Here is a 56,303-nt window from a genome sequence, read left to right on the forward strand (position 1 = left end):
CGTCCAACGCCGCGCCAAGACCAACCACGTCTACCTCTCCCGCCGGAAGATCAGCGATCCGAAGCGGGCAAACCCAGATGAGTCAACGACTCAAACCAAGCGGGCATCTTGACATGAGGCAACAGGAATCACGTCGCCACGAGGGGCTGGACCCCTTTCATGACCAGGTGGACAGGGCTCCTCTCGCGCGCCGCTTCGATCGAGGCGCACCGTCGTCGGTTCGACACGGCCCGGGTTCTTCTACTAGACTCCAACTTCGCTAGGGGCGATTGGCGCAGTGGTAGCGCGCTTCGTTCACACCGAAGAGGTCGGCGGTTCGAAACCGCCATCGCCCACAGAAGAGTCTCCGACACGCCACCATCCGGTGGCCCAATGAGAGAGAGTCGATGACTGCGCCGGCAATCGTGCTTGTGGCTGAAGGGCCCGACGATCCGGCGGTCACCAATGCGTTGAAGTCCATCGCGCGTTCCCTGCAGAGCAGTCGGCCGGATCTCCGCATCGCACTGGCGCGGATCGGCGCGGGCACACCCAGGCTGGAGAACGTCGTGGCGGACCTGGTCGCCGACGAGGTGGCCGAGGCCGTCCTGGTTCCGCTCGACCTCGTCTCCGCGGCGGACCACGCGCCCGAACTCGACACATTCGAGCACTCCGGTGACATCCACCTGGCCGTGAGTCGTCCCGTGGGTCCCGCCGGCGAGGTGCTCAACATCCTCGACGAGCGGGTGCGCGAGGCACTCCACCGCGGAGGCGCCCTGGAAATCGACGGACTCGTCCTCGCCGCCCCCTCGGGTGGCGACGTGCGCGGGACGTCGCTGCTGGGTCGTCGCGCCCGGCAATGGTCCGCGCACCACCGGCTGCCGGTTCAGTTGGCGGTGGAGACGGGCGACGGGCGGGCGACCGCGGCCGCCGTCGCCTCCCTGCGGATGCAAGGTCGCCGTCATATCGCCGTGGGCAGCCTGCACCTCACTCCCACCCCCAGCTACCACATGCACGTCCAGGGCGCCCTGCGCGCGGGCGCCGTCGCGGTGACCGCCCCCATCGGCGACAGCCCCCACCTCCGCCAACTCATCCTCGCCCGCTACGCCTTCGGCGCGATGGAGTTGCTGGACGGGACCCCCACCCGACTCCCCGACGACCTGGACGGCGAGGACTCCTGAGGCTTGCCCGGGGCGCATAGGATCGCTGCATGAATGACGCGTACCGTCCTCCCGTGACCAAGTCCGACGAGGAGTGGGCGGCCGAGCTGTCCCCCCTCGAGTTCAAGGTGCTCCGTCTGGCCGGCACCGAGGCTCCCTTCACCGGCGAGTACACCGACACTGAGGACGAGGGCATCTACGAGTGCCGCGGCTGCGGAGCCGAACTTTTCCGCAGCACCGAGAAGTTCCACTCGCACTGTGGCTGGCCCAGCTTCTTCTCCCCCTTGGCGGAGGACCGGGTCCGCTACATCGACGACCACTCGATCCCTGGCCGCCCGCGCGTCGAGGTGCGCTGTGCCGCGTGCGACGGCCACCTGGGACACGTCTTCGAGGGCGAGGGATACGACACCCCGACGGATCTTCGTTACTGCATCAACTCGGTCAGCCTCCGCCTCCGCCGCGGCTGAGCCGCTCCGGCGCGCCTCACCGGCCTCCGAGGGGCCCCGTCGTAGGGTGGCGGTCGTGCCAGCAGACGTGACCAGCGCGACGCCCGAGCCTTTCGCCCGCGCACTGCGCGAACTCGACACGATGCAGTGGCGCCGCGGGTTCACCACCGACGAGATCGGCTCGCCGCAGCGCATCGCGCCCTACTCCGTCGCCATCGAGGGCGAACTGGGCGACGGCGGCGACGAGGCCCTCTCGACGGGGCGGCTGATCCTGCTCCACGACCCGGCGGGCAACGACTCGTGGTCGGGCACGTTCCGGCTGGTCACTTACGTCCGGGCGGAGGTCGACCTCGACATGGTCACCGACCCGCTGCTCCCCGACGTCGCGTGGTCCTGGTTCACCGACGCTCTCGCGCACCGCGGCTGTGCCGCCCACGCGCTGGCCGGCACCGTCACGGCGTCCTACGGCAAGGGCTTCGGAGACATGGCCGACGCGGACCGCGCCGAGGTCGAGCTGCGGTGCTCCTGGACCCCCACCCTGGACGTCCGGCACCCGTTGACCGCCCACCTCGCCGCGTGGGAGGACCTCATGGGGCACGTCGCGGGCCAGCCGCCCCTCCCCCCTGGCGTCTCATCCCTTCCCACCGGGCGGCACGGATGACCTACATCGAAAGCCCCAGAGAACCGCTGCGTCCCGTCGTCGAGGACCCGAGCGCCCTCGAGTCCTGCCTCGAGGCCCTCGCGTCGGCCACAGGACCTGTCGCCTTCGACACCGAGCGGGCACACGGCCACCGGTACTGGCCCAAGGCGTACCTGCTGCAGATCCGCCGCGAGGGCGCCGGCACGTGGCTCGTCGATCCCGTGGCGTTCGAACGCGGCGGACCCGCCGACCTGTCGTCTCTCGTCACTGCCTGCGGGGACGCGCCGTGGATCATCCACGCGGCCAGCCAGGATCTTCCCTGCATGCGTGAGATCAGTGTCCTGCCGCCCTCGATCATCGATACCGAGCTCGCGGCCCGCCTGCTCGGAAAGCCCGGCGCCAGCCTCGGAGCCCTGCTGGCGGCCGAACTGGGCGTCCACCTCCGCAAGGCCCACTCGGCGGACAACTGGTCGAAGCGGCCGCTGCCGCCGTCGTGGCTCACGTATGCCGCGCTCGACGTCGACTACCTCCTCGAGCTGGCTGAGCGGCTGCAGGATGAGCTGCAGGAGGTCGGGCGCGCCGAGTGGGCCGACCAGGAGTTCGCGGACACGTTGGCGCGCCACACCGCTCCCCCGCAGCCCCGCGTGGATCCGTGGCGCCGCCTCAGCGGGATCACCACGCTGCGCACGCCACGGCAGTACGCCGTCGCCCGGGCCCTGTGGACCGCGCGCGACGCCATCGCCCAACGGCGCGATCGACCGCCCGGCTGGATCCTCCCGGACGCCGCCATCCTGGAGGCGGCCAGCCTGGCGCGTGACTCGGTTCCCACGAAGTCGGAGCTCCTGCGGATCAAGGGCTTCGCCGCCCCGCCCGGCAGCCGAAACCTGTCCACCTGGCTCGCCGCCCTCGACGAGGTGCGGGCGCTACCGGCGTCCGGGTATCCCCCACCGCGTCTGCGCTCGGACGGCGTGCCGCACCCACGGACATGGGACCGGGTGAACCCCGAGGCCGCTGAGCGATGGGCAAAGGTGCGTCCCGTGATCGACGAGCTCGCCTGCGATCTCGGCGGCCTGCAGCCCAGCCTCGTCGCTCCCCCGGTGGCGGTGCAGGGCAGCCTGTTCGCATCCGCGGACGTCACGCACGAGGACCTGCTGGCCCTGGGCGCACGTCCGTGGCAGGCCGACTTCCTCGTCCCCCTGATCCGTGAGGCCCTGGGCCGTTAGGCCGGCCGCACCGCCTCCTGGTCGGGTGCCGCGCTGAGCACCTCCCCCAGCACTCGCAGCGACACCTGCGCGGCGGTCAGCCCGATTTCATCGAGCACCTCATCGCGGGAACCGTGGGCGAGGAAGCGCTGCGGGATCCCGAACGTCATCACGCGGGTCGCTGCATGGGACTCCGCCAGTCGCGACCGGAGACGCTGGCCGATGCCGCCCTCCACGAGGTTGTCCTCCATGGTGACGACGACGTCGTAGCCCGCCGCCAGCGACACGAGGTCCGGGCTCACCGGCAGGGCCCAGAGCGGGTCGACGACCGTGGCGGGGACGCCCTCGTCCCGGAGGCGATCCGCGACACCCAGCGCCATCCCGGCGCACTGGCCGTACCCGACGATCAGCAGCCGCGCGCCCTCGCTGCGCCGCAGCACATCGACCCGCGAGAGCCCATCGCCGACGTGCGCGACCTCCTCGATGGCGTCCGGCAGGCGTTCCTTCGAGTACCTGACGACGGTGACGGCGTCCGAGACATCGACGGCCCGGTCCAGCGCCGCCACGAGCCTGGCCTGGTCTCGCGGAGCCGCCAGCTGCAGGCCGGGGATGAGACCCAGCAGCGTCATGTCCCACATGCCGTTGTGGCTGGGGCCGTCCGTGCCCGTGACTCCGGCCCGGTCCAGGGCGATGGTCATCCCGGTGCGATGCAGCGCTGCGTCCATGAGCACCTGGTCGAACGCCCGGTTGACGAATGTGGCGTAGAGGGCCACCACGGGGTGCAGCCCCGAGCGCGCCAGCCCCGCCGCCGACACGATGGCGTGCTGTTCGGCGATGCCGACGTCGAAGATCCGGTCCGGGAACGCGGCCGCGAACCGTCCGAGCCCGGTGGGGTGCAGCATGGCGGCCGTCACGGCGACGACGTCCGGCCGGCGCTGGCCGATGTGCACCATGGCCTCCGCGAAGGCGTCCGTCCACGTGGCCTGGACCGACGCCGAGAGGGGCTCGCCCGTGATCTCGTTGATCCGGCCCACGGCGTGGAACTGGTCCTCCTCGTGCTCCTCCGCGGCCTGGAACCCGCGCCCCTTGCGCGTGACGCAGTGCACGATCACCGGGCCGCCGAAGTGCCGTGCCTGCTCGAGGTGGTTCGTCAGCGACGCGATGTCGTGCCCGTCGAGGGGCCCCATGTACTTGATGCCGAGGTCCGAGAACATCGACTGCGGCGCCAGGACGTCCTTCACCCCGGTCTTGAAGCCGTGCATGAGGTCGTAGACCGGACGGCCGACGAGTGGCATGCCGGTGACCGTGCGCTTGATCAGGGTCAGGGTCTTCTCGTAGCGGCGATCGGTGCGCAGGCCAGCCAGGTGGTTGGCGAGTCCACCCACCGTCGGCGTGTACGAGCGCCCGTTGTCGTTGACCACGATCACCAGCCGGAGGTCCTGTCGGGCCGCGATGTTGTTCAGCGCCTCCCAGGCCATGCCGCCGGTCAGGGCGCCGTCGCCGACGACCGCCACGACCGTGCGAGCCTCGCCGCGCAGCCGGAAGCCTTTGGCCAGGCCCTCCGCCCAGGACAGTGCGGTCGAGGCATGTGAGTTGGCCACCCAGTCGTGCTCGGACTCCGCGGGCTCCGGGTATCCGGAGAGGCCTCCACGCTGGCGGAGCTGATCGAAGCCCGCGGCGCGGCCCGTGAGGATCTTGTGGACGTAGCTCTGGTGCCCGGTGTCGAAGATGATCGGATCCCGCGGCGAGTCGAACACCCTGTGGATCGCCATGGTCAGCTCGACCACGCCCAGGTTCGGCCCCAGATGCCCGCCGGTGCGGCTCACCTTCGTGATGAGGAACGATCGGATCTCGGCCGCGAGCTGGACGAGCTGGCGCCGAGACAGCGCGCGAAGGTCGCGCGGGCTGGTGATCGTCTCCAACACAGACATGGGCTCCATAGTAGGGCCAGGCTCAGAGCTTGGGCACGAACCGCACGTCCCGCAAGGCCTGATCCACCAGTTCGACCGCCCTGGCGACGCGCACCAGGCGCGCCTCCTCCTGCTGCAACACGGCGGCCGCCTGGTCCGCCGTGGCCGCGTCCACCACCCCGGTCAGCGACGGCCGGAGCCCGGTCAGGCCGCTGCGGGTGGCGACCAGCTGGGACGACACGAACTCGCGCGCGAGCCGTGCCAGCACGACCGGATGACGCCGGAGCACCCCGTATCCCCGGTACTCGGCCGGGCAGCTGTCCAGCAGGAATGCCTCCGCGGTGGCCACCCATCCCGGCGCCCCCGGTGGCCGCACCGCGGCCGGCCAGCCGGGCGGGACGTACACTCGGATCTGATCCTCATCATCGAACATGTGTTCTATTGAACCGCGCGCCGCCGACAGATTCAACCGGCCTGACACAGAAACGAGGGGCGACTCCCCTGTCGGGAGCCGCCCCTCGCAGCGTGCGGATCAGGCCTTGGCCAGGTTCCGCAACACGTACTGCATGATGCCGCCGTTGAGGTAGTAACTCCGCTCCCCCGGCGTGTCGATCCGCACGACGGCGTCGAAGGTCACCTCGGCCCCGTCCGGCTTCACGGCGCTGACCCGCATCGTCTGCGGGGTCACACCGTCGTTGAGTTCGGTGATGCCGGTGACCGAGAAGGTCTCCTCGCCCGTGAGGCCCAGCGACTCCGCCGACTGGCCCTCGGGGAACTGCAGCGGCAACACGCCCATGCCAATGAGGTTGGAGCGGTGGATGCGCTCGTAGCTCTCGGCGATGACGACCCGGACGCCCAGCAGCGCCGTGCCCTTGGCGGCCCAGTCGCGGGACGATCCGGAGCCGTACTCCTTGCCCGCCAGCACGACGAGCGGCACGCCCGCAGACGCGTAGTTGACGGCCGCGTCGTAGACCGTGGTCACCGGGCCGCCGTCGACGGTGAAGTCACGCGTGAAGCCGCCCTCGGTGCCGGGAGCGATCTGGTTGCGCAGGCGAATGTTGGCGAAGGTGCCGCGGATCATCACCTCGTGATTGCCGCGCCGCGACCCGTAGGAGTTGAAGTCCTTCCGGTCCACACCGTGCTCGGTGAGGTAGAGACCCGCGGGCGAGTCGGCCTTGATCGAGCCGGCCGGCGAGATGTGGTCCGTGGTCACCGAGTCGCCGAGCTTGAGCAGCACGCGCGCGCCCGAGACGTCGCCCACCGGCGCGGGCTCGGCCGGCATGTCGTCGAAGTAGGGCGCCTTCCGGACGTAGGTGGAGTCCGGATCCCAATCGAAGGTCTCGCCGTCGGGCGTGGGCAGCGACCGCCAGCGCTCGTCACCGGCGAAGACGTCGGCGTAGCGCGAGACGAACATCTCGGCGCTGATCGAGCTGTTGATGACCTCGTCGATCTCAGCCTCGGTGGGCCAGATGTCGCGCATGAACACGTCGTTGCCGTCCGCGTCCTGGCCGATCGGCTCGCTGAACAGGTCGATGTCCATGGTGCCCGCCAGCGCGTAGACGATGACCAGCATCGGCGAGGCGAGGTAGTTCATCTTCACGTCGGGGTTGATCCGGCCCTCGAAGTTGCGGTTGCCCGAGAGTACGGCCGACACCGCGAGGTCATGAGCGTTGACCGCCTCAGAGACCTCCGGGATGAGCGGGCCGGAGTTGCCGATGCAGGTGACGCAGCCGTATCCCACGAGGTTGAAGCCGATCGCGTCCAGATACTGCGTGAGGCCGGAGCGGTCGTAGTAGTCCGTCACCACCTGCGAGCCGGGGGCCAGTGACGTCTTCACCCACGGCTTGCGGGTCAGGCCGCGCTCGACGGCCTTCTTCGCCACCAGAGCCGCGCCGATCATGACGCTCGGGTTGGAGGTGTTCGTGCACGACGTGATGGAGGCGATCGTCACCGCGCCGTGGTCCAGCTCGAAGCTGGTGCCGTCGGCCAGGGTCACTGGGGCGGCGGCGTGCACCCGGGGAACCATGTGGTGGTGGGTCGGGTCGGCGGGCGCCGGCGAGTCGTCCCGGATCGTCGGGTCGGGCCCCGTCGGGTCGGAGGCCCCCATCGTCGCCGCGACCGCCCGGTCGTACCCGGAGTAGTCGTCGGCGTCATGCGGGGCGCCCACGAAGCCGGCCACCGCCTCGCGGAAGGCGGGCTTGGACTCGTCCAGCCGGATGCGGTCCTGAGGACGCTTGGGTCCGGCGATCGATGGCACGACCGTGGACAGGTCGAGCTCGATGTACTCGGAGTACTGGGGCTCGACGGCCGGATCGTGCCACAGCCCCTGCGCCTTGGCGTAGGACTCCACCAGCGCGATCTGCTGCTCGTCGCGGCCAGTGAGGCGCATGTAGTCGATCGTCTTGTCGTCGATCGGGAAGATCGCGATCGTCGAGCCGTACTCGGGGCTCATGTTGCCGATGGTCGCGCGGTTGGCGAGCGGGACCTGGGCGACGCCGTCGCCGTAGAACTCGACGAACTTGCCGACGACCTTGTGCTCGCGGAGCATCTCCGTGATGGTGAGGACCAGGTCGGTGGCGGTCGTGCCCTCGGTGAGCTTGCCGGTGAGCTTGAAGCCCACGACGCGCGGCACGAGCATGGACACGGGCTGGCCCAGCATGGCCGCCTCGGCCTCGATGCCGCCGACGCCCCATCCGACGACGCCCAGGCCGTTGACCATGGTGGTATGCGAGTCGGTGCCCACGCAGGTGTCGGGGTAGGCCTGCAGCACGCCGTCGACGGTGCGCGGGAAGACCACGCGGGCGAGGTGCTCGATGTTGACCTGGTGCACGATGCCGGTGCCGGGCGGGACGACCTTGAAGTCGTCGAAGGCCTTCTGTCCCCAGCGGAGGAACTGGTAGCGCTCGCGGTTGCGCTGGTACTCGATGTCCGTGTTGGCCTCGAACGCCCCGGCGATGCCGAAGACCTCGGCGATGACGGAGTGGTCGATGACCATCTCGGCCGGTGACAGCGGGTTGACCTTCGACGCGTCGCCGCCGAGCTGCGCGACGGCCTCGCGCATGGTGGCGAGGTCGACGACGCAGGGGACACCGGTGAAGTCCTGCATGATGACGCGTGCCGGGGTGAACTGGATCTCGTGGTCCGGCTCAGCCGAGGGGTCCCAGGCGCCGAGGAACTCGATGTCCTCACGCGTGATGTTGGCGCCGTCCTCGGTGCGCAACAGGTTCTCGAGCAGGACCTTGAGGCTGAAGGGCAGCTTCTCGGAGCCAGCGACCGCACCGATGCGGAAGTACTCGTACGAGGTGCCGTTGACGTCGAGGCTCGCCTTGGCCCCGAAACTGTTGACGCTCATCCTTCTCCTAACACTTGGCGGTCGCCAAATCTCTTGACGTCAAGATACCATGCGGGTGCCCTCGGCGGCAGCGCCGGTCATCGGTCAGTCTAGGGGGTGCAGGATCGCCACGCACTCGACGTGGTGCGTCATCGGGAACAGGTCGAAACCGCGGATCGACGACGCACGGTAGCCGCGATCCCGGAACGTCGCCAGGTCCCGGGCGAGGGCCGCGGGATCACAGGCCACATACGCCACCGCACGCGGCCGACGGTCCGCCACGGCCCCCACGACCACGGACCCCGCCCCCTTGCGCGGCGGGTCGAGGACCACGAGGTCGGCCCGGGCCGGCAGCGAGCGGTGGATCCGCTCCACGGCGCCGGAGAGGAAGCGTGCCTCGGGAACGTTGGCGCGCGCGTGCTGCACCGACCGGGTCCCCCACTCCGCCCCCGTGACTCGACAGCCCGCATCGACGAGGGCACCGGCGAACAACCCGACCCCGCAGTAGAGATCGAGCGCGCTCTCCCCGCGCCGCGGCGCGAGTCCGTCGAGCACCGCGCCGGTCAGCACCTCGGCGGCGGCGGGATGCACCTGCCAGAATCCCCCGGCGTCCACGGCGTAGGTTCGTCCGCGCACCTCCTGGTGAACCGGACGCCGCGCCTCCGCCGGCGTCGCGATCACGACGGTGACGTCGGCCACCGTGACCTCGAGGTCGGCGCCTGGGCGGGCCACGCGCGTGAGTTCGGCGACCTCCGGCCCCGGCGCGGCGATGAGGCATCCCACCTCCGGGAGCGCGACGACGTCGTGCGACCGGCGGGCCCGGAACCCCACGGTGCCGTCATCGTCCACCGCGTAGCGCACGCGGGTCCGCCACCCGAGCAGCCCGCCCGGAACGGGCTCCACCTGACCGTCCCACTCGATCCCGGCGAGGCGGCTGAGCTGCTCGGCCACGACGGCGGTCTTGAGGGCGAGCTGCGTGGACTGATCCGCGTGCTGCCAGTCGCACCCGCCGCAGCGGCCCGCGATGGGGCACGGCGGCGTCACCCGGCCCGGCGCGGCGTCCAGGACGTCGACGAGCCGGCCGCGGTCGAAGCGTGCCCCCGTCTCGGTGATCTCGACACGGACCCGCTCGCCGGGCAGGCCGCCGGTCACGAAGACGACCTTGCCCTCGCTGCGCCCGACGACGACACCGCCGTGCGCCACGCGCTCCAGCGCGACCTCGACCGTCATCGGAGCCGCGGCTGGGAGGCCTTGTGCGCGGCCGCCTTCGCGCGCCCCGACGACTTCAGCTGGTACGGAACGCTCGTGACCATGACCCCGGGCATGAAGTGCAGGCGGGTCCGGATGAGCAGCGCCGTCTGGTTGTGCAGCAGCTGCTCCCACCAGTGACCGACGACGTACTCGGGGATGTAGACGATGACGACGTCGCGCGGGTTCTCGCTGCGCAGCTCGGCCACGTACTTGATGAACGGGCCCGTGATCTCGCGGTACGGCGAAGCGATCACCTTGAGGGGGATGCCGAAGTCCTCGTCCTCCCACTCGTCGAGGATGAGCTCCACCTCGTCGTCGTCGACGGCGACCGTCACGGCGGTCAGCGTCGTCGAGCGCGCCGCGCGGGCGAACGCGATGGCACGCGCCGTCGGCAGGTTGACGCGCTGAACGAGGACGACGCCCCGCACGCGGCTGGGCAGCGCCCGATCCGAGTCCGGCGTGAGGGCGAGCTCGCGCTCGACGGCCCGGTAGTGGTTCGAGATGGTGAGCATGAGCGCGAAGAGCACGCCCATGGCCACCACCGCGAGGTAGGCCCCGTGCGTGAACTTCGACACCAGCACGACGATGAGCACGGCCCCGGTGGCCGTGGCTCCGATGGTGTTGATGATCCTCGACCGGACGATGCGGCCCCGCACCTTCGGCTCGCGCTCCGTGCGCAGTTCGCGCGTCCAGTGCCGGATCATGCCGAGCTGTCCCACCGTGAACGACAGGAACACGCCCACCACGTAGAGCTGGATCAGCGCCGTGACGGAGGCGTCGAACACCAGGACGAGCACGATGGCCGCCGCCGACAGCATGAGGATGCCGTTCGAGAAGGCCAGACGGTCCCCGCGCGAGTGCAGCTGGCGCGGCAGGAACCCGTCCTTGGCCAGGATGGACGCGAGCGAGGGGAACCCGTTGAAGGCGGTGTTGGCGGCGAGGAACAGGATGAGCATCGTCGCGGTGATGACGATGTAGAAGCCCGGCTCGAACCAGTCCATGAACACCACGCGGGCCAGCTGGCCCGTCACCGTGTGGGCCGCGCTGTGGATCGTCTCCCCCGCGGCGTTGACGTAGTGGGTGCCGGTGAGCTCGTCGATGAGGTGCACGTTCGTGAGGTTGGCCAGCGCGACGATGCCCAACAGCATCGTGATCGCCAGCCCGCCCAGCATCGCGAGGACGGTGGCGGCGTTGCGGCTCTTCGGCTTCCGGAACGCGGGCACGCCGTTGCTGATGGCCTCGACGCCGGTGAGGGCCGCGGCGCCGGAGGAGAAGGAGCGCGCCAGGATCGCCACCATGGCCCAGCCGACGAACTCGCCGGTCCCCTCAGGCGGGACGACGATGAGGTCGGCGGTCTCGCTCTTCAGGGGCTGGCCGAGGATCAGGATGCGCACCAGGCCGATGGCGATCATCGACAGCATCGAGGCCATGAAGACATAGGTGGGGATCGCGAACGCCGACCCGGACTCCCGCACACCGCGCAGGTTCATCAAGGTCAGGAACACGATGACACCGACCGCGGTCCACGCTTCGTAGCCCTGCAGGAACGGCAGCATGGCCTTGGCGTTGATGACCCCCGCGGACACCGACACCGCGACCGTGAGGACGTAGTCCACGAGTAGCGACGACGCGACGGTGAGACCGGCATAGCGGCCCAGGTTGGCGGTGGCCACCTCGTAGTCACCACCGCCGTTGGGGTACGCGTGCACGGTCTGGCGGTAGGACATGACGACCACCGCGACGACAACCGCCACCGCGACAGCGATCTCCCACGAGTAGAGGAATCCGGCCATCCCGGCCAGCGACAGCGTGATGAGGATCTCGTCGGGGGCGTAGGCCACCGAACTCAGGGCGTCGGAGGCGAACACCGGCAGCGCCAGCCGCTTCGGGAGCAGCGTCTCCCCGAGTTGGGCGTTGGCGAGCCGCCGCCCGACGACCATGCGCTTGAGCGCCGACAAGACATTCACGCGGCTACGGTAGACCTGTTGACGGGCAAAGTCATCGTCGGCCCCGGCTGGGTCCGGGGTGTAAGTTCTGGTGCCACAGTCGCCCGAAGGAGGCACACGTGCACATCGTGATCATGGGCTGCGGCCGTGTCGGCTCGATGCTCGCGACCGGGCTCGAGAGGCGCGGCCACAGCGTCGCCGTCATCGACGTCAACGTCGACGCCTTCCGCAGGCTGGGTCAGGATTACAAGGGGCTGACGGTCAAGGGCGTCGGCTTCGACCGCGAGGTCCTCGAGGCGGCGGGGATCCGCCGCGCCGACGCCTTCGCGGCCGTGTCGTCGGGTGACAATTCCAACATCCTCGCCGCCCGCGTGGTGCGGGAGAACTACCACGTCGACAACGTCGTGGCCCGCATCTACGACCAGGGGCGCGCGGCCGTCTACGAACGGTTGGGCATCCCGACGGTGGCCACGGTGAAGTGGACCGTGAGCCAGGTCCTGCGGCGCCTGCTGCCCGAGGGCAGCGAGCCGGTCTGGCGGGACCCGACGGGGACCGCCCGCCTGCTGCAGATCCACGTGCACCCCGGGTGGGTCGGCCGACGGATCAGCGAGCTGCAGGCCGCGGCCGGCACCCCGATCCCGTTCGTGCAGCGGGTGGGCCGAGGCATCGTCCCCGACCGCGACACCATCTTCCAGGACGGCGATCTCATCTACGTCGCGTGTCACACGGACCGCACCGACGAACTCGAGACCCTGTTCGCCACCCCGCCCGCCAAGCACTAGGAGGAGCCATGCGCGTCGCCATCGCCGGAGCAGGCAACGTGGGCCGTTCCATCGCCCGCGAACTCATCGCCAACGGCCACCAGGTGCTGCTCATCGAGCGCGACCCCGCCGCCATCAAGCCCGACTCCGTCCCCGGGGCGGACTGGTTCCAGGCCGACGCCTGCGAGCTCCAGTCGCTGGAGGAGGCGGAGCTGGAGAACTGCGACGTCGCCATCGCGGCCACCGGCGACGACAAGGTGAACCTGGTGCACTCACTGCTGGCCAAGACGGAGTTCGGAGTCCCGCGCACCGTCGGCCGGGTGAATCATCCGGGCAACGAGTGGCTGTTCGACGCGCAGTGGGGCGTCGACGTGTCCGTCTCGACGCCGCGCCTCATGTCGGCGCTCGTCGAGGAGGCGGTTTCGACGGGCGACCTCGTGCGGCTGCTGACGTTCAACCGGTCCACGACGCACCTGTCCGAGGTGACGCTGCCTCAGGCATCACACCTCGCCGGGCGGCGGCTGCGCGACGTGGAACTGCCCGGCGACACGGTACTGGTCGCGATCATCCGCGACGGCGCACCCATCACCCCGGAGCGTGACCGGGCTTTCGAGGGCGGTGACGAACTCCTCTTCCTCGTGACGCAGGAGTCCGAGGCTGACCTGGCCGCGGTGTTCGCGGCCGACCACTACGACGACTGAGGGACGATCCGGAAGTCCGGGTTGTAGATGACGCACTGACCGCGGTCGTCGGCCAGCCGGCCCTCGACGAGGATGGTGCGCCCCGGCAGCAGGCACTCGAGATGGTCGCGACCCATCCAGACCAGCCGCACGGTGCCGCTGCCGTCGCTGACCTCGGCCTCCAGCCAGCCGTGGGCGGCGTCCGAGGTGACTGAGGTGATGGTGCCGCGCAGCGTCACTCTGGAGCGGACCGGGCACGCTGCCAGCGGCTGCGCCCCCGCGACCGCCGCCTGCTCGCGCAGTTCAGTGGCCTCCAGTTCCTCGTGGGAGAGAAAGTAGCGCCGCAACCGCTCACCCCACGGCCGCTTGCCCACGGCTCAGCCCTCTGCCTCAGGTACCCGCATGGGCAGTAGGCTGCCCGGAGCGGCGGGCGACGTGCCGCGTCGCACGACGATGTTGCTGAAGAACTCGAACAGCGCCAGCTGCGCCTCGTCGTTGTCCACCTCGAAGGTCGCCTTGCCGAGGAGCACGCCGCGCAGCACCCATCCGGGGCCCTGAACCAACCAGGTTCGCGACAGGTGCATCGCCGGCTTGCCGTCGGGTCCCGTCACGGGCAGGGCCCGCCGCAGCTCTGTGCCGAAGGGTCCCTCCACGGCCTGGCAGCGCCCGCCCTGCCGCGTCGTGGTGGCCATGATCTCGTCCCGGATCTCACCGGTCATCGACGACTTCGATGGCCCCGCGAACACCGCGACCTCGAGCGCGGACTGTCCGTCTCCGACGAGGATCGACTGGACGGCGTTGGTCTCCCGGTTCACCTGGAGCTGCATCGTCATCCCCTGGAACGGGGTGATGATGATCGTGCCGAGGTCGACGCGGCGGACCTCGTCGGCGTCCGCGTCGAGGTCGACCTCGGAGATGTCGAACGGGCCCTCGTCCCGCGCGAATGCCGCGTCCCAGCGGGCGGTGTCGTCCGCCGGAACCTCGTCGGTCTCCTGATCCTCATCGGCGGTGAGGTCAGGGGTCTCGTCGATGTCGGTGTCGTCGATGTCCTGGGGCCGTCTGCGTCCGAAGATCACTGCGCGAGTCCTTCACTGGTGGTCGGGGCGGCGAAACCGCCGGTGGAACCATAACCCCCGGCGCCGCGCACCGTGCCGTCGAGGGCCTCGACGGACACGAATCGGGCGGTGACGACGGGCATGATGAGAAGCTGAGCGATGCGGTCGCCGGCGCTGAGCCGGATCTCCCGCTCCGGGTCGAGGTTGATCAGGCACACCTGGATCTCGCCGCGGTAGCCGGAATCGATGACGCCGGGGGCATTGACGATGCTGAGCCCGAACCGGGCCGCCAGACCGGAGCGGGGCGTCACGAGCCCGACATGGCCCGCCGGGATCGCCACGGCGACGCCGGTGCCGACCAGCGCGCGTTCACCCGGCGACAGCGCGATGTCGTGGGCGGCCCGGAGGTCGGCGCCGGCGTCGCCATCGTGCGCGTAGGTGGGGAGGGCGCCGTCGTCGGCAATCGTGGGGATGATCATCCGGCGTTCCTCGGGGCGTTGACCGCGGCGGCGAAGTCCTCCGGACGCCGCGTGCTGACCAGCCATGCGGGGTGTGGGTCGGCGGGGTCCGACAGCCGGATGCGGACGAGGCCGGGGACGTAGGGGCGGGTGAGGAGGAAGTCGCGGTGGTTGGCGTCCCTCCCGAGCGCGGCACGTGCCGTCTCGCCCGCGAGCGGGTCCGCACCGGCCACCCAGTCGAGGGAGACCCGGTTGCGTCCGGCGACCACGGCCCCGTCGACGACCCCGACGGTCGTCGCGCTGTAGGCGACCAGCGCCAAGCCGACACCGACTGCGGCGAGCACCGTGAACACCGTCGCGATCAGCGGGTCCACATACGCGTAGACGGCGACCGCGAGACTGAGGACGAACAGGGCTGCGATGAGCACCCACCACCACGGCACGTGCAGTCGTTCGCGATAGATCACCTGTCAACCCTACCCGGTTCACCCTATGGTGGTTCCGACGGCCGACCCGAAAGGACCCTCATGGCTCTCACCGAAAAGGTGATGTGGAAGATCTACGCCGGCGTGCTCGGTGCGCTCACGACCCTGATCGCCCGGAAGCTGGTGACCAAGACGTGGGAGGCCGCCACCGGCGACCCGGCACCGGACATCAACGACCCGGAGACCCCCGTCGCCAGCGCCATCATCTGGGCCGCGGCGAGCGGCCTGGGCGTGGGGATCTCGCAGCTCGTGATGAATCGCTACGTGCAGCGTCGGTGGATGGCGAACTTCGCCCACGTCGGGCCGAGCCGGCTCCGCACCAAGTTGGACTTCTGAGCCGCGTCTCAGACGCAGTCGACGCAGTACTTCAGCCCCGAGCGCTCCTCGGCGAGCTGTGAACGCGACTTGACCAGGAAGCACGACGCGCACGTGAACTCGTCGGCCTGCTTGGGCAGGACCCGGACGGTGAGTTCCTCGTGCGACAGGTCGGCGCCGGGCAGCTCGAACGATTCGGCGGCCTCGACCTCGTCCTCGTCGACCTTCCCGGAGTTCTTGTCGAGTCGGCGGGTCTTCAGCTCCTCGAGGGAGTCCTCCGACATGTCCTCATCGGTCTTGCGGGGTGCATCGTAGTCGGTGGCCATCCTCAGTCAACCGTCCCTTTCTGTGCCGCCTGGTGCCGCGAACGCGCCTATGTGTATCACATCGCGGGGCTGGATGGGAGATGGACCCGCGCTCGTCCCAGGCGGGCGGCGGGCTCTCGCTGGTAAGTTGGACAGGAAAACACCGACGTGAACGAGGAATCGACAGTGAATGCTCTGACCCCCCGCGAGATCCAGCAGCGGATCCGCTCGGGCGCCTCCGTGGCCGAGGTCGTCGAGGAGACGGGTATGGAGCTGGACCGGGTGGAGGCGTTCGCCGGGCCGGTCCTCGCCGAGCGGAGCCATATCGCACAGGCCGCGCAGACCGCGACCATCCGTCGCCGGGGCGAGTCCGGTACCCACCGTCGGCTCGGCGATCTCATCGCGGCACGGCTGCGGGCCCGCGGCGTCGACCCCGACACCATCGCGTGGGACGCCTGGCGGCAGCCGGATCTGAAGTGGCGGGTCGTCGGGAGGTTGGGCGCGGACGCCGAGGCCCGCGAGGCCGAGTTCGTGTTCGATCCCAAGGCGCGGTTCTCCGTGGCCCACAACTCCGATGCCAGGTGGATGATCGGTGAGGAGTCGCCGGCCGACGCCCCCTCCGAGGAGGAGAACACCGTCGACTTCACCGACGAGATGGCCCTGGTGCGGGCCGTGACGCAGCCTGGGCCGGCGGTGCCGGGCGACGACGTGCCGGCCTCGGCCCTCATGCACGACGGCAACGAGGACACCTCCCAGCTCGACCGGCTCTACGACATGCTCAGCGGCATCAGCGAGGACTCGGTGCGCATCTACACCGGCATCCTCGACCCCTCGCCGACCGGCCCGGAGGCCGCGGATGAGGAGCTCGACGCCACCCTCCCCCGCGAAGAGGGCGAGGAGCCCGAGGTCGCGGCAGAGCTCTCCACGGACGCAGAGCCCGCAGGCGCGCCCCAGGAGGCGCCGGACGAGCCGGCGCAGGAGCCCCTCGTCGACGGCGCGGAGGCCCCGAAGAAGCCGCGCCCCCGCCGCCGGCGCGCCAAGGTCCCCACGTGGGACGAGATCATGTTCGGTGGGCCCACCACCTGAGCGCAGACGCTCAGAAGTCGTCGGGGTCGAACGGCAACGGGTCGGGCGACAGCGTCGCCTTGGCGCGCGTCGCGGTCATCCGGCGCCGATGATGGGCCCGGCACAGCACCTCGTAACGCACCTCGCCCCCGTCGGTGGTGTCCCCCACGACGACCTGCGACCCCTCGGTCACCATCAGACCGTCGACGGTGCGGGCGTTGTGCGTCCCTCGGGATCCGCACCAGCACAGCGGTCCGATCGGCAGAGTCTCCACACGGTCCGCGAGCTCGATGAGCCGCTGGGAGCCTGGGAACAGCCGGGTCCTGAAGTCCGACAGGATGCCGAACGCGTAGACGTCCAGCTGGAGTTCGTCGACGATGCGCGCCAGCTGGTCGATGTGGTCGGGCGTGTAGAACTGGGCCTCGTCGCACACGATGTAGTCCACGCGGTGGCCGCCGGTCAGCTCCGCGATGACGTAGCGCCAGAAGTCGAACGCCTCGTCGACCTCGATGGCGGCCGCCGTCAGCCCCAGCCGCGAGGCGATGACGCCCTCGCCGGCGCGGTCCTGTGAGGTGAACACCCGGCCGCGCCGCCCGTGGGTCGACTGCGTGTAGTCCAGCTGGAGCGCCAGAGTCGACTTGCCACAGTCCATGGGTCCGGTGTGGAATACGAGCTCAGCCACGCGGCGCCTTTCGATCGATGAGGTCGCGGTAGGCCGCGACATATCCTTCGGCCGTCCGCTCCGGGCTCAGCTCCGGCAGGACGCCCGCCGTCGCGGCCGACATGCGCGCCCGCCGCGCGGGGTCGCCGGCCAGGTCCCGGATCCCCGCCGCCATGGAGGACACGTCCGGGCCGGTGAGCAGGGCGCTCGCCTCCGACAGCCCGACGGTGAGGCGGTCGTCACAGTACAGGACGGGCAGCCCCGCCGCCGCGGCCTCGGCGACCACCAGCGCCTGGGAGTCGAAGCGGTAGGAGCTGAGCGCCAACACATCGGCGTTGCGGAACTCGTACGCCAGCGCCTCGATGGAGACCAGGTGCCACCGGAAGTCGATACGCGGATCCCCGTCGGCCAAGGAGCGCAGCCGGTCCCTCTGGTCCCCGTCGCCCACCAGCACGAGCTCGGCGTTGGCCGGATCGGCCCGCCGGAACGCCTTGATGAGGACGTCCAGGCGCTTCTCCTTGGCCAGCCGCCCGACGGAGAGGAAGCGGACGGTCGCGTCGGAGCGCTCCCGCGGCGCGCGGTCGATCGCCGCCTTGAGGCTGCGGTTGTAGCCGGTGGGCACCACATACCCGTGCACCTCCCCCCGGGCCGACTCCCCGATGAGATCCCGCATGAACGGTGACGGCACCGTGTAACCGTCGACCAGCTGGGCGATGGTGGCGAACGCGTGCCAGTCGAACCGCGCCGCCAGGCCGCCGGTCTCGTGCCGGGCCGCCGGGAGCCGCGACGCGGGAGGCACCGATCCGCAGGCCCGGCGCAGCACCGGGAGGATGAGCAGCTCGTAGCCGAGGGTCCCGAAGACGGCCCCTCGGACGCTCTGGTGAGTACCCGCGATGTTGGCGTGGAACGTGTGGAGGTGGGGCACGCCCTGGAGCCGGGCGAGCTTGGCGCCGAGCACCAGCGCCCCCCGCTCGGTCTGCGTGTGGATGAGGTCGAACCGCCCGACGTCGCTGATGAGCCGGGCCCGGCGGTCCGAGCAGTGCAGGATGCTGAGGTGCGCGGGCAGGCCCTCGAGGTAGACGGTCGGGCACTCGATGATCCGCCCCAGCCGCGGCTTCTGCAGGTGGCGGTCCGGCGCGATGAGCGTCACGTCGTGGCCCAGCGCCGTCAGCTCCTCCAGTTGCGTCTGGACGGACCTGCCGATGCCCCCGGATGCCGGGTAGAAGTCGTCGATGACGATGGCGATCCGCAGGCTCACCGTGTACCGCCGTGCATGAGCAGCGGGACCTCCATCTCGGCCGCCGTCAGGGAGCCGTGCATGCCGACCAGCGAGAACTCGCCCGGGGTCTGGCGGCTCATGACGGCGAAATCGCCGGTCATGGCCGCGACGACGTCGCCGATCCTCGCCGCGCTCATCGCCGAGACGCGGGGACCGAACCATCCCGCCTCGATCGCCTCCTCCCGGCGCAGGACGTGCGCGCGCTCCCCCAGCACGCTCTCCCAGGCCCACGTCAGCGCCCTGGGGTCCTCCCCGTGGATGTGGCGGAAGCGCGGCTCGCCGCCCAGATGGGTGTAGCCGGCCAGGCGCGGCTCGTCCTCCGCGACGACCCGCGACGACTCCGGCACGTTGATCATGCCGTGGTCACCGGTCACGAGGAGAGCGACGTCCGGCGGAAGCGTCTCGATGAGCCGGGCGACCAGGTCGTCGACGGTGGCGAGCTGCTCCAGCCACTGCCAGGATCCGACGCCGGTCCCGTGCCCGATGTGGTCCAGCATCCGCTCGTAGCAGTACACGACGTCCGCCGCCCGCAGCGCATCGGCCACGAGCTCGGTGAACCCCTCGGGGTCCCCCTCCGCGGCGACGGGGAACAGCGTCGTTCCCGTGAACGCCAGCCGGGTCAAGGCGCTATCGGCGAAGCGGCCGAGCGTCACGGCGCCGGAGGGTCGGCCGCCGGAGGCGAGCCGCTGGAAGAGCGTCGGCGTCTGGGCGAACCCCGCGACGTCGTCGGGCCCGCCCTCCCAGGTCAGGGCGTTGATGACCCGCTCCACCGACGGCTCGTAGAAGGTGTAGCCGGTGACGCCGTGCTCGCCCGTCGGGACGCCGCAGCCCAACGAGGTCAGGGAGGTCGCCGTCGTCGACGGGACCGAGCAGGTGATGCGGGGCGCGGCGCGGAGCAGGCCGGCCATGGTCTCGGCGTGGTCGGCGTACTCGACCAGCTGATGCCACCCCAGTCCGTCGACCAGGAGCACCACGTATTGCGACGCGCGCGGGATCGCGATGACGGGATCGCCGCCGTCGAGCCGGGCCGTGACGCTGGGCAGGACGTTGACCAGGGCCAGGTCCTCGTAGCGGGGGGCGAGGAACTCCACGGCCTCAGCCGATCTCGGCCTGCAGCCGGGTGGCGAACGCAACCAGCCTCCGCGCGTTGTCACCGTCGGCCTGCGGGCTCATCCGGACCGTGATGTCGTCCGGCTGGAGCACCCCCGTGTAGCCGTGGTCGGCCTCGCAGGCCGGGTCCTCGCATCCGGCGGGACCGAGATCGATGCGTCGCGCCGCGCCCCATACGATGCTCAGCCAGGCCTCCGTGAGGCCCTCCCGCCGCTCCGGCTGCGCCAGCGACCGCGTCAGCACCACGGAGTCGATGGCGCGCAGGGCGACGATCTCGGTGGTGGCGACGGCGTCGGCACGACCGCCCTCGCCCTCGTCGATGTGGCAGATGAGCAGCTGGCGGGCCGTGCGGATCAACACCGTGAGGTGGCGGTGCAGCTCGTGGCCGGCGAAGGTCGCCTCGTGCTGGACCAGATGGTCGAGCACCTCACGGTCCCCCAGTCCGAGAGCCACCGTCTCCGCGACGAGACTCGGATAGAACCCGCATTCCGCGATCTCGGCCAGCAGCGCCGGCGGCAGCGAGTTCATGATGTCGACGGATTCTGGCACCCGCCCATTCTGGCACGTTGCACTACCGTTGTGGCCATGGCTTCCCGCCCCTTCATCGCAGCCAGGATCGAGGATCGGCTCAACGCCCTGCTCAGTCGCGCGCTCCGGCGCCGCGGCTGGCAGGAGAAGATCCTGCCCTTCACCGGGTACGGAACCGGCGAGCAGCTGCGCATCCTGGCCCGCGTGGTGTTGCGCCCGTCGGCCGATCTCGGCATCGTCCAGGCCGCCTCGGCGCTGCTGTACCGCCGCGGCTGGCGTAACTTCATCAACGCCGCGCAGGTGGGGGCCCAGGTGAACGTCGTCATCGGCGAGACCCGCATCCCCGTGCACGCCGACCGCAGCGGCTACGTCGACGTGCGGGTCCGCAACCCCGGCCTGCCCCCGGGCTGGCATTCGGTCCTGCTGGAGGGGTCGGCGGGGTCCTCGGCGCTGGCGAGCGTCCAGGTCATCGACGACGCGGAGGAGTTCGGGATCGTCAGCGACATCGACGACACGATCCTGTCGACCTGGCTGCCCCGGCCCATGGTCGCCGCGTGGAACTCCTTCGTGGTCAAGGAGCAGGCCCGCCAGGCGGTGCCGGGCATGGCGCGGCTCTACCAGCGGTTGCTGTCCGAGCATCCCGGCGCCCCCATCATCTTTATCTCCACGGGCGCCTGGAACACGTATCCGATGATCCAGCGGTTCACCGCGCGCCACGGCATCCCCCAGGGGGCGATGTTGCTCACGGACTGGGGGCCCACCAACACAGGGTGGTTCCGCAGCGGGCAGGACCACAAGCGCCGCTGCCTGCGGGAGCTCGCCCGCGACCTCCCCAACGTCCGCTGGCTGCTGGTCGGCGACGACGGCCAGCACGATCCCGAGCTCTATGCCGAGTTCGCCACGCTGCAGCCCGAGCATGTGCGGGCGCGCGCCATCCGGCAGCTCACCCCCGGTGAACACACGCTGGCCCACGGCCTGCCGATGGAGGTCCCCGGACAGGAGGAACGCTGGGAACCCGACACGGCGCCGGAGGTGCGTGCGCCGGACGGCGACGCGTTGGGCGATAAGCTCGCCCAGTTGCTGTAACCCCGGCCCTGAGGAGGCGCCCCGATGGCGAAGCCCACCATCGATGACGAGGCGACGGAAGAGGAGCACATCCTCGACGTCGACGTCACCGAGGAGATGGAGACCAGCTTCCTCGAGTACGCCTACTCCGTCATCTACTCGCGCGCGCTCCCCGACGCCCGCGACGGACTCAAGCCGGTGCAGCGCCGCATCCTGTACTCGATGGACGACATGGGCATCCGCCCGGACCGCGGCCACGTCAAGTGTGCCCGCGTCGTGGGCCAGGTGATGGGCCAGCTGCACCCACACGGCGACGGCGCCATCTACGACGCGCTGGTGCGCATCGCCCAGCCCTGGGCCATGCGCCTGCCGCTGGTGGACGGCCACGGCAACTTCGGCTCCCTCGACGCCGGTCCCGCCGCCATGCGCTACACGGAGTGCCGGATGGCGCCGCCCGCGCTCGCCATGACACGAGGCCTCGACGAGGACACCGTCGACTTCAAGCCCAACTACGACGGCAAGGAGTCCGAGCCGAGCGTCCTGCCGGCCGCCTTCCCGAACCTGTTGGTCAACGGCGCCACCGGCATCGCCGTCGGCATGGCCACCAACATCGCCCCCCACAATCTCATCGAGGTCGTGGCCGCGCTGCGCCAGCTCCTGCGCAACCCCGACACCGGCTTGGACGAGTTGATGCGGCACATCCCCGGCCCGGACTTCCCGACGGGCGGGAAGATCGTGGGCCTCGATGGGATCCGGGACGCCTACGCCACCGGCCGGGGCACCCTGAAGCTGCGGGCGACGACGCGCATCGAGAAGGTCTCGCCCCGCCGCATGGGCATCGTGGTGACCGAGTTGCCGTACATGGTCGGCCCCGAGAAGATCATCGAGCAGATCAAGAAGGGCGTCGACGACAAGAAGCTCGTCGGCATCGCGGACGTCAAGGATCTCACCGACCTCGCCAACGGCACCCGCCTGGTGATCGAGGTCAAGAACGGCATCAACCCCGATGCGCTGCTGCAGCAGCTGTTCAAGGTCACCAAGCTCGAGGACACGTTCGCCATCAACGCGGTCGCGCTGGTGGAGGGACAGCCGCGGACCCTCAGCCTCAAGGACATGCTCGAGGTCTATCTGGAGCATCGCCTCGACGTCATCCTGCGCCGCACCCGGTTCCAGCTGGGCAAGGCGGAGGACCGGCTGCACCTCGTCCGTGGCCTCATCATCGCGATCGCGGACATCGACGATGTCATCGCGATCATCCGCTCGTCCGACGACGCCGCGGAGGCCCGCGGCCGGCTCATCGGGGCCTTCGACCTGACCGAGACCCAGGCCACCTACATCCTGGACATGCAGCTGCGCCGCCTCACCCGCTTCTCGACGATCGAATTGGAGAAGGAGGCCGCCCAGCTGATCGACACGATCGCCGGCCTGCGCGAGATCATCGACGACGACCAGGTGCTGCGGCGCGTGGTGGGTGATGAGCTGAGCGCGGTGGCCAAGCAGTTCGGCACCCCGCGCCGGACGGTTCTGCTCGCGTCGAGCGGCGTCGCGGCGACGGCGGCCGCACCGCTCGAGCTTGCCGACGACCCGTGCTGGGTCCTCCTGAGCGGCACCGGGCTCGTCGCCCGAACGGACGCCTGCCACGAGCTGCCGGTGGAGGGCCGCTCGGCCCATGACGTCATCGTCGCCCGTCTCGCCACCACGGCCCACAGCGAGTTCGGCGTGATCACCAACCGGGGCAGGCTGCTGCGCTGCCGGGCCATCGAACTGCCCACGGTCCCCCTCACCGCGTCGGCGCCCGGCCTCCAGGGCGGCAGCCTCGCCCACGAGATGTGGCCGCTCGAGCAGGGTGAGAGCCCGCTGGGCCTGACCACGCTGGGACCGGACGAACCCGGCCTGGCGCTCGGCACGGCCATGGGCGTCGTCAAGCGGGTCAACCCGGAGGTGTTGAGCAAGGACTCGTGGGACGTCATCGCGCTGCGCGACGGCGACGAGGTCGTCGGCGCCGTCCAGCTCGACGACCCGCACTCACACCTGGCATTCGTCAGCTCGGACGCGCAGCTGCTGCACTTCCCCGCCTCATCCGTGCGGCCGCAGGGTCGCTCCGGTGCCGGCATGGCCGGCATCAAGCTGGCCCCGGATGCCCGGGCGGTGTGGTTCGGGGCGGTGCGGGTGGACACCGACGACGTCGTGACGGTCGCCGGATCCTCCACCTCCCTGCCGGGCACGGAGACCGGCGCGGCCAAGGTGACGCCGCTCAGCGAGTACCCGGCCAAGGGACGCGCCACGGGAGGCGTCCGCGCCCACCGCTTCCTCAAGGGCGAGGACACGCTGCTGATCGCCGCGATCGGGCCGCGCCCCATGGTCGCCTCGGCGGCGAGCGGCTCCCCGGTGGATCTGCCCTCGACCCCGGGCCGCCGCGACGGCTCGGGGCTGCCGCTCGCGCAGCCGGTCACCGCCGTCGCCGGACGCGGGACCCGGACCGGCGCCGGACCGGTAGCATCGCCGACGGAAGGAGACCACCATGAGCTTTGAGGACCTACTCGCCAACAACGCGCGTTACGCCGACTCGTTCACTGACGGCGGCTTCGACGGCATTGCCAAGGCCGGGGTGGCCATGGTCACCTGCATGGACTCGCGCATCGAGCCGCTGGGCATGATCGGCCTCAAGCTCGGTGACGCGAAGATTCTCCGGTCCCCCGGTGGCAGAGTCACGACGTCGGTGCTGACGGGCTGCGTCCTCAGCGCCCAGCTGCTCAATGTCACGCGCATCATGATCGTTCCCCACACCCGGTGCGCCATGGCCGCCGGAACCGACGCGGACATCCGGCGCACCATCGCCGAGCGGACGGGCCACGACACCTCGTGGATCTCGTTCGGCGCGCACCCGGATCAGCTGGAACGGCTCCGGGCCGACGTGGACATGGTGGCGAGCCATCCCCTCGTCAAGGGGTATGCCGAGGTGGGCGGCTTCATGTACGACGTGGACTCCGGCCGCCTCACGCAGCTCATCTGACGTCTGCGGGCAACAGCGCGCGGTGCGCGCTGCGGATGTGTGTCTCGACGAGATCCGCGGCGGCCGCACCGTCTCCGGACCCCAGCGCCTGCCGGATCCCGTCGTGCTCGGCGACGAGCCTCAGCCGCAACGAGCCCCAGTCCTCCAGGCGTTCCTCAGCGTCGAGAATGCGCCCTGCGACGGCCTGCCGGATGGCGATGGTGAGATCGCGGATGAGCTGGTTGTCGGCCATGGCGGCGATGGCCACGTGGAATGCGGTGTCGAGGTCGTTGAACAGGGCGGTGTCATGCACCTCCGCCATCTGTTCCGCGAGGTCGGCCAGCCCCGCCAGGCTGTCGGCATCGGCGTGACCGGCCGCGGCCTGCGCCGCCGCCCGCTCCAACACGACCCGCGTCTCGGTCAGGTCGTCGTAGGACGTCGACTGCAGCGCGAGGTGGAGCCGCAGCATCCGGCCGAACGCCGACCCCTGAGTCGTCGTGATCCGGGTCCCGTGACCGGCTCCGACACTCGCACTCACGATGCCCTGCGCCTGCAGGACCTTGATGGCCTCGCGGACGGCGCCGCGGCTGACTCCCAGGTCAGCGGCGAGGGCACGCTCGGCGGGCAGACGACTGCCGGAGACGTAGCGCCCGGCCAGGATCTCCTCCGAGATGAATGTCAGCGCCGTCTCGAAGCCCCCTGAGTCGGGGCGCTCGCCGTCGGTTGGTCCTACCACCTGTCCATCATGCCCGATGCACGCGCCGCCTGCGGCCTCTGCACGAACGTGCGACCCCGGATTTCGGTCCGACCAACGGTTGCGGCTGCGCTATGTCCGGTCATAGCATGGTCGGACCAATGGCAATGCTCTGACCAGGGCCGCCCCCGTCCGTCACATAGAACACCGGAGTTCTCATGACCCCTCTCGAGGTATTCACCCCCGACATCAATCCACTGGGAGCCCAATGGCTCTCGGCCCTCGTCGGCCTGATCCCGATCGTCACGATGATGGTGACGCTCGCGGTGCTGCGCTGGAAGGCCCACTGGGCCGGGCTCTTCTCCACCGCCGTGGCCATCGTCATCGCGGTCGTCGCGTTCCGCATGCCGTTCGGCCTGGCCGTGAACTCGGGCGTGGAGGGCTTCTTCTTCGGGCTCTTCCCCATCATCTGGATCGTCATCGCGGCCATCTGGTTCTACCAGATCACCGTCGTCAGCGGCCGGTTCAACGACCTGCGTGACACGTTCAACCTGATCTCCGACGACCCGCGCGTGCAGGCGATCCTCATCGCATTCTGCTTCGGCGGACTGCTCGAGGCGCTCGCCGGCTTCGGCGCCCCGGTCGCGATCACCGGCGTCATGCTCATGGCCATCGGGTTCCCCGCCTTCCGCGCCGCCATGGTGGTGCTGCTCGCCAACACCGCCCCCGTCGCCTTCGGCGCCGTCGCCATCCCGATCATCACCGCCGGCAACCTCACCGGCATCGACTACCGCGAGATCGGCGCGTACGTCGGCCACCAGACGCCCATCCTCGCGTTCTTCGTGCCCTTCCTGCTCCTGCTCCTCGCCGACGGCATCCGCGGCCTCAAGGAGGTCTGGCCCGTGGCCATGGCCATCGGCGCCGGCTTCGCCGTCACGCAGTGGATCTCGGCGACCTACATCTCCGTCGAGCTGACCGACGTCATCGCCTCCCTGGTCGGCCTGGGCGTCGGCGTGTTGGTGCTCAAGGTCTGGCAGCCGAAGGGCGGCCACGCCGCGCTCGAGCGCATGCGGGCCGAGGTGGCCGCCTCCGGCGCCGCGGACATCACGGGCGCGCACGACGAGCACTCCCGCGACCGCGGGCCCCTCACGCCGCGGCACATCGCGATGGCGCTGCTGCCCTACGTCCTGGTCATCATCATCTTCTCGGTCGCCAAGCTCGTTCCGCCGGTGACGAAAGCTCTCACGTCCACCGACGTGAAGTTCGGCTGGCCGGGCCTCTACGGCAACGTGCTCAACAGCGCGGGCGAGCCGGTGTCCAGCACCATGTTCAACTTCAACTGGCTGTCCAATCCCGGCACGCTGCTCGCCATCACGGCGATCCTCGTGGCGCTGATCTACCGCGTCTCCGCCCGCGACACGTGGGGCGAACTGCGCAACACGGTCGTCAAGATGCGCTGGTCGATCCTCACGGTCGGGTCCGTCCTCGCCCTCGCCTACGTGCTCAACCTCTCCGGCCAGACCATCGCCGTGGGCACGTGGATCGCCGGCACCGGCGCGGCGTTCGCCTTCCTCTCCCCCACCCTGGGCTGGATCGGCACCGCCATCACCGGATCCGACACGTCGGCCAACGCGCTGTTCGCCAAGCTGCAGCAGACCGCGGGCGCCGCCGCCGGCCTGGATCAGACGCTGCTCGTCGCCGCCAACACCTCCGGTGGTGTCGTCGGCAAGATGATCTCCCCGCAGAACCTCGCTATCGCGTGCTCGGCGGTCGGGATCGTCGGCCAGGAGTCGGCACTGCTGCGCAAGGTGGTGTGGTGGAGCCTCGGCATGCTGGCGGCGCTGTGCCTCCTCATCGGCCTCCAGTCCACGCCCATCCTCAGCTGGATGCTGCCCTGACCCCGCGCCGGGGTCCGGGTCGTCACCCGGCGCGGACCCCGGCCATCCCGTGACCATTTCAGAGGAGACATCCATGACCACCGAAGCTCCCGGCACGGACGCCCGCCCGGCCCGTTCCGCCGCCCCGCACGTCGCCCTGTTCGCGACGTGTATCACCGACACGATGAAGCCGTCGGTCCCCATCGCCACCGTCAAGCTGCTCGAGCGGCTCGGCTGTCGCGTGTCGTTCCCCATGAAGCAGACCTGCTGCGGCCAGATCATGACCAACACGGGCTACTACAAGGAAGCACTCCCGGCCGTGCGGAACTACGCGGACACGTTCGGCGAGTACGACTACATCGTCGGCCCGTCCGGGTCCTGCGTCGGTTCAGTGCGTGAGCAGCACGTCATGCTCGCCCAGGACGCGGGCGACGAAGGGCTCGCGACCGCCGCGGGGGCCGTGGCGTCCCGCACGTACGAGCTGACGGAGTTCATCGTCGACGTGCTGGGAGTCACCGACGTGGGCGCCTACTTCCCGCACCGCGTGACCTATCACCCCACCTGCCATTCGATGCGCATCGCGAAGGTCGGCGACCGGCCGCTGCAGCTGCTGCGGGCCGTCCGGGGCATCGACCTCGTCGATCTGCCGAAGGCCGAGCAGTGCTGCGGATTCGGCGGCACCTTCTCCGTCAAGAACTCCGAGGTGTCCGTCGCGATGGCGTCGGACAAGGCGCGGCACGTGCGGTCCACCGACGCTGAGTTCCTCGTGGCCGGCGACCACGCCTGCCTCATGAACATCGGCGGCGTCCTGCACCGGCAGCGGGCAGGAATCAAGACCATCCATCTGGCCGAGATCCTGGCCAGCACCGAGGAGGACCAGCGATGACCGAGCGGCGAACCCCGGAACCCGGCTCCTGGCTGGGGATCCCCCCCTTCCCGAAGGCGGCCAAGTCCGCGCTCGAGAACGCCGAACAGCGCAAGAACCTGCGCCACGCGACCGGGACCATCCGCGCCAAGCGCGTCGCGCGCGCGGCCGAGGTGCCCGACTGGGAAGAACTGCGGACCGCGGGGGCGCAGATCAAGGACCGCGTCGCCCGTCACCTGGAGCACTACCTGCTCCAGGCGGAGGCAGCGATGACCGCGGCCGGCATCACGGTGCACTGGGCACGCGACGCGGACGACGCCAACCGGATCGTCACCGAGATCGCCCAGGCCAAGGGTGTCGACGAGGTCGTCAAGATCAAGTCCATGGTCACGCAGGAGATCGACCTCAACGAGCACCTGGAGGCCAACGGCATCGCGGCCTGGGAGACGGACCTGGCCGAGCTCATCGTCCAGCTGGGCCACGACCTGCCCAGCCACATCCTCGTCCCCGCGATCCACCGCAACCGGTCCGAGGTCCGGGAGATCTTCACCACCGAGATGGGCCGCTACGGCACCCCCGCGCCGGAGGGCATCTCCGACAACCCCGCCGAGTTGACCGACGCGGCACGCACGCACCTGCGGGAGAAGTTCCTCCGGGCCAAGATGGCGGTGTCCGGCGGAAACTTCATCGTCGCGGAGACCGGCACGCTCGTCGTCGTCGAGTCGGAGGGCAACGGCCGCATGTGTCTGACGCTGCCCGAGACCATGGTGTCCATCGTCGGCATCGAGAAGATCGTGCCGACGCTGCAGGACCTCGAGGTCTTCCTCAAGCTGTTGCCGCGGTCGTCGACCGGCGAGCGGATGAACCCGTACACGTCCTTCTGGACCGGAGTCACCCCCGGTGATGGCCCCCAGGACCTGCACGTCGTCCTCCTGGACAACGGCCGTACCAATGCCTTGGCCGACCCCCACGGCCGCGCCGCCCTGCGCTGCATCCGGTGCTCAGCCTGCCTCAACATCTGCCCGGTGTACGAGAGGGTCGGCGGCCACGCCTACGGCTCCCCCTACCCGGGTCCGATCGGCGCGATCCTCGGCCCGCAGCTGCGAGGCATGGACAACCCGAACGACCGGGCACTGCCCTTCGCCTCCACGCTGTGCGGTGCCTGCAACGAGGTGTGTCCGGTGCGGATTCCCTTCACCGACATCCTGGTGCACCTGCGGCACAAGGCCGTGGAGTACAAGACCGCCAAGCACCCCACCGGCGAACAGGCCCTCATGAAGGGCGCGGGATGGTTGATGGCCGACGGCTCGCACCTCGAGACCGCCCAGCAGGCCAGCCAGCTGGCCGGCAAGGTCCTACGCGGCAAGTGGCTCGGCCCCCTTCCGATCCCCATCGCGTCGCGCTGGCTGCAGGCCCGCGACGTCGAGGCCCCACCCGCCCAGACCTTCCGTCAGTGGTGGAAGGACAACCACGAAGGAGACCAGCAGTGAACGCACGCGAGGAGGTGTTGCGCCGCGTCCGGCGTGCCACCGCTGACGTCACCGAAGACCGCCCCGAGGTGGATGTACCGGTCGAGTGGGTGTACGGACGCCCACTGGACACGGTTGACGTCCTCGCCGACTTCGTCGAGAAGGTCGAGGACTACAAGGCGACGGTCGATCGGTGTGCCGAGTCCGGTATCGGCACCACGATCGTCCAGGCCCTGCAACGCCTCGGGGCCACCAGCGTGGTGGTGCCGGGCGGGCTGCCCGGAGAGTGGACGGCGGCCATCGGCGCGTCCGGCATCCAGGTCTACCGCGACGAGCCACCACTCAGTCACGCCCAGCTCAACACCATCGACGCGGTCGTGACGACCTCGGCCGTGGCCATGGCCGACTCGGGCACGATCGCGCTCGACCATTCCGCCGGGCAGGGACGTCGCGCCCTGAGCCTGCTGCCGGACCGGCACATCTGCGTGGTCCGGGCCGACCAGGTGGTCAGCGACGTGCCGGAGGGCATGACCCGCCTGGCGCCCGCTCTCCGGGAACGCCGGCCGGTCACCTGGCTGAGCGGGGGCTCGGCCACCAGCGACATCGAGCTGAGCCGGGTCGAGGGCGTCCACGGCCCTCGTCACCTCTCGGTGGTGCTGGTCGAGGGCTAAGCGTCGATCCGGTCGGCCTCAAGGGCGTAGGCCCCCTCAACGATGAACTCCTTGCGGGGGCCGACGTCGTTGCCCATCAGCATCTCGAACACCCGCTCCGCGGCGGCGGCGTCATCCACCGTCAGCCGCCGCAGGGTGCGGTGCCGCGGGTTCATGGTGGTGTCGGCCAGCTGATCGGCGTCCATCTCGCCGAGGCCCTTGTAGCGCTGCGGATCCTTGAACGCCTGGCCGCGCTTGGTGAGCTCGGCGGCCTTGCGCTGGTACTCCGCGTCCGAGTAGGTGTAGATGTACTTCTCGTAGCCCCGCTTGGGGTTGATGAGCTCGAACCGATGCAGGGGCGGGACGGCCGAGTAGATGCGCCCCGCCTCCACCAGGGGGCGCATGTACCGGAAGAACAGCGTTGCCAGCAGCGTGCGGATGTGGGCGCCGTCGGCGTCGGCGTCGGCCATGAAGATGATCTTGCCGTAGCGGACGGCCTCGAGATCGAACGTCCGCCCGGAACCGGCGCCCACGACCTGGATGATGGAGGCGCACTCGGCGTTCTTGAGCATGTCCCCCACTGACGCCTTCTGGACGTTGAGGATCTTGCCGCGGATCGGCAGCAGCGCCTGGAACTCCGAGTTCCGCGCGACGTTGGCGGTGCCCAGTGCCGAGTCGCCCTCGACGATGAACAGCTCAGTGCCGTCCACGGCGGTGGACCGGCAGTCCTTGAGCTTAGGCGGCAGCGCGGAGGAGGCCAGCGCGTTCTTACGGCGCTGGTTCTCCTTGTGCGCCCGAGCCTGGACGCGGGTCCGCGAGGCGTTGACCACCTTCTCCATGAGGGTCCGGGCGACGGGGCGGACTGCGGCCTTGGTGCTCGTGAGGAACTCCGCCAACTCGCGCTCGACGATGCCGGTCACCAGCTTCTGGACCGGCGGAGTGCCGAGGACCTCCTTCGTCTGGCCCTCGAACTGCGGCTCGGCCAGGCGCACCGTCACGACGGCGGTGAGGCCTTCCATGCAGTCGTCCTTGATGATCTCCTCGCCGGCCTTGAGGAGCCGCGTCCCGTCGAGCGACTTGACGAAGGCGCGCGTGAGGCCGCGCTCGAAGCCCGCGACATGCGTGCCGCCCTTCGGGGTGGCGATGATGTTCACGAACGACTTGACGGTCGTGTCGTATCCGGTGCCCCAGCGCACGGCGATGTCGACGTCGAGATCCCGCTCGACGTCGGTGGGCGTCATGGCCCCCGAATCGTCCAGCATCGGGACCGTCTCGACGAAGGCGTCGTGTCCCTGGAGCCGGATCACGTCGGTGAGAGGGGCGTCGTGGGCGAGGAAGTCGGCGAACTCGGTGATGCCGCCGACGTGGACGAACGTCTCCCGCGACGGCTCGTCGCCGCGCCGGTCGGCCACATCGAGGGCGAGTCCGGGAACCAGGAACGACGTCTGGCGCGCCCGGTCGTGCAGGTGGCTCAGCGACAGTTCGGCATCGGCCAGGAAGATCTGCCGGTCGGGCCAGTAGCGGACCCGTGTGCCGGTCACGCCCTTGGCCACGCGCCCTGTCTTGCGAAGTCCGCTCTGCGGGGTGAAGGCCGCGTTCGGCCCGTCGCCGTCGAAGACGCCCGGAACGCCGCGGCGGAAGCTCATCGACCACGTCGCTCCCCCGCGGTCCACCTCGACGTCGAGCCGCGTGCTCAGGGCGTTGACGACCGAGGCGCCCACGCCGTGCAGACCACCCGTGGCGTTGTACGACGAGTTGCCGAACTTACCGCCGGCGTGCAGCTTGGTGAACACCACCTCGACGCCACTGAGGCCGGTGCGGGGCTCGGTGTCGACCGGGATGCCGCGGGCGTGATCGGCGACGAAGACGGAGCCGTCGCCGTCCAGGACCACCTCGATGCGATCGCCGAAGCCGGCGAGCGCCTCGTCGACCGCGTTGTCGATGATCTCCCAGAGGCAGTGCATGAGCCCGCGGGTGTCGGTCGAGCCGATGTACATCGCGGGGCGCTTACGCACCGCCTCCAACCCCTCGAGCACCAGGAGGTTCTTCGCCTCGTAGTCGCGCGAGTGGGGCTGCTTGCTCTTCGGGGTCTGCACCGGCCTAGGCTACCGGGCGCCGACGCGGCCGCCGTCGCACGAAACGCGGGCGGGTACGCCGGGAACATTTGCGCCGTCCGGTACGTTGAACTTTCCGATCACGTTGATCAGATCACACGGTGGGAGGACCGCGATGACCGAGATTGCCATGGACCCTACGCTGACCGCCATCGACCGTTGCGACCGCTGCGGCGCTCAGGCCTATCTCCGCGTCTTTCTGCGGTCGGGCGGCGAGCTGATGTTCTGCGCCCACCACGCCGCGCAGCACCGCGAGAAGCTGACCGAGGTGGCCAGCCACATCCACGACGAGACGAGCCGGCTCAGCCAGCGCTGAGCCACCGCTCGATCAGGTGTCGCGCGATCGACGCCTGACCGGGCAGCGTGAGGGCTCCGGAACCGACGGCGGCGGCGAGATCCGCGCGGGTGTAGTACGCACCCTCGGCGATCTCGTCGCCGTCGACGTCTATCCGGCCGTCCTCGGCGCGCGCCTCGAACCCCAGCATGAGCGACCTCGGCATCGGCCAGGGCTGGCTGGCCACGTAGGACACTCCGGTCAGCCGGACGCCGACCTCCTCGGCGGCCTCGCGGTGACACGCCTGCTCGGCGGACTCGCCGGCCTCCACGAACCCCGCCACGACCGAGACCCGTCGGGCGGCCCACTGTCCCTGCCGCGCCAACAGGATCCGGTCGGCCGGGTCCGTGATGGCGACGATGACGCACGGATCGATTCTGGGGAAGGCCAACGCCCCGCACTCCGGGCAGGACCGCCGCGCCCCCAGCAGGTCCGGGACGGTTCTAGTACCACAGGCTTCGCACGTGGGCGACGTAGCATGCCACCGGGCGAGCGCCACGGCCGCCGCGAGGGGATCGGCCATGGTGGGGTCGAGATCCCGCCATCCGATGGTGGGCCCCTCAACGGCCGTGACGCGGCGGGCGAGCCACGGGCGGCCCTGATACCACCCCAGCAGGATGTCCTCGTCGCGGAGGTCCCCCGGCGCCGCGAGCCGGCGGGGGGCGCCGGCGTCCGCGGCGAGGTTGCCCGCGCCGTCGACCTCGATCACGACCGCCTGGGACCACGCCGCCCGGAGCTGCTCCGGGACCCGGCGTGCGGCGGACCGGTCGAGTCCGGACGGTGTCGTCCACTGATTCATGACGGGTTCCTCCCTGAGGACAGAGCCTCATCGATGAGCGAGGACGGAGCGTCGACGAACCGGAGCCGGTCCGTGGGCACATGGTAGAACGCCGCGCCCACGACCGACGGGTCGACGCCGCGCGCCTCGGCCCACGCCTGTCGGTACACGGCCAGCTGGAGAGGGTCGGCGGCCCGGTCCGACGTCTTCCAGTCCACCACGAGATACTCGAGCCCCTCCACCTCCCAGCGGTACACGGCGTCGATGCGGCCACGCAGGACGTGCCCCGCACGCGCCATGAGGAAGGGCACCTCGACGCCCAGCGGAGCCAGCGCCGCGAACTGGCCGGCCTCGAACGCGGCGGTGAGCGCCGCCAGCTCGTCCGCGTCGTCCAGGTCCGCACTCCCGTCGAACTCCTCGAGCATGGCGGGCAGCTCGAAGCGCTGCTGCAGCCAGGCGTGGAACCGGGAACCGGTGCGGGCCACCTGGGAGGGTCTGCGCGGCATCCGACGCACCAGCGATGCGGCGAAGGCCTCGGGATCGGCGCGCAGCCCCATGATCGCCGTTGCCGACAGGCCCTCGGGGAGTGTCACCTCGGTGAGGTGGCGGCGCCGGACCAGATCGGTGAGGTGGCTCGCCGCCGCGTCCCATTGCGCGACGCGGGCCTCGTCGTCGGGGGTGATGGTCCCCGATTCCCACACCCAGGCCGCCTGCTCCTCCTCCCGGACGGCCAGGAGCCGGCCCGCCTCCCGGACGAGCTCCGCGGCGGCGCACCGGGCCGAGACCTGCTCCAGGTCGAGTTGGACGGGCCAGCCGGCGCGGACGGGCTCGGCGGGCACGGGGTTGGTCGCCGAGTCGCGCGTGGCCTCGTCGAGGTAGCAGCCCTCCGCCTCGGCCAGCTCCCGGATGACCGCGAAGTAGGGTGACTCCCCCCGCGGCCTGACGTTGCCCGGCGTCCAGACATGCGCGGTGGCCACCAGCAGCTGCTTGGCCCGCGTCGCGGCGACGTAGGCGAGACGGTCCTCGGAGAGGCGGTGCTCGATCCGGCCGGCGTCCCGCAGGGCCGCGAGCCCGTCCTTGGTGTGATCCCGCAGCTGCGGCACCGCGTCGGCGTCGCCGCGCAGGGGCGCAGGCAGGACCTCAGCACGCTGCGGCCAGATGCCCGACCGCGGCTCCGACGGGAACACCTTGTCGACGAGTCCGGGCAGGTAGACGGTGTCCCACTCGAGGCCCTTGGCCCGGTGCACCGTCAGGAGCTTGACCGAGTCCGCCTCGGAGGGCACGGCCTGCTGCAGCCCTTCCCCGTGTTCCTCTTCGGCGTCGAGATAGGCGAGCAGCCCGCTCAGGCTGCCGTCACCGTCGACGTCCGTGTAGCTCGACACCTCGGCGGCGAAGCGCGCGATCTGGGAGGTGTCGGCGCCGGCGGCCAGGAGCTCCGACTCCAGGCCGAGCACGTCGATGACGCGGGTGACCAGGTCCCCCACCGGCTCCGAGGAGTGCCGGCGCAACCCGGTGATCTCTGCGTGGAACCGCGCCAGGCGCTCCCGCGCCGCGGGGCTGAGTGGTGCGTCGCCCGGGTCCGCGACGGCGTCGAGGAGGCACACCATCTCGCCGGGATCCGCCCCCGTCACGCTATGAACCAGAGCGTCGTCCAGGCCCGTCGGGCGTCGGGACGGCGACACCATGGCCCGCGCCCGCTCCCCCAGCAGTTCCAGGTCCGCCAGGCCGATGTTCCACCGCGGTCCGGTGAGAAGAGCAGCGACGTCCGGGTTGGCGGTGACGTCGTCGATGACCCGGAGCGTCGACACCAGGGGGGCGATCTCGGGCAGGGCCAGCAGCCCTCCCAACCCGACGATCTCGACCGGGATGTCGCGATCCCGCAGCGCCTCGAAGATGGGGGCCAACAGTGCGTTGCGGCGGACGAGGATCGCCTGGTCCGCCCATCCGATGCCGGTCTCCCGGCGCGCCGCCACCATCTCGGCGATCCAGTCCACCTCGTCGCGGAAGGTGTCGAAGGTGGCCGCCGCCACCGACCCCGACGGCGCCGACGGCGGGGCCACGAGACTGACGCCCGCCTCGCCCGGGGCCGCGGCTAACGCCTTGGCCAGGCCGTTGCCGACCTGGAGGATGCGACGGCCGCTGCGGCGGTTGATGCTCAGCGTCTGGCGGACGGCGGGAGTGCCGTCCGATCTCCGAAACGACATCGGGAACTCGAGGATGTTGCCCGACGCCGCGCCGCGCCACCCGTAGATGGCCTGGTAGGGGTCGCCCACCGCGGTGACGGGGAAGCCCATCGCGTCGCTGGACGGCGGGCCGGTGAAGAGACTCCTGAGCAGCCGTGCCTGGGCCGCGGAGGTGTCCTGGTACTCGTCCAGGAGCACGACGCCGAACCGGCGGCGCAGCTCGGTGCCCACGTCCGGCACCTGGGTGACGAGCCGGACAGCCTCGCGGAGCTGGTCGGCGAACTCGACGACGCCCAGCCGGCGCTTCAGGTCCTGGTATCGGACCACCAGATCCAGCAGCTCGCGCCGCTCGGCGGAGGCATCGAGCGCGCGTTCCACGTCGCGCATCACCTTCCCCCGCCACAGCGGGGCCGCCCGGAATCTCTCGTCAGCCGCGTCGCAGGCGGCGATGACGTCGGCCGGGTCCACCAGGTGCGACTGGAGTTCCGCATCCAGGGCCAGCACGCGCTCGGGGATGTTGTGGTGGCTGAGCCTGCTGATGTGGTGGAACGGCCCAGGGGCGTCCGCCACCACCCGGGTGGCCAACCGGAACCGGGTGGCGCCGGTGATCATCACCGGATCCCTGTCCAGTCCGATGCGCAGCCCGAACTCCGCCACGAGTCGGGCGGCGAACGAGTCGTAGGTCATGATGAGCTCGGCGCCGTCGCTCTCCGCGGAGCCGCCCACACCCGCACGGTCCAGAGCGACCGACACCCGCGAGGCCAGCTCCGCGGCCGCCTTCCTCGTGAAAGTGAGCCCGAGCACCTCCTCGGGGCGAACCTGCCCGGTCCCAACGAGCCACACGACGCGGGCGGCCATGACCGTGGTCTTACCGCTGCCCGCCCCGGCGATGATCACTGTCGGCTCGAGCGGCGAGGTGATGGCCGCCAGCTGCTCCTCGGAGAACGGGATCGCCAGCGCGTCGGCCACGTGCTCCGGCCGCGACATCGCGGGACGCAGACGGTGGATGGTCATAGAGCGACTCCGGATCGGCCCAGGGCGGGGCAGGAGGCGGCGAATGGGCAGTAGCGGCAGCTCGCGCACTCGGTGGCGTCGTAGCGCCCGCCGCGCACGATCTCCACGGCGCTGCGGATCCGGTCGTGCACCCACGTGGGCCCGTCCCCAGGATCCTCCGCTGGCAGCCGCGGGCTGTCGTCGATGGACGGCTGGGCCACCTCGAGCGGCAGGGCCTCGCCACCGCGCAGGAACAGCAGCGCGGGCGGTGCCACGGCCCTGGCGCCGGGGGCGACATCCTCGAACGCGCCCAGTGAGGCCGCCAGCTGGTACACGCCGAGCTGGGCGTGGTCGACGACGTCGGCCTCCTTGAGCAGCCGGCGCCCCGTCTTGAGGTCGACGATCCGCAGCCGACCGTCCGGCAGACGTTCCAGCCGGTCGACTGTCCCGTCGAGCTGCACCTCCTGGCCGGCGACCGTGAGGGAGACGCGAAACGGGTGTTCGACCGCCAGCAGGGTGTCGCGGCTGTGCTCGTGGTAGCGGGCGAAGCGGTCGATGGCCGCCTCGATCTCCGACCGCTCGGACGTGGACAGCCACTCGGCCTCGAAGGGGATGCGGGTCCACACCTCGGCCAGCTTCGCCCGCATCCCGGCCGCGTCCAGCCCGTCGACGGCGGCATGCCGCGCGAGGAGGTGGACGACGTCGCCGACGGAGGCGCGGGACTGCCGGCCGCTGTCCGCCTTCGCGCGCCTGGACAGGAACCAGCGCCGCGGGCACTCCAGCAGCATCTCCAGGGACGAGCCGGTGATCCGCACGGGCCCGTCGTCCGGCGAGACGCCGGGGCTCGGCGGATGCAGGCCCCACCAGCCGTCGGGCGCCGCTCCCGGGAACCCCGGCGCGCCGTCGGGCGCCTCCACCTGGGAGAGGCGCGCCAAGCGGAGCGCCGCGGCGCGACGCAGGCCCGGGCCGGCCGTCTCGTCGGCCAGGGTGCGCCGGAGGTCGCCGACGAGGGAGGCCGTGGACAAGAGGTCCCGGGGCCGGCCGTAGACGCGCTCGACGGCGACCCCCAGCTCGTCCAGGAACCGCGACGGTCGCCCGCCCTCCCCCTCGATGCCCTGAACCGCGCTGACCCGCAGCTCCGACACGGCACGGGAGCACGCCACGTGGAACAACCGCCGTTCCGCCGCCAGCTGGGACGCCTGCCCGGGCGGCGCCAGAGCCTCCGGACCGATCCGGTCCGGATCCAGCAGCAGGCCGGCGCGGGTGAGCCGCGGCCACGCCCCCTCCTGGACGCCCAGGATCCACACCCGCTCCCACTGCAACCCGCGGGTGCGGTGCGCCGTGACCACGCGGACCCCTCGGCCCGTCACCGAGGATTCGCGGCCGGTGTCGGCGGGAATCTCCTGGCCCGCGACCTCGGCGATGAACGTGACGGCGCCGGCCTGCCCGCGCATGTCGCCACTGCGGGCAGCCAGGTCGAACAGCTCCACCACAGCGTCCAGGTCCGCATCCGCCCGCCGTGAGCCGCGCAGCGCCCGCTCTCTCAGCCTCGCGGGCCAGAGGCTGCGGTCCCACAGCAGCCACAGCGCCTCCTGCACCTCACCACTGCCCTCCAGCAGCGACGCCGCCTCCGCCAGGAGTCGGCCCAGCCGGCGCGCCGCCGATGCTTCGGGCGTGTCGATCCCGGTCAGGAGGTCGGCGTCGGCCAGGCACCGGGCGGTCAGGACCGCCGACGTGCCGAGGGCGCGGTGACGGGCCACCAGACTGCGACCGAGCGCCCGCTGCGCCACGCCGTCGAGGCCTGCCAGCGGCGACGACAGCAGCAGGCGCGCCTCGTCGGCCGCCGGCGCCCCTCCCCTCGCGGCCACGTCCAGCGCGAGGAGCAGCGTGGCGGCGGCGGGCTGCTCGGCCACGGCGATCTCGTCGCCGGACACCTCGACCGGCACGCCCTGGCGGATGAGCTCGGCGGCGATGCCGCTGAGCTGCGAGCGGCCGGAACGCGTCACGACGACCAGGTCCCCCCAGTCCAGTCCGTCGACGGTCACCGCCGACCTGATCTCCGCCGCGACGTGGGCCAGTTCGGCGGTGGCGTCGTCGAAGACGCGCGCCGCGACCCGCCCGCCGGGGCCCGCCGGGAGCGGTGGTGGCGGATCGACCGGGCCGGCGATCCGCGGTTGCAGCGCGCCAAGGGCCGCCGCGACCTCCGTGCGCGCACGGTGGCCCGCGGCCAGGACGAGGGTGCGCGCGCCCGGCAGCCCGCCTAGGTCCGTGAGGGCGGTGGCGCTGGCGCCGCGGTAGCCGCCGATCCGCTGCCGGGGATCCCCCAGCGCCAGGAGGGGGAGGCCCGCACGGGCGAGGTCAGTGACGAGGCCGACCTGCGCCGGGTCGAGCTCGTGGGCGTCGTCGACGATCACCGCGTCGAATGAGGCCCGCACGGCGTCCGTCACCGCCGAGTCCGTCAGCAGGAGCCGCGTGCGGTACACCAGTTCCGCGTAATCCAGCGTGCCGGAGAAGTCGCCGACCGTCAGGTAGCTCTCAAGAAACCTGGCGACGGCGGCGAACAGCTCATCGCCGCCCTCGCGGGCCATGGACTCCAGGGCCTCCGGGTCGAGCGAGAGCTGCCGCACGCGGGCCAGCACCTCCCTGAGCTGCCGGGCGAAGGCACGCGTCCGCAGCGCCGGCCGCACCGCCTCCGGCCACGCCTCCACCGGCTGCCCGTCCAGGAGCTCGCGGATCCGCTGCTCCTGCTCGGGGGCCCGCAGCAACCGCCAGCCCTCGTCCTCGTGAGGCAGGAAGCGGCGCAGCAGGCCGAGCGACAGCCCGTGGACCGTGGTGACCATGGCGCCCGTCTGGGCCCTGTCGACGCGGCGGGTGATGTCCCGGCGCAGCTGCTGAGCGGCCGGCCGCGTATGCGACACCACGATGATCCGCTCGAGCTCGGCGCCACCCCGGACACGTTCGGCGGCGGCCGCCGCCGCGACCGTGGACTTGCCCGTGCCGGGCCCTCCCAGCACGACGCGCACGCCGTCGCCGCCCAGCGCGGCCCGCTGTTCGAGGGTCAGAACCGGGGCGACGGCACGGCGCGGCGGCAGGACCCGGAAGTTCATGCCCCCATGCAACCAGCCCGGACCGACATTTTCACGCCCGGTCCATGGCAGGCTGAGGCACGGAGGACGCATGAGTGAACGGATCGCCACCCGGATCGACGGGTTGACGCTCACCCTGAGCAATCTCGACAAGCCCCTCTTCCCGTCCGGGTTCACCAAGGGGGAACTCATCTCCTACTACGTCGGCGTCGCCGACGCGATGCTCCCGCACCTCCGGGACCGCGCCGTGACCCGGGTCCGCTGCCCCGACGGCACGGCCGGCCCCTCCTTCTACGAGAAGAACGTGCCCCCCGGCGCCCCCGACTGGGTCGACACCGTGGACGTGGCCACGTCGGCCGGCACCGTCACCTACGTGACTGCCCACCGCACGGCCGACCTCGTGTGGCTCGCGAACCTCGCCGCGGTCGAGCTGCACACCCCGCAGTGGCTCATCCACGACGCCACCGACTCTCCCGACGGGCTGCTGCTCTCCGGCGAGCACGAGCCCCGCGCCACCACGTTGATCGTGGACCTGGATCCGGGTCCGGGGATCACGCCCGCAGACTCCGCCAGGGCCGCGATCAGAGCCGCGACGGTGCTGGCCGAGGTGGGCCTCGTGGCGCATCCCAAGACGTCGGGCAACAAGGGCATCCAGCTGACCGTGCCCATCCAGCCCACCCCCGCGAGCGTCGTGCACGCGTTCGCCACCGCCCTCGCCCAGCACCTGGCCCGCAGCCACCCCTCGATGTACGTCGCGACGATGAGCAAGGAGGCCCGTGCCAACCTGGTCTTCGTCGACTACGGGCAGAACCTCGCGGCGCGCAACACGGTGACGGCGTATTCGGTGCGCGGCCTGGATGAGCCGTCGGTGGCGACGCCGCTGACCTGGGACGAGGTGGCCGCGCTGCGTCCCGATTCGGTGCTGCGCACCAGTCCCACGCAGGCGCTGGACCGGGTCCAGCGCCTGGGAGATCTGTGGGCGGCGACGCTGCCGACGGCCGCCTCACCGTCGCTGCCGTCCCCCGACTTCTGACACTATGGGGGCAGTCGTCACCGGGAGGATGCATGGAGCTCACGCCCGAGCGCTCTGAACGCTCGCACTACGTCCGGGTCCCCGCGGACTGGATCGCGGGGTGCAGCGATGCGGGGCGCCGGCACGACGTGAACCAGGACGCGCTGTCGCTCGCGGTGCGCGAGACCCCGCCGCAGGCGGCCGTGCTCGCCGTGGCCGACGGCGTGAGCACCACCCCCGGATCGGACCGGGCCTCCCTCGTGGCCGCGCAGACGGCCGTGGATTCGCTCATCACCTCACTGCGCGCGGGGACCGACCCGGGCGCCGCCCTCGGAGCAGCCTTCGACGCCGCGAATGACGCCGTCCACGCCGAAGCCGAGGATCCCGCGGCCTGCACGTTGATCGTCGCCGTCATCGAGGACGGTCTCGTCACCGTCGGGAACGTCGGCGACTCCCGCGCCTACCTGGTGTCCGACGACGGCACCGCGGCGTTGCTCAGCACTGACGACTCCATGGCACAGGCGCGGATCATGCTCGGCATGTCCCGCGACGACGCGGAGCAGTCCGCGCAGGCCCACGCGATCACCAAGTGGCTGGGCCGCCAGGCGACCGACACCGTCCCGTCGGTCACCTCGGCCTCCGTTCGCCGGCCGGGATGGCTGCTGCTGTGTTCCGACGGGTTGTGGAACTATGCGAGCGACCCGGCCGACATGGGGCGGCTCCTGCTGGACCGCGCCACCGCCGCCCCGGAGCCCGGCGATCTGGCCGAGAGCCTGGTCGACTGGGCCAACGAGCAGGGCGGCAAGGACAACATCACGGTCGCCCTCGCCCGCGTGTCCTGACCTCTTGCCCGCGCTGGCTAGAGTGTCTCCCATGGAAGTCAAGATCGGCATCACCGACGTGCCCCGCGAGGTCACCATCGACACCACCGTCCCGGCGGACGAGATCGCCGACCGCGTGCGGGACGCCGTCGCGAACGCCTCGCTGTTCGAGCTCGTCGACGAGAAGGGCCGCCGGGTCCTCATTCCCGGCGCTCGGATCGCGTACCTGGATCTCGGCTCCCCCACCACACGGACGGTGGGTTTCGGGGCGGTCTGACGCTCGTGAGGTAGGCTGGTGGCCTGCGGGCAGCAATGGCCCCGCCTCCGGCGCGCCAACCGCGCCGTGAGTTCGTCCCAGATTGGGGAGAACCCTGAGCGACAACGAGCAGCCGGTCGACGACACCTTCGCCGACCTCGGCATTCACGACTCCATCACCTCCGCCCTCGCGGAGGTCGGCATCGTCCATCCCTTCGCCATCCAGGCACTGGCCGTACCGCTGGCCATCTCCGGCGTCGACCTCATCGGCCAGGCCCGGACCGGCACCGGCAAGACGCTGGCCTTCGGCGTCAGCCTCCTGCACCGGATGGTGACCATCTCGGGCGGCGAGAAGCCCGCGCACGGGCGCCCCCGCGCCCTGGTCGTGTGCCCCACCCGAGAGCTGGCCCTGCAGGTCGGCCGCGACCTCGACGTCGCCGGCAAGCACCTGAAGATGCGCGTACTGACCATCTACGGCGGCACCGGGTACGACGAGCAGCTGGGCGCCCTCGAGTCAGGCATCGACATCGCCGTCGGCACGCCCGGGCGACTGCTCGACCTCGCCGACCGCGGCGCGCTCGACCTGTCGCAGATCCAGGTGCTGGTCCTCGACGAGGCCGACGAGATGCTCGACCTCGGGTTCCTGCCCGACATCGAACGACTGCTGCGCAAGACGCCGCAGGACCGGCAGACCATGCTGTTCTCCGCCACGATGCCGGCCCCGATCCTCACGCTCGCCCGCGCCACGCTCAACCGGCCCGTCAACATCCGTGCCGAGGGCCACGACGCCCAGATGACCGTGCCGGACATCGACCAGTACGTGTACCAGGCGCACGACCTCGACAAGCCGGAGATGGTCGCCCGCATCCTGCAGGGCCGCCAGACCACCAAGGTCATGGTGTTCTGCCGGACCAAGCGCGCCGCGCAGCGCCTCACCGACGACCTGGTCGACCGCGGGTTCGCCGCCGCCGCCATCCACGGCGACCTCAACCAGCAGGCCCGTGAGCGCAGCCTCAAGAAGTTCCGCGCCGGCACCATCTCCGTGCTCGTGGCGACCGACGTCGCGGCCCGCGGCATCGACATCAGCGGCGTGAGCCACGTCATCAACTACGAGTGCCCGGACACGGATGCCACCTACGTGCACCGCATCGGCCGCACCGGGCGTGCGGGGAACTCCGGCGTCGCCGTCACCTTCGTCGACTGGTCCGATCTGCATCGCTGGAAGCTCATCGACCAGGCGTTGAAGCTCGAGATGCCCGCCCCCGCCGAGACCTACTCGTCGTCACCGCACCTGTACGCGGACCACGACATCCCCGAGGGCACGAAGGGACGTCTTCCCGGCGCGATCGCCGCGCGGGAGAAGGCCGTCGAAGCCAAGCACGCCCCGGCCGAAGGCCGGCGGCGCAGGACGCGCCGCTCGACCGAACCTGCCGGGGATCACCCCGCCGCTGACAAGGCGCCCGAGGTTGAGAGCAAGCCGCGGCGCCGGCGGCGCCGCACCCGCGGCGGGGTCGAGGTCCAGCCGGGCGCCCCGGCCAACGAGACCGGTCAGTAGACCATCCGCATGGCCCCGCGCACCTCGTCGAGGGTGGCGTCGGCGACCTCGTTCGCGCGACGGTTGCCGTCCGCCAGGACCTGCTCGAGGTAGCCGGGGTCTGCGGCGAGCTCGGCCCGGCGGGCCCGGATCGGCGCGAAGTAGTCGTTGACGGCGGCGGTGACCAGCTTCTTCAGGCCGCCGCCTCCCCCGTCGCCGATCTCCTCGGCGACGTCGACGGGCTCGCGGTCGAGGCAGAGGGCGGCCAGGTTGACGAGGTTCGAGACCTCCGGCCGGTTGACCGGGTCGTAGGTGATGTGACGGTCCGAGTCCGTCACCGCACGCTTGAGCAGCTTGGCGGTCTCGTCCGCGGTCATCCCCAGCTCGATGGTGTTGCCCTTGGACTTGGACATCTTGGTGCCGTCGAGACCGAGCACCGTCCCGGACCGGCTGAGCAGCGCCTGGGGGGCGGGGAACACGGGGCGGTCGTCGTCGACGCGGCCGTACCGCTCGTCGAACCGGCGGGCGATGACACGCGCCTGCTCGAGGTGCGGCAGCTGATCCTTGCCGACGGGGACGAGGTTCGCCTTGCAGAACAGGATGTCTGCCGCCTGATGGACCGGATAGGTCAGCATCAGGCCCGACATCGGCCGGTCGCCCGTGTCGTCGAGCTCGGACTTCACCGTCGGGTTGCGCCGGAGTTCGGCGTCCGTGACGATCGACAGGAACGGCAGCATCAGCTGGTTCAGGGCGGGCACCTGCGAGTGGGTGAAGATCGTCACCTCGGACGGGTCGAGGCCCACGGCGAGGTAGTCGGTGAGCAGGGAGTAGACCCGCTCACGGATGGGGCCGACCCCGTCCCGGTCCGTGATGACCTGGTAGTCCGCGATGACGACGAAGGTCTCCACGCCGAGCGTGGCCAGCCGGACCCGGTTCTGCAGCGAGCCGAAGTAGTGGCCGATGTGCAGGTTCCCCGTCGGCCGGTCGCCCGTGAGGATCCGGAACCGCGCCGGATCCGTCAGCAGCTGCGCCTCGATCTCCCGGCTGCGTTCGGTCGCGCGCGTGAGGGTGGCCTCGGGGTCGAAGGTGTCGTCGTGCGACATGGGTGGAAACCTGCCTAGGGTCGATCCGACTGGGTCCGCTCAGCCTAGCGCCCTAGACGACGCCGCCTCGACGCCGGATCCGCGCCACCAGGTCGCGGTAGGCGGACGCGCGGGTGAGGTTGACGGCCAGCGGATTGCGCTTCTTGCCGAGCCCGTGATAATCGCTCGACCCGGTCCTGATCAGCCCGAGCCGGGCGCCCATCTCGAACAGCAGTGATCGCGTCTCGTCGTCGTGATCCGGGTGCTCGACCTCGATCCCCTCGAGTCCGTGGTCCCGGACGAGTGATTCGATGTAGGGCGCCGTCAACACGGCCCTGCCCTCGCGGCCCCAGGGGTGCGCGAGGACTGCGACCCCCTTCGCGGCGTGCACGAGGTCGATGGCCCGCTCGAGCTGGCAGGCGTACCGGTGCACATAGCCGGGCCTGCCCTCCGCGATCCACAGCGCGAAGGCCTCGTCGCGGTCGCGCACATAACCCTTGGCCACCATGGCGTCGGCGACGTGGGGCCGACCGATGGCGGGGGCACCGTTGGCGGCCGCCATCACCTCGTCCACCGTCAGCGGCATCCCGGCCGCCGTGAGGCGCGCCACCATGGCCGGGAGTCGCTCGGTGCGACCGACCCGGATCCGGACGAGTTCGGCGTTGAGGTCGCGGTCGAACGGGTCGCATCCATAGCCCAGCAGGTGGACCGACGACCCCGTCTGCTCCGTCGAGATCTCGATGCCGCTCAGGACCTTGACCCCGATGCGCTTGCCGGCCTCCTGCGCTTCGGCAACGCCGCCGAAGGTGTCGTGGTCGGTCAGCGCGATGACGTCGAGTCCGGCCGCGTGCGCCTTCATGACCAGGCTCGTCGGGGTATCGGTCCCGTCACTGACCCTGGAATGGGTGTGCAGGTCGATCTTCATGCGGTCATCCTAGGGTCCCGGTGGGGGCGGCTACGCTGGCGGTCATGGATTTCGCGTACACGCACCAGTACCCCGCCGAGCCCGCCGCGGTCGTGGCCTTGCTGCGCAACAGGGAGTTCATCGACGACGTGGCCCGGCACGCCGGTGCCATCACGCACGAGGTGAGCATCGAGCCGGACGCCACGCGGCTCGAGATGAAGCTGCCCGTGCCCGGCAGCCTCACCGCCTTCGTCGGCCAGGCCGTGTCGCTGACCCAGGTCTTCCGGTTCGGCGCTCCGGCCGCCGACGGCAGCGTGCGGGGCACCGTCGACGTCGACGTCCCCGGACTCCCCATCGACGTCAACGCCGACGCGCTCCTCACCCCGGAGGGCGCCACCACCCGCGGCTCCTACACCGGCGACCTGCGGGTCCGCATCCCCCTGGTCGGCAAGAAGGTCGAGTCCAACATCGAGCCGTTCATCCGGGAGGCGTTCGCGGGCCTGGAGCGTCGGGCCGCCGAGTGGCTCGGCCGCTAGCTGGCCGCGGCCTGCCCGGCGGCCTCGCGCCGCGCCTTGGCAGCCTCGACGGAGGCCTTGAGCGCGGCCATCAGGTCGACGACATCGCCGACGGGGGCTGAGGTCTCCGACGGCGTCGGCGCCTCGGTGCCCGCGAGCTTCGCCTCGACGACCTCGAGCAGGGCCTCGCGGTAGGAGTCGGCGTACGCCTCGGGGTCGAACGTCCCCTCGAGCTGCGCGATGAGGAGCTTGGCCATCTCCAGCTCCGCGTCGGAGATCTTCACCTCCGACGACGGCGCGGCGAAGTCTCCGTCGCGGAGCTCGTCCGGCCAGTACATGGTGTGCAGCAGGAGCAGGTCGTCCTTGGGGCGGATCAGCGCCAACGATTCCCGCTGCCTCAGCGCCACCTTGACCACCGCCACCTTGTCCTCCTTCGCCAGTGCGTCGCGAAGCAGCACGTAGGGCTTCTGGCCGGTGGCCTCGGGTTCGAGGAAGTAGGTGCGCTGGAAGAACGTCGGATCCACCTCGTGCTCGGCCACGAACTGGACCACGTCGACGGTCTTGAGCGTGCTGAGGGGCAGGTTCGCGAAATCCTCGTCGGTGAGGATGGCCATCCTGCCGTCCGCCGATTCGTACCCCTTCGCGAGATCTGAGTACGACACCACCTGGCCGCACTTCTCGCAGATCCGCTGCTGCCTGACCCGGCCCCCGTCCTCGGCGTGCACCTGCCGGAACGAGACGTCCTTGTCCTCCGTGGCGCCGTAGACCTTCACCGGGATCGTCACCAGGCCGAAGGACACCGCTCCCTTCCAGATCGATCGTGGCATGTCACGCCCCTCCTCCGGTTGCGCGTCGGTACTCGACGACGTCGTTCCACAGCAGATCCTGACGCTGCAGCAGGTCCTGCACCTCCGGCAGCTCCCACGCGTCGTCGATGCTCAGGCCCCGCGCCGCGGCGGCGGCGGCGCCAACATCCGCGCCGGGCTCGTCGGCGAACCACGCCGTGATCGACCGCGTCGGACACACCTCCACCACGACCTCGCCGTTCGCGGAATCCTCACCGGGTCGCACCGTCGACGGGTCGACCTCAGCGACGATCACCAGCCGGGTTCCGTGACGGGCGAGGCCCGCCACCGACGCCAGCACCATCGCCGCGTACTCGGCGTCCTCGGCCTCCCGCTCGGAGTAGCCGAGCTCGGCCAGGAGTTCGGGCGTGACGGTGTGCGCCGGACGCTCCCGCAGCGTCGTCGACCCGTCGAGCGCGCCCATGTCGTCGGCCGCGATCGGGATGAACACCAGTTGTCGCTCCACCCGACCAGCCTAGATGCAGCAGGGCGGGAATCGGAGTAGGTTCGACCGCGACATGATGCGCACGCTCGGACTCCTGTTGCTGCCGCCGCTGCTCCTGCTGGCCGGATGCGGCTCCCCGGACGCGGCTCCCGTGACGGTGGACCTCACGGTGACGGACCCGCCTGCGGCCACGCGGACGGTCGACGTGCCGCTCGGGGCGACCCTCACCCTGCGCATCACCACCCCCACCGACGACCGCGTGCACGTGCACGGCTACGAGATCGAGGCCGACCTTCCGGCCGGTGTCGCCACGGACGTGACCTTCGACGCGTCGATGGCGGGGACCTACGAGGTGGAGTCCCACGTGACCGACGCAGTCTGGCTCGATCTGGTCGTGCGGTGATCCCGCTCCACGGCATCGCCTCACGCGGGGATCTCCCGCTGCCGTTCGAGTTGGTCCTGGCGGGTGCCGCCGGCGCGTTGGTGGTCACCTTCTGGGTCGCCCTGTTCGCGTGGCGCACCCCGCGGTTCCGTGATCAGGCCGGGATCGAACTGCCGCGGCTGACCCGCGTCGTCGACTCGCCGTGGTTCTCGCGGCCGCTCCGGATCGCCGTGGGGCTGGTGTGGCTGGTCGCGGCGTTGGCACTGAGCTTCGGGCAGGACCGCATCGACAACCCCGTCTTCGGCTTCGTGTACGTGCTGGTCTGGGTGGGTCTCGTCCCCGTCTCGCTGCTCTTCGGCGGCGTCTACCGGCGCACCAATCCGCTCCGGCTGCTCCTCAGGTTCACGGGGGCGACGGCTCCGCCGGGGAGCCGGCCCGGCGGCTCGCGGCTTCCCGCAGCCGCTGCGCTGCTGGGCTTCCTGTACTTGGAGCTCGTGCAGCCGGACGGTGCGACGCTGCCCGTCCTGCGGGGCTTCGCAGCGGCATGGGTGGCCTGGGTGGTGGCCGGCGTCCTGGTCCGGGGCCAGACGTGGATCGCACGCGCCGATCCGTTCGAGGCCTACGCCTCCGCCATCGCACGTGTCTCCCCCTGGGCCCGCACCCGCAGAGGCGTTCTCCTGCTGGTGAACCCACTGCGCAACCTGGCCTCCTGGCATCCGCCGCGACACCTCGCGGTCCTCGCAGCGGTGCTCCTGGGTGGCACGCTGTTCGACGCCCTCTCCAACACCTCCTGGTGGGTCCGCGCCACGCAGGACCTCGCGGGGTGGGCCGGCTGGCTGGCCGCGACCGCCGGTCTCCTCGGTGCGGTCACACTCATCGGCGCCCTGTTCCATCTCGGCACCCGGCCCTACCGCGGACTCGGCCCCGATCAGCTGGCACCGGGGCTCATCCCGCTGGTGGCGGGCTACGCGCTAGCCCACTACGGCACGATGCTCTACCTCGACGGGCAGCGCACGCTCTTCCGATTCAGCGACCCGCTGGGCCAGGGCTGGGACCTGTTCGGTCTCGCGGAGGCGGCGCCGGCCACGGGGCTCTTCGCGTATCCCACCGCGATCGCCGTCGCCCAGGTGCTCACCATCGTGACGGGGCACGTCGCGGGGGTGCTCGTGACGCACGACATCGCGCTGCGCTCCGGGGAGCAGCGGGTGGCCGTGCACGTGCCGCTGCTGGCGGTGATGGTGGTGTTCACCGTCGGCGGTCTCACGCTGATGTTCGGGGGCTGACCGGCCGAGCTGTTGTCCGCCGGTGCGCGGGTGTTGTCCGGAGCGCCGGAGGTGTTGTCAGGTCGGGGGCAGGTGTTGTCTGGGCCACGCGGGGGCGCGGGGAGCCCGGACGCACGTCACTAGCGTCCACGGCATGAGCCTCCCCAGACCCGTGAGCATCGTGTCCCGCCCAGCGCCGGCGCAGCCGGTCCGCGCGCCGCGCCAGGCGTTGTCCCTGGCCGGCGCCGTCGTCGAGACCATCCTGGGGCGTCGGCCCCTGCATCAGCTCAGACCGCACCTGAGCGGCCACGCCTTCCTCAGCCTGGCGCGCTACGTCGAGGACCCACATCTGCGACGGGCGGCCATCCGCCGCGTTCGCTCCCAGATGCCCACCGAGCGGGCCGTCGAGGCGAGTGTGACGCTCGACCTCGACGGGAGGGCGCTGACGTGCGTGCTCCGCCTGGACGTCCGCCGCGGTGCCTGGCGCTGCACGCATCTGACGGTGTTGACCCCGCTCGGGGCCGTCGCTGCCTAGCTGGTGCGGCCGTGGCAGACCTTGTACTTGCGACCCGAGCCGCAGGGGCAGGGCTGGTTGCGGCCGACCTTCTCGGTGCCGGCGCCGGCCTCGTCGGCCGTGGTGGTGACGTGCCCGGTCTCGTCGGGGGCCGAGTAGTTGAGGTGGGCGTCGGCGTGCCGTTCCAGGCCCTTGGCCAGGGGAACGTCCGGCGCGGGGACCTGGACGGGCGCGCCCTCGGCGTCGCGGACCAGACCGACCTCGAGGGCGGGCTCGGCCGGGCGCACCTGGACCTGCAGGTTGAACAGGAAGCCCACGACCTCCTCCATGAAGGCGTCCATCATGGCGGTGAACATGTCCCCGCCCTCCCGCTGGTATTCGACCAGCGGGTCGCGCTGGGCCATGGCGCGCAGTCCGATACCCTCACGCAGGTAGTCCATCTCATACAGGTGCTCGCGCCACTTGCGGTCGAGGACGGTGAGGAGCACCTGGCGCTCGAGTTCGCGCATGGTCGCCTCGCCCAGCTCGGCCTCCCGCGCGTCGTAGGCACGCAGCGCGTCGTCGACGAACAACTCCACCATCTCGTGCTGCTCGGGCAGGTCCTCGTCGACGACGGCCGGGTCGACGCTCACCGGATACAGGGTTTTCAGTTCCGTGAACATCGTCTCGAGGTCCCAGTCCTCCGGCAGGCCGCTCGTGTGGGCCCGCACGACATCGGCGACGACCCGGCGCACGTTCGCGCGCAGCTGCTCGGAGACGTCGGCGCCGTCGAGGACGCGGCGACGGTCACCGTAGATGGCGTGCCGCTGCCGGTTGAGGACGTCGTCGTACTTGAGGACGTTCTTGCGCATCTCGAAGTTCTGACCCTCGACCTGCTTCTGCGCGCTCTCGATGGACTTCGACACCGACTTCATGTCGATGGGCACGTCGTCGGGCACCTTCATCATGAGCAGCGCCCGCTCCAACAGCTCGGGGCGGAACAGCCGCATCAGATCGTCGCTGAGGGAGAGGTAGAAACGGCTCTCACCCGGGTCGCCCTGGCGGCCTGAGCGGCCGCGCAGCTGGTTGTCGATGCGCCGGGACTCGTGCCGCTCGGACCCGACGACGTAGAGCCCTCCCAGCGCGACGACCTCGTCGTGCTCGGCCTGCGCCTGCTCCTCCAGGGCGGTGAGGGTCTCGCCCCACCGGGCCTCGTACTCGTCGGGCGTCTCGTGGGGGTCGAGGCCCGCCTTGCGCAGCTGCAAGTCCGCCAGGAACTCGGGGTTGCCACCCAGCATGATGTCGGTGCCGCGTCCCGCCATGTTGGTGGACACGGTGACGGCACCCTTGCGACCTGCCTCCGCGACGATGGAGGCCTCCCGCTCGTGATGCTTGGCGTTGAGGACCTCGTGCCGCACGCCGGCGCGCTTGAGGAGACCGGAGAGGAGCTCGGACTTGGCCACCGATGCCGTGCCGATCAGCACGGGCTGACCCGCCTCGTGACGCTCGACGACGTCCTTGACGATGGCCTCGTACTTGGCCTCCTGCGTCCGGTAGATGAGGTCGGGCTGGTCGATGCGGACCATGGGGCGGTTCGTCGGGATCGGGATGACGCCCAGGCCGTAGATCTTCTGGAACTCGGATTCCTCCGTCTTCGCCGTACCCGTCATGCCGGCGAGCTTCGAGTACATGCGGAAGAAGTTCTGCAGGGTGATGGTGGCGAGCGTCTGGTACTCGTCCTTGATCCGCACGCCCTCCTTGGCCTCCAGGGCTTGGTGCAGGCCCTCGTTGTAGCGCCGTCCAGCCAGGGTGCGGCCGGTGTGCTCGTCGACGATGAGCACCTCGTCGCCGGCGATGACGTAGTCCTTGTCCCGCTTGAACAGCTCCTTCGCCTTGATGGCGTTGTTGAGGTACGAGATGAGCGGCGTGTTGGCGGACTCGTAGAGATTGTCGATGCCGAGGCGGTCCTCGACCTTCTCGATGCCGGGGGCGAGGACGGCGATGGTGCGCTTCTTCTCGTCGACTTCGTAGTCGACGTCCCGGACCAGCGTCTTCGCGAGCTTCGAGAAGACCGGGTACCACTCGTGGGTGTCTTCGGCTGGGCCGGAGATGATGAGCGGGGTGCGGGCCTCGTCGATGAGGATTGAGTCGACCTCGTCGACGATGGCGTAGTGGTGCCCGCGCTGGACGAGGTCGTCGCGACGCAGCGCCATGTTGTCTCGCAGATAGTCGAAGCCGAACTCGTTGTTGGTGCCGTAGGTGATGTCGGCGTTGTAGGCGGCGCGGCGCTGCTCGGGGGTCATCGACGCGAGGATCGCCCCGACCTCGAGCCCCAGGAAGTGGTGGATGCGGCCCATCTGCTCGGACTGGTACTTCGCAAGGTAGTCGTTGGTGGTGACGATGTGGACGCCCTCACCGGTCAACGCGTTGAGATAGGCCGGCAGTGTGCCGACCAGCGTCTTGCCCTCACCGGTCTTCATCTCGGCGATGTTGCCCCAGTGCAGCGCGGCCCCACCCATGAGCTGCACGTCGAAGTGCCGCTTGCCGAGCACACGCACCGACGCTTCGCGGACGACCGCGAAGGCCTCCGGCATGATGCGGTCCAAAGACTCGCCGTCGGCGATGCGCGCCCGGAAGGTGTCGGTCTCCCCCCGCAGCTCCGCGTCCGACATGGCCCGGAAGTCCTCTTCGATGGAGTTGACCTGATCTGCCACCTTCTGGAGCTTGCGCAGCTGTGCTCCCGAACCAAGGCCGCTCAGAAAATCCATGACACCCATGAAGAGGTTCCTCACCTTCCGCGTCCACCGCGACGTCCACGGCGATACCGCTGGCCATCCTAACGCCAGCGGCAAAGGGGCGGAGACCGCCGTGCCCCGGCCGGGGGCCGGGGCACGGGGTTGCTCGTCGGTGTCGGACTCAGGAGACGTTCAGGTGGATCACGCCGTAGTTGTAGGCCTTGCGCCGGTAGACCACCGACGGGCGCCCTGTGTCGGCGTCCTGGTAGAGGAAGAAGTCGTGCCCGACCAGTTCCATCTCGTCCAGCGCCTGGGCGAGGGTCAGCGGGGCCGTACTGAACTCCTTCTCGCGCACGACGAGGGGGCCGTCGCCCGTCACGACCAGGCCGGCCACGGAGTGCGTCTCCACGCCGTCGCCGTTGAGGCTCTCGGCCTCGGTGGGGGTCGCGACGACGTCTGGGACGGCCGCGGCCCGGAGCCCACGGTGGGTTTTGCGCCGGTCGGCCGCCTTGCGCAGCTGGCTCTTGAGTCGGTCGAGGGCCGTCTCGAAAGCCTGGACCTTGTCGTTCGAGCGGGCCTCGGCCCGCACGACGGGTCCGCGGCTGCGTAGCGTCAGCTGCACCTCGACGGCGTCTGAGGGGTCCTTGGTCCCCTCGGAGGCATGGAACTCGACCTCGACGCGAATCACCCTGTCCCGCAATCGCTCGATAGTGGCCAGCCGCTCGGTGACCAGTTCCTTCAGCTCGGGATTGATCGTGCAGTGCCGACCTGTGACGACGATGTCCATCGTTCCTCCGTCTGTCGTGGGGCCTGTCGGCCCATCTCGGCCGTGCCCGGTGCCTTCCGGGGCACGGATGGCACAAGCCGCAGGGTCCCCGTTGAACGGGCCTGCGGCTTCTCCATGAATCAACGCTACCCCCATCGAACAACCCTGTCAGGAGCGAAACCAGATCCTCAGGCATAGTCGGCGTCCGCGATGACCGCCGCTCCCACGACGACGACGCCCGCGGCACGCAGCGCCCGGACCGCCTCGCGGAGCGATGCGCCCGTGGTGACGACGTCGTCGACGACCACGACGGGCCGCGGGCTCGGGCGGCCCGCCATCGACCCGGCCAGGTTGGCCGCGCGGGCCTCACGGCCGAGTTCCTCCTGGTCCCGACCCGAAACCGCGCGGACCAGCAGCGTCGCCGTAGGCAGGCCGAGGCGACGGGCGGCTCCCCGGGCCAGCCTGAGCGCGTGGTCGTCGCCTCGGGCGCGCACCGCCGATGGCCGGGACGGGACGGGCGTGAGGATGGTCCCGTGCGGCGGCGAGAGGCCGGCGACGGCGCGGGCGAGCAACTCCGACAACATTCCGGCCAGATGGAGGGCTCCGTCGTCCTTGTAGCGCGGCACGACGTGGTTGAGCACCGGTCGGTAGGCGCAGGCCGCGGTCAGGGGTGTCTCGAGGCCGCGGTCGAGGTGGCGGACTGAACCCTCCAGCGCCTCGAGGCAGTCGCGGCAGAGGCCCCACCCCGGCGCGCGGCACCCGGGGCAGGCCGCACCCAGGAGGAGGTCGGCGGCAGCGTCGATGAATCTGTGCATGGCGTCATGGTGGGCGGCGTCCTCGCCCGGTCACCACTGTCCACAGCCTCAGCTGGCGTAGGCGATGGCGGCGATGTCCTCGGCGAGTCGCGTCCATCGGGTGCGGGCCTCATAGCGCCAGACCGTCCCCGCAGCCGTCCTGGTGGCGATGGCCCCGCCTCCGAGGCGGGCGTTGGCGGTCAGCCCGGCGACGTCGCCGGAGAACGGCCCGAGCTCCTCGACGAGCGAGCCGTCGATCTCGACCGAGTAGACCGAGCGCAGCCCGTCGCTGGTGGCCGCGACCGCGAGGGAGGTCTCCGCCTGCCAGGCCACCGCGGAGACGTCGGTGAGCGACTGCCCGGACGTGTCCACCATGGGCAGCGGCGCCCATCCCGTGACCGTGACGGGCGTCGTCGGCAACACCTGGGCCATGCCCAGCCGGCCGGTGTCGTCTGACCCGACGAGGAGGGCGATCCTCGCCCGGGCCGGTGACACCGCGAACTCCAGGACCTCCAGTCCCACGGGCAGATCGAGGGACACCAGCTCGACAGAGCGCTGCCGGTCCACCGTCAGCAGCACGGGGCGGCCGGAGGGTCCGTCGGCGAGCAACCAGAGGACCCCCAGCGAGAAGCTGGGCGACCTGAGGTTCGTGTAGCCCGTCTCCACCCGGGTGAGCTCGGACCCGGGGGCCCCGACGGCCAGCACTGTGCGGGAGTCGTCGATGATGGCGGCCTCGCCGTCCAGGGACACCGCGATGTCGGCGACAGGCAGGTCGACGTTGCGCCATCGCTCGACCTGGCCGTCGCCCGTCAACCGGCCGGGGGCGCCGTCGTCGACGGCGAAGAGATCGACCGAGGCGGCCCGGGACAGGATCTGGTAGCCCTGCTGCCCGGCGAGCTCGAGCACCCCGTCGGCACGGCTCCCCGGCAGGATGAACGGAACCCCGTCGTTGGTGACCACCAGCCCTGTGGCGCGGGGGATGGCCGTGAGCGACCACATGAGTTGGGCCCCCAGCCTGCGGCGCGCGTCGTCGCCGAGCCGCTCGGACAGGCCGGCCAGGTCCACGGTGACGACGCCGTCGGAGTTGAGGCTGGCTCCGGCGGCCCCCAGCCTGACTCCGTTGGGCAGCGCGTTCGACACCGCCTGGGCGACAGTAGGCGACGGGCCCGCGAGGAGGGCCTCGACGATCGCCTCCGGGGTGACGCGGGTCTCCGGCAGGTGGATCGGATCCGGCACCACGTGCCCGCCGGCCCGGGCCAGGTAGTACAGGGTGATCCGCTGGTAGTAGCGCTCGAAGATGTAGCGGGTGAGGAGCAGCCCGGGTGGTGGCGCCGCGATGCGCCACTCCCCGTCGAGCTCCGTGAGCGTGAACTGGTGCACGAATGGCGCGGCGGCGGCGGTGTAATGCCCGTGCAGGTCCAGCGTGCCGAGCCGCTGGCCCGTCAACGAGGCCATCTCGCCGTCGCCGGTGACGGTGGCGTCGACGACGGTGGCCGACGCGGGGTCCCACTCCTCGGCGGCGGCCGGGGTCAGGTACTGGCGGGCGACGGCGTAGTCACCCTCCGGCGCGGCCATGGCCTGGAGGAAACCCTCGACGAGTCGCGCGGGCGCCACCCCTGCCTCGGGCGGCTGCGGGGCGATGTCGATGCCGCGGGGCTGGGTGGAGACCGGCACCTCCTCGATGGGGCCGGCCGTGGGGATCCCGGTGCATCCGGCGGACAGCAGCACCAGCAGCGTGATCAGAGCTCCGAGCGGTCTCATCTGCCGACCTCCAGCTGATCGTCGTCGAGGGGGATGACGGGCAGGGGCGACGCGGACAGATCGTGCTCCGGATCGCGCGGCACGGTGAGCCGGAACTGGGCGCCGCGGCCGGGCCTCCCCCAGGCCGTGAGCCAGCCTCGGTGCAGCCGGGCGTCCTCCATGGAGATGGCCAACCCGAGCCCGGAGCCACCGACGATCCGGGTTCTGCTGGGATCGGCCCGCCAGAACCGGTCGAACACCCGTGCGGCGTGCTCGGCCTCGAAGCCCACGCCGTGGTCGCGGACCGTGACGGCGACGGCGTGCTCATCGGCCGCGACCACCACATCCACCGGCCTGCCCTCCGCGTGCTCGATCGCGTTGGTGATGAGGTTGCGCAGGATCCTGCGGATCCGCCGCGAGTCGACCATCGCGGTGGTGTCCCGGCCGCGCCGCTGCAGGCTGAGGGGGACCCCTGCTGCCTCAGCCATCGCCCGCGCGGCCGCGACCTCCGACTCGACCAGCGCCGCGACGTCCATGTCCTCGAGCGTGAGCACGGCGGCGCCCGCGTCGAACCGGGAGATCTCCAGCAGGTCGGCGAGCATCGCGTCGAAGCGCTCGATCTCGCTGTGCATCAGCTCGGCGGAGCGGGCGGTGAGCGGATCCAGCGCGTAGCGGGAGTCGTGGATCATGTCAGAGGCCATCCTGATGGTGGTCAGGGGCGTGCGCAGCTCATGGGACACGTCGCTGACGAACCGCTGCTGCAGCGTCGAGAGGGTCTCCAGCTCGCGGATCCGCTGCTGCAGCTGGGCCGCCATGCGGTTCATGGACTTCGCCAGGCTCGCCAGGTCGTCGGTGCCGCGCACGGCCATCCGCTCGCCCAACTCCCCCGACGCCAACCGCAGCGCCGTCTGACTGGCCCGGCGCACCGGTCGCACCACCTGGTGCGTCACCAGGTAGGCGACGAGGGCGAGAGCCGCCGCCAGAGCCACACCGGTCCCGGCCACGGCGCCCTGCAGGACGCGGAGCGTCTGGGTCTCCGTCGTCATGGGGAAG

The 56,303-nt window shown here is 70.7% G+C and carries 52 protein-coding genes and 1 tRNA gene (1 of these 53 running past the window's edge); 25 read left to right on the plus strand and 28 right to left on the minus strand.

Annotation, left to right across the window (positions count from 1 at the left end; translation table 11 throughout):
• Window positions 1-263 precede the first annotated feature (263 nt).
• The 5 genes from BCR15_RS09775 to BCR15_RS09795 all read left to right on the plus strand — a co-directional run bounded on the left by BCR15_RS09775 (window position 264) and on the right by BCR15_RS09795 (window position 3,445).
• Window positions 264-335: transfer RNA gene (locus BCR15_RS09775), tRNA-Val, on the plus strand.
• A 51-nt stretch (window positions 336-386) separates the two neighbouring features.
• Entirely contained in the window at window positions 387-1,157 is a 771-nt protein-coding gene (locus BCR15_RS09780) for a sirohydrochlorin chelatase (RefSeq protein WP_068752030.1), read from the plus strand.
• A 29-nt stretch (window positions 1,158-1,186) separates the two neighbouring features.
• The gene (gene msrB / locus BCR15_RS09785; protein ID WP_068752031.1) at window positions 1,187-1,603 is read left to right on the plus strand and encodes a peptide-methionine (R)-S-oxide reductase MsrB; all 417 of its coding nucleotides are present in this window, start codon (window positions 1,187-1,189) and stop codon (window positions 1,601-1,603) included.
• 55 nt (window positions 1,604-1,658) lie between these two features.
• Window positions 1,659-2,243: a DUF3000 domain-containing protein gene (locus BCR15_RS09790; RefSeq protein ID WP_228383406.1), complete on the plus strand. Its 585-nt coding sequence runs from the start codon at window positions 1,659-1,661 to the stop codon at window positions 2,241-2,243.
• Complete coding sequence (locus BCR15_RS09795) at window positions 2,240-3,445, plus strand: HRDC domain-containing protein (protein WP_078919551.1); 1,206 nt, start codon at window positions 2,240-2,242, stop codon at window positions 3,443-3,445. Before BCR15_RS09790 ends, BCR15_RS09795 begins: the two co-directional genes overlap by 4 nt.
• Here the strand turns inward: BCR15_RS09795 and dxs are convergent.
• The 5 genes from dxs to BCR15_RS09820 form a co-directional block, all read right to left on the minus strand.
• Entirely contained in the window at window positions 3,442-5,355 is a 1,914-nt protein-coding gene (dxs, locus tag BCR15_RS09800; protein ID WP_176715223.1) for a 1-deoxy-D-xylulose-5-phosphate synthase, read from the minus strand. The two genes, BCR15_RS09795 and dxs, sit on opposite strands and share 4 nt — an antisense overlap.
• 22 nt (window positions 5,356-5,377) lie before the next feature.
• Window positions 5,378-5,767 (minus strand): hypothetical protein, encoded by a 390-nt coding sequence (locus BCR15_RS09805; RefSeq protein ID WP_068752034.1) that lies wholly within the window; start codon window positions 5,765-5,767, stop codon window positions 5,378-5,380.
• Window positions 5,768-5,866: 99 nt separating this feature from the next.
• The gene (locus tag BCR15_RS09810; RefSeq protein ID WP_068752035.1) at window positions 5,867-8,686 is read right to left on the minus strand and encodes an aconitate hydratase; all 2,820 of its coding nucleotides are present in this window, start codon (window positions 8,684-8,686) and stop codon (window positions 5,867-5,869) included.
• Window positions 8,687-8,770: 84 nt separating this feature from the next.
• Window positions 8,771-9,895, minus strand: a complete 1,125-nt coding sequence (locus BCR15_RS09815) for a class I SAM-dependent RNA methyltransferase (protein ID WP_068752036.1) — start codon at window positions 9,893-9,895, stop codon at window positions 8,771-8,773.
• The gene (locus BCR15_RS09820; protein WP_068752037.1) at window positions 9,892-11,883 is read right to left on the minus strand and encodes an APC family permease; all 1,992 of its coding nucleotides are present in this window, start codon (window positions 11,881-11,883) and stop codon (window positions 9,892-9,894) included. Before BCR15_RS09820 ends, BCR15_RS09815 begins: the two co-directional genes overlap by 4 nt.
• Window positions 11,884-11,996: 113 nt before the next feature.
• Between BCR15_RS09820 and BCR15_RS09825 the strand changes: the two genes are divergently transcribed.
• Complete coding sequence (locus BCR15_RS09825; RefSeq protein WP_068752220.1) at window positions 11,997-12,644, plus strand: potassium channel family protein; 648 nt, start codon at window positions 11,997-11,999, stop codon at window positions 12,642-12,644.
• A gap of 8 nt (window positions 12,645-12,652) precedes the next feature.
• On the plus strand, window positions 12,653-13,324 hold the full coding sequence (locus tag BCR15_RS09830; protein ID WP_068752038.1) for a potassium channel family protein: 672 nt from the start codon (window positions 12,653-12,655) through the stop codon (window positions 13,322-13,324).
• Here BCR15_RS09830 and BCR15_RS09835 read toward each other — a convergent pair.
• From BCR15_RS09835 to BCR15_RS09850, 4 genes are read right to left on the minus strand one after another with little or no spacing between them, the layout of a single operon-like run.
• Window positions 13,312-13,677 (minus strand): OB-fold nucleic acid binding domain-containing protein, encoded by a 366-nt coding sequence (locus tag BCR15_RS09835; protein WP_068752039.1) that lies wholly within the window; start codon window positions 13,675-13,677, stop codon window positions 13,312-13,314. The genes BCR15_RS09830 and BCR15_RS09835 overlap by 13 nt on opposite strands.
• A 3-nt stretch (window positions 13,678-13,680) precedes the next feature.
• A complete protein-coding gene (locus BCR15_RS09840) occupies window positions 13,681-14,379 on the minus strand; it encodes a DUF3710 domain-containing protein (RefSeq protein WP_141680103.1) in 699 nt (232 codons plus the stop codon).
• Complete coding sequence (dut, locus tag BCR15_RS09845) at window positions 14,376-14,837, minus strand: dUTP diphosphatase (RefSeq protein WP_068752040.1); 462 nt, start codon at window positions 14,835-14,837, stop codon at window positions 14,376-14,378. Before dut ends, BCR15_RS09840 begins: the two co-directional genes overlap by 4 nt.
• Complete coding sequence (locus BCR15_RS09850; protein ID WP_068752041.1) at window positions 14,834-15,283, minus strand: DUF3093 domain-containing protein; 450 nt, start codon at window positions 15,281-15,283, stop codon at window positions 14,834-14,836. The genes dut and BCR15_RS09850 overlap by 4 nt, the downstream gene beginning before the upstream one ends.
• Window positions 15,284-15,343: 60 nt before the next feature.
• Between BCR15_RS09850 and BCR15_RS09855 the strand changes: the two genes are divergently transcribed.
• On the plus strand, window positions 15,344-15,637 hold the full coding sequence (locus tag BCR15_RS09855; protein ID WP_068752042.1) for a DUF4235 domain-containing protein: 294 nt from the start codon (window positions 15,344-15,346) through the stop codon (window positions 15,635-15,637).
• Window positions 15,638-15,645: 8 nt separating this feature from the next.
• Here the strand turns inward: BCR15_RS09855 and BCR15_RS09860 are convergent, their stop codons facing one another.
• Window positions 15,646-15,942 carry a DUF4193 domain-containing protein gene (locus BCR15_RS09860; RefSeq protein ID WP_068752043.1) on the minus strand — a complete coding sequence of 99 codons (297 nt, stop codon included), beginning with the start codon at window positions 15,940-15,942 and terminating at the stop codon, window positions 15,646-15,648.
• A gap of 147 nt (window positions 15,943-16,089) precedes the next feature.
• Between BCR15_RS09860 and sepH the strand changes: the two genes are divergently transcribed.
• A complete protein-coding gene (gene sepH / locus BCR15_RS09865) occupies window positions 16,090-17,007 on the plus strand; it encodes a septation protein SepH (RefSeq protein WP_078919548.1) in 918 nt (305 codons plus the stop codon).
• Window positions 17,008-17,017: 10 nt separating this feature from the next.
• Here the strand turns inward: sepH and BCR15_RS09870 are convergent, their stop codons facing one another.
• Genes BCR15_RS09870 through BCR15_RS09885 form a run of 4 tightly spaced genes read right to left on the minus strand, consistent with a single transcriptional unit; the run spans window position 17,018 to window position 20,585 of the window.
• Complete coding sequence (locus tag BCR15_RS09870) at window positions 17,018-17,668, minus strand: thymidine kinase (protein WP_068752045.1); 651 nt, start codon at window positions 17,666-17,668, stop codon at window positions 17,018-17,020.
• Window positions 17,661-18,905 carry a glycosyltransferase family 4 protein gene (locus tag BCR15_RS09875; protein WP_068752046.1) on the minus strand — a complete coding sequence of 415 codons (1,245 nt, stop codon included), beginning with the start codon at window positions 18,903-18,905 and terminating at the stop codon, window positions 17,661-17,663. The genes BCR15_RS09870 and BCR15_RS09875 overlap by 8 nt, the downstream gene beginning before the upstream one ends.
• The gene (locus BCR15_RS09880) at window positions 18,902-20,017 is read right to left on the minus strand and encodes an alkaline phosphatase family protein (RefSeq protein ID WP_068752047.1); all 1,116 of its coding nucleotides are present in this window, start codon (window positions 20,015-20,017) and stop codon (window positions 18,902-18,904) included. Before BCR15_RS09880 ends, BCR15_RS09875 begins: the two co-directional genes overlap by 4 nt.
• A gap of 4 nt (window positions 20,018-20,021) precedes the next feature.
• Entirely contained in the window at window positions 20,022-20,585 is a 564-nt protein-coding gene (locus BCR15_RS09885) for a DUF5998 family protein (RefSeq protein WP_228383405.1), read from the minus strand.
• Between the two features lie 36 nt (window positions 20,586-20,621).
• On the opposite strand from BCR15_RS09885, the gene BCR15_RS09890 reads away from it, so the two are divergent.
• The 3 genes from BCR15_RS09890 to BCR15_RS09900 are packed head-to-tail and all read left to right on the plus strand — an operon-like array spanning window position 20,622 to window position 24,642.
• A complete protein-coding gene (locus BCR15_RS09890) occupies window positions 20,622-21,650 on the plus strand; it encodes an App1 family protein phosphatidate phosphatase (protein ID WP_068752223.1) in 1,029 nt (342 codons plus the stop codon).
• 24 nt (window positions 21,651-21,674) lie between these two features.
• Entirely contained in the window at window positions 21,675-24,161 is a 2,487-nt protein-coding gene (locus tag BCR15_RS09895) for a DNA gyrase/topoisomerase IV subunit A (RefSeq protein WP_068752048.1), read from the plus strand.
• Window positions 24,151-24,642: a beta-class carbonic anhydrase gene (locus tag BCR15_RS09900; RefSeq protein WP_068752049.1), complete on the plus strand. Its 492-nt coding sequence runs from the start codon at window positions 24,151-24,153 to the stop codon at window positions 24,640-24,642. The genes BCR15_RS09895 and BCR15_RS09900 overlap by 11 nt, the downstream gene beginning before the upstream one ends.
• Here the strand turns inward: BCR15_RS09900 and BCR15_RS09905 are convergent.
• Window positions 24,635-25,357 (minus strand): FadR/GntR family transcriptional regulator, encoded by a 723-nt coding sequence (locus tag BCR15_RS09905; protein WP_228383404.1) that lies wholly within the window; start codon window positions 25,355-25,357, stop codon window positions 24,635-24,637. The genes BCR15_RS09900 and BCR15_RS09905 overlap by 8 nt on opposite strands.
• Before the next feature lie 176 nt (window positions 25,358-25,533).
• Between BCR15_RS09905 and BCR15_RS09910 the strand changes: the two genes are divergently transcribed.
• From BCR15_RS09910 to BCR15_RS09925, 4 genes are all read left to right on the plus strand, one after another.
• On the plus strand, window positions 25,534-27,213 hold the full coding sequence (locus BCR15_RS09910; RefSeq protein WP_068752050.1) for an L-lactate permease: 1,680 nt from the start codon (window positions 25,534-25,536) through the stop codon (window positions 27,211-27,213).
• A gap of 73 nt (window positions 27,214-27,286) precedes the next feature.
• Entirely contained in the window at window positions 27,287-28,078 is a 792-nt protein-coding gene (locus BCR15_RS09915) for a (Fe-S)-binding protein (RefSeq protein ID WP_068752051.1), read from the plus strand.
• On the plus strand, window positions 28,075-29,547 hold the full coding sequence (locus BCR15_RS09920; RefSeq protein WP_068752052.1) for a lactate utilization protein B: 1,473 nt from the start codon (window positions 28,075-28,077) through the stop codon (window positions 29,545-29,547). Before BCR15_RS09915 ends, BCR15_RS09920 begins: the two co-directional genes overlap by 4 nt.
• Complete coding sequence (locus BCR15_RS09925; protein WP_068752053.1) at window positions 29,544-30,197, plus strand: LutC/YkgG family protein; 654 nt, start codon at window positions 29,544-29,546, stop codon at window positions 30,195-30,197. Before BCR15_RS09920 ends, BCR15_RS09925 begins: the two co-directional genes overlap by 4 nt.
• Here BCR15_RS09925 and BCR15_RS09930 read toward each other — a convergent pair.
• A complete protein-coding gene (locus BCR15_RS09930) occupies window positions 30,194-32,272 on the minus strand; it encodes a DNA gyrase/topoisomerase IV subunit B (protein WP_068752054.1) in 2,079 nt (692 codons plus the stop codon). The genes BCR15_RS09925 and BCR15_RS09930 overlap by 4 nt on opposite strands.
• A 133-nt stretch (window positions 32,273-32,405) precedes the next feature.
• On the opposite strand from BCR15_RS09930, the gene BCR15_RS09935 reads away from it, so the two are divergent.
• Window positions 32,406-32,606 (plus strand): DUF7455 domain-containing protein, encoded by a 201-nt coding sequence (locus tag BCR15_RS09935; protein WP_068752055.1) that lies wholly within the window; start codon window positions 32,406-32,408, stop codon window positions 32,604-32,606.
• Here BCR15_RS09935 and nudC read toward each other — a convergent pair.
• Genes nudC through BCR15_RS09950 form a run of 3 tightly spaced genes read right to left on the minus strand, consistent with a single transcriptional unit; the run spans window position 32,593 to window position 39,685 of the window.
• Entirely contained in the window at window positions 32,593-33,423 is an 831-nt protein-coding gene (nudC, locus tag BCR15_RS09940; RefSeq protein ID WP_068752056.1) for an NAD(+) diphosphatase, read from the minus strand. The two genes, BCR15_RS09935 and nudC, sit on opposite strands and share 14 nt — an antisense overlap.
• On the minus strand, window positions 33,420-36,599 hold the full coding sequence (locus BCR15_RS14950; protein ID WP_078919546.1) for an ATP-dependent DNA helicase: 3,180 nt from the start codon (window positions 36,597-36,599) through the stop codon (window positions 33,420-33,422). The genes nudC and BCR15_RS14950 overlap by 4 nt, the downstream gene beginning before the upstream one ends.
• Entirely contained in the window at window positions 36,596-39,685 is a 3,090-nt protein-coding gene (locus tag BCR15_RS09950; protein ID WP_068752057.1) for an ATP-dependent DNA helicase, read from the minus strand. Before BCR15_RS09950 ends, BCR15_RS14950 begins: the two co-directional genes overlap by 4 nt.
• Before the next feature lie 70 nt (window positions 39,686-39,755).
• On the opposite strand from BCR15_RS09950, the gene ligD reads away from it, so the two are divergent.
• The 4 genes from ligD to BCR15_RS09970 all read left to right on the plus strand — a co-directional run bounded on the left by ligD (window position 39,756) and on the right by BCR15_RS09970 (window position 43,308).
• Window positions 39,756-40,697 (plus strand): non-homologous end-joining DNA ligase, encoded by a 942-nt coding sequence (ligD, locus tag BCR15_RS09955; RefSeq protein WP_068752058.1) that lies wholly within the window; start codon window positions 39,756-39,758, stop codon window positions 40,695-40,697.
• A 32-nt stretch (window positions 40,698-40,729) separates the two neighbouring features.
• Complete coding sequence (locus tag BCR15_RS09960) at window positions 40,730-41,518, plus strand: PP2C family protein-serine/threonine phosphatase (protein WP_068752059.1); 789 nt, start codon at window positions 40,730-40,732, stop codon at window positions 41,516-41,518.
• Window positions 41,519-41,549: 31 nt separating this feature from the next.
• Entirely contained in the window at window positions 41,550-41,774 is a 225-nt protein-coding gene (locus BCR15_RS09965; RefSeq protein WP_068752060.1) for a DUF3107 domain-containing protein, read from the plus strand.
• 82 nt (window positions 41,775-41,856) lie between these two features.
• The gene (locus BCR15_RS09970; protein ID WP_068752061.1) at window positions 41,857-43,308 is read left to right on the plus strand and encodes a DEAD/DEAH box helicase; all 1,452 of its coding nucleotides are present in this window, start codon (window positions 41,857-41,859) and stop codon (window positions 43,306-43,308) included.
• On the opposite strand, the gene trpS is transcribed toward BCR15_RS09970, so the two are convergent.
• Complete coding sequence (trpS, locus tag BCR15_RS09975; RefSeq protein ID WP_068752062.1) at window positions 43,302-44,390, minus strand: tryptophan--tRNA ligase; 1,089 nt, start codon at window positions 44,388-44,390, stop codon at window positions 43,302-43,304. The genes BCR15_RS09970 and trpS overlap by 7 nt on opposite strands.
• Window positions 44,391-44,442: 52 nt before the next feature.
• Window positions 44,443-45,294, minus strand: a complete 852-nt coding sequence (locus BCR15_RS09980) for a PHP domain-containing protein (protein WP_068752063.1) — start codon at window positions 45,292-45,294, stop codon at window positions 44,443-44,445.
• A gap of 44 nt (window positions 45,295-45,338) precedes the next feature.
• On the opposite strand from BCR15_RS09980, the gene BCR15_RS09985 reads away from it, so the two are divergent.
• Window positions 45,339-45,809 carry a DUF2505 domain-containing protein gene (locus BCR15_RS09985; protein ID WP_068752064.1) on the plus strand — a complete coding sequence of 157 codons (471 nt, stop codon included), beginning with the start codon at window positions 45,339-45,341 and terminating at the stop codon, window positions 45,807-45,809.
• On the opposite strand, the gene ku is transcribed toward BCR15_RS09985, so the two are convergent.
• Together ku and BCR15_RS09995 are read right to left on the minus strand one after the other, a co-directional pair.
• Window positions 45,806-46,615, minus strand: coding sequence for a non-homologous end joining protein Ku (ku, locus tag BCR15_RS09990; protein ID WP_068752065.1), 810 nt, complete (start codon window positions 46,613-46,615; stop codon window positions 45,806-45,808). The genes BCR15_RS09985 and ku overlap by 4 nt on opposite strands.
• 1 nt (window position 46,616) lies before the next feature.
• Window positions 46,617-47,099: a DUF6912 family protein gene (locus BCR15_RS09995; RefSeq protein WP_078919544.1), complete on the minus strand. Its 483-nt coding sequence runs from the start codon at window positions 47,097-47,099 to the stop codon at window positions 46,617-46,619.
• 52 nt (window positions 47,100-47,151) lie between these two features.
• Here BCR15_RS09995 and BCR15_RS10000 point away from each other — a divergent pair, with 52 nt between their 5' ends.
• From BCR15_RS10000 to BCR15_RS10010, 3 genes are all read left to right on the plus strand, one after another.
• Window positions 47,152-47,481 (plus strand): hypothetical protein, encoded by a 330-nt coding sequence (locus BCR15_RS10000; RefSeq protein WP_068752066.1) that lies wholly within the window; start codon window positions 47,152-47,154, stop codon window positions 47,479-47,481.
• The gene (locus BCR15_RS10005; RefSeq protein ID WP_068752067.1) at window positions 47,478-48,743 is read left to right on the plus strand and encodes a hypothetical protein; all 1,266 of its coding nucleotides are present in this window, start codon (window positions 47,478-47,480) and stop codon (window positions 48,741-48,743) included. The genes BCR15_RS10000 and BCR15_RS10005 overlap by 4 nt, the downstream gene beginning before the upstream one ends.
• A gap of 133 nt (window positions 48,744-48,876) precedes the next feature.
• Window positions 48,877-49,257 carry an Rv3235 family protein gene (locus BCR15_RS10010; protein WP_068752068.1) on the plus strand — a complete coding sequence of 127 codons (381 nt, stop codon included), beginning with the start codon at window positions 48,877-48,879 and terminating at the stop codon, window positions 49,255-49,257.
• On the opposite strand, the gene secA is transcribed toward BCR15_RS10010, so the two are convergent.
• The 5 genes from secA to mtrB all read right to left on the minus strand — a co-directional run.
• Window positions 49,254-51,992, minus strand: coding sequence for a preprotein translocase subunit SecA (gene secA, locus BCR15_RS10015; protein WP_443081343.1), 2,739 nt, complete (start codon window positions 51,990-51,992; stop codon window positions 49,254-49,256). The two genes, BCR15_RS10010 and secA, sit on opposite strands and share 4 nt — an antisense overlap.
• A gap of 139 nt (window positions 51,993-52,131) precedes the next feature.
• Window positions 52,132-52,737: a ribosome hibernation-promoting factor, HPF/YfiA family gene (gene hpf / locus BCR15_RS10020; protein WP_068752069.1), complete on the minus strand. Its 606-nt coding sequence runs from the start codon at window positions 52,735-52,737 to the stop codon at window positions 52,132-52,134.
• 167 nt (window positions 52,738-52,904) lie between these two features.
• Window positions 52,905-53,531: a ComF family protein gene (locus BCR15_RS10025; RefSeq protein WP_068752070.1), complete on the minus strand. Its 627-nt coding sequence runs from the start codon at window positions 53,529-53,531 to the stop codon at window positions 52,905-52,907.
• A gap of 48 nt (window positions 53,532-53,579) precedes the next feature.
• Window positions 53,580-55,271, minus strand: a complete 1,692-nt coding sequence (locus tag BCR15_RS10030) for an LpqB family beta-propeller domain-containing protein (protein ID WP_068752071.1) — start codon at window positions 55,269-55,271, stop codon at window positions 53,580-53,582.
• Window positions 55,268-56,303, minus strand: the 3' portion of a protein-coding gene (gene mtrB, locus BCR15_RS10035) for an MtrAB system histidine kinase MtrB (protein WP_141680110.1). It continues 443 nt past the right edge of the window; 1,036 of the gene's 1,479 nt are visible here — the last part of the coding sequence; the start codon falls outside the window, past its right edge; it ends in the stop codon at window positions 55,268-55,270. Before mtrB ends, BCR15_RS10030 begins: the two co-directional genes overlap by 4 nt.

Origin of the sequence: Tessaracoccus lapidicaptus (genome assembly GCF_001693815.1) — a bacterium.
Lineage (GTDB): Bacteria > Actinomycetota > Actinomycetes > Propionibacteriales > Propionibacteriaceae > Arachnia > Arachnia lapidicapta.

What these genes read in the sequence shown, in the direction of transcription:
- BCR15_RS09780 (WP_068752030.1), top strand. Translation starts at nt 387, where the DNA reads ATGACTGCGCCGGCAATCGTGCTTGTGGCTGAAGGGCCCGACGATCCG.
- msrB (WP_068752031.1), top strand. Translation starts at nt 1,187, where the DNA reads ATGAATGACGCGTACCGTCCTCCCGTGACCAAGTCCGACGAGGAGTGG.
- BCR15_RS09795 (WP_078919551.1), top strand. Translation starts at nt 2,240, where the DNA reads ATGACCTACATCGAAAGCCCCAGAGAACCGCTGCGTCCCGTCGTCGAG.
- dxs (WP_176715223.1), bottom strand. Translation starts at nt 5,355, where the DNA reads ATGTCTGTGTTGGAGACGATCACCAGCCCGCGCGACCTTCGCGCGCTG.
- BCR15_RS09805 (WP_068752034.1), bottom strand. Translation starts at nt 5,767, where the DNA reads ATGTTCGATGATGAGGATCAGATCCGAGTGTACGTCCCGCCCGGCTGG.
- BCR15_RS09810 (WP_068752035.1), bottom strand. Translation starts at nt 8,686, where the DNA reads ATGAGCGTCAACAGTTTCGGGGCCAAGGCGAGCCTCGACGTCAACGGC.
- BCR15_RS09815 (WP_068752036.1), bottom strand. Translation starts at nt 9,895, where the DNA reads ATGACGGTCGAGGTCGCGCTGGAGCGCGTGGCGCACGGCGGTGTCGTC.
- BCR15_RS09825 (WP_068752220.1), top strand. Translation starts at nt 11,997, where the DNA reads ATGGGCTGCGGCCGTGTCGGCTCGATGCTCGCGACCGGGCTCGAGAGG.
- BCR15_RS09830 (WP_068752038.1), top strand. Translation starts at nt 12,653, where the DNA reads ATGCGCGTCGCCATCGCCGGAGCAGGCAACGTGGGCCGTTCCATCGCC.
- dut (WP_068752040.1), bottom strand. Translation starts at nt 14,837, where the DNA reads ATGATCATCCCCACGATTGCCGACGACGGCGCCCTCCCCACCTACGCG.
- BCR15_RS09855 (WP_068752042.1), top strand. Translation starts at nt 15,344, where the DNA reads ATGGCTCTCACCGAAAAGGTGATGTGGAAGATCTACGCCGGCGTGCTC.
- BCR15_RS09860 (WP_068752043.1), bottom strand. Translation starts at nt 15,942, where the DNA reads ATGGCCACCGACTACGATGCACCCCGCAAGACCGATGAGGACATGTCG.
- BCR15_RS09890 (WP_068752223.1), top strand. Translation starts at nt 20,622, where the DNA reads ATGGCTTCCCGCCCCTTCATCGCAGCCAGGATCGAGGATCGGCTCAAC.
- BCR15_RS09895 (WP_068752048.1), top strand. Translation starts at nt 21,675, where the DNA reads ATGGCGAAGCCCACCATCGATGACGAGGCGACGGAAGAGGAGCACATC.
- BCR15_RS09900 (WP_068752049.1), top strand. Translation starts at nt 24,151, where the DNA reads ATGAGCTTTGAGGACCTACTCGCCAACAACGCGCGTTACGCCGACTCG.
- BCR15_RS09910 (WP_068752050.1), top strand. Translation starts at nt 25,534, where the DNA reads ATGACCCCTCTCGAGGTATTCACCCCCGACATCAATCCACTGGGAGCC.
- BCR15_RS09915 (WP_068752051.1), top strand. Translation starts at nt 27,287, where the DNA reads ATGACCACCGAAGCTCCCGGCACGGACGCCCGCCCGGCCCGTTCCGCC.
- BCR15_RS09920 (WP_068752052.1), top strand. Translation starts at nt 28,075, where the DNA reads ATGACCGAGCGGCGAACCCCGGAACCCGGCTCCTGGCTGGGGATCCCC.
- BCR15_RS09935 (WP_068752055.1), top strand. Translation starts at nt 32,406, where the DNA reads ATGACCGAGATTGCCATGGACCCTACGCTGACCGCCATCGACCGTTGC.
- nudC (WP_068752056.1), bottom strand. Translation starts at nt 33,423, where the DNA reads ATGAATCAGTGGACGACACCGTCCGGACTCGACCGGTCCGCCGCACGC.
- BCR15_RS14950 (WP_078919546.1), bottom strand. Translation starts at nt 36,599, where the DNA reads ATGACCATCCACCGTCTGCGTCCCGCGATGTCGCGGCCGGAGCACGTG.
- BCR15_RS09950 (WP_068752057.1), bottom strand. Translation starts at nt 39,685, where the DNA reads ATGAACTTCCGGGTCCTGCCGCCGCGCCGTGCCGTCGCCCCGGTTCTG.
- ligD (WP_068752058.1), top strand. Translation starts at nt 39,756, where the DNA reads ATGAGTGAACGGATCGCCACCCGGATCGACGGGTTGACGCTCACCCTG.
- BCR15_RS09960 (WP_068752059.1), top strand. Translation starts at nt 40,730, where the DNA reads ATGGAGCTCACGCCCGAGCGCTCTGAACGCTCGCACTACGTCCGGGTC.
- BCR15_RS09965 (WP_068752060.1), top strand. Translation starts at nt 41,550, where the DNA reads ATGGAAGTCAAGATCGGCATCACCGACGTGCCCCGCGAGGTCACCATC.
- trpS (WP_068752062.1), bottom strand. Translation starts at nt 44,390, where the DNA reads ATGTCGCACGACGACACCTTCGACCCCGAGGCCACCCTCACGCGCGCG.
- BCR15_RS09980 (WP_068752063.1), bottom strand. Translation starts at nt 45,294, where the DNA reads ATGAAGATCGACCTGCACACCCATTCCAGGGTCAGTGACGGGACCGAT.
- BCR15_RS09985 (WP_068752064.1), top strand. Translation starts at nt 45,339, where the DNA reads ATGGATTTCGCGTACACGCACCAGTACCCCGCCGAGCCCGCCGCGGTC.
- ku (WP_068752065.1), bottom strand. Translation starts at nt 46,615, where the DNA reads ATGCCACGATCGATCTGGAAGGGAGCGGTGTCCTTCGGCCTGGTGACG.
- BCR15_RS10000 (WP_068752066.1), top strand. Translation starts at nt 47,152, where the DNA reads ATGATGCGCACGCTCGGACTCCTGTTGCTGCCGCCGCTGCTCCTGCTG.
- BCR15_RS10010 (WP_068752068.1), top strand. Translation starts at nt 48,877, where the DNA reads ATGAGCCTCCCCAGACCCGTGAGCATCGTGTCCCGCCCAGCGCCGGCG.
- secA (WP_443081343.1), bottom strand. Translation starts at nt 51,992, where the DNA reads ATGGGTGTCATGGATTTTCTGAGCGGCCTTGGTTCGGGAGCACAGCTG.
- hpf (WP_068752069.1), bottom strand. Translation starts at nt 52,737, where the DNA reads ATGGACATCGTCGTCACAGGTCGGCACTGCACGATCAATCCCGAGCTG.
- BCR15_RS10025 (WP_068752070.1), bottom strand. Translation starts at nt 53,531, where the DNA reads ATGCACAGATTCATCGACGCTGCCGCCGACCTCCTCCTGGGTGCGGCC.
- BCR15_RS10030 (WP_068752071.1), bottom strand. Translation starts at nt 55,271, where the DNA reads ATGAGACCGCTCGGAGCTCTGATCACGCTGCTGGTGCTGCTGTCCGCC.